Annotated in this window: 59 protein-coding genes, 1 tRNA gene and 1 pseudogene (1 of these 61 cut by a window edge); 11 read left to right on the top strand and 50 right to left on the bottom strand. The window is 41.2% G+C overall.

Annotated elements, in window-relative coordinates; genetic code table 11:
* Positions 1-69: 69 nt before the first annotated feature.
* The 7 genes from NSQ44_RS03635 to NSQ44_RS03605 all read right to left on the bottom strand — a co-directional run bounded on the left by NSQ44_RS03635 (position 70) and on the right by NSQ44_RS03605 (position 7,806).
* Complete coding sequence (locus tag NSQ44_RS03635) at positions 70-1,125, bottom strand: hypothetical protein (protein WP_340854989.1); 1,056 nt, start codon at positions 1,123-1,125, stop codon at positions 70-72.
* A 237-nt stretch (positions 1,126-1,362) separates the two neighbouring features.
* Complete coding sequence (locus NSQ44_RS03630) at positions 1,363-1,743, bottom strand: hypothetical protein (protein ID WP_340854987.1); 381 nt, start codon at positions 1,741-1,743, stop codon at positions 1,363-1,365.
* Positions 1,743-3,965: a DNA polymerase gene (locus NSQ44_RS03625; protein WP_340854984.1), complete on the bottom strand. Its 2,223-nt coding sequence runs from the start codon at positions 3,963-3,965 to the stop codon at positions 1,743-1,745. The genes NSQ44_RS03630 and NSQ44_RS03625 overlap by 1 nt, the downstream gene beginning before the upstream one ends.
* A 150-nt stretch (positions 3,966-4,115) precedes the next feature.
* Positions 4,116-5,111, bottom strand: coding sequence for a hypothetical protein (locus NSQ44_RS03620; RefSeq protein ID WP_340854981.1), 996 nt, complete (start codon positions 5,109-5,111; stop codon positions 4,116-4,118).
* 35 nt (positions 5,112-5,146) lie between these two features.
* Complete coding sequence (locus NSQ44_RS03615) at positions 5,147-5,569, bottom strand: hypothetical protein (RefSeq protein WP_340854979.1); 423 nt, start codon at positions 5,567-5,569, stop codon at positions 5,147-5,149.
* Positions 5,570-5,583: 14 nt separating this feature from the next.
* Positions 5,584-6,285, bottom strand: coding sequence for a hypothetical protein (locus NSQ44_RS03610; protein ID WP_340854976.1), 702 nt, complete (start codon positions 6,283-6,285; stop codon positions 5,584-5,586).
* A 918-nt stretch (positions 6,286-7,203) separates the two neighbouring features.
* Entirely contained in the window at positions 7,204-7,806 is a 603-nt protein-coding gene (locus NSQ44_RS03605) for a hypothetical protein (RefSeq protein ID WP_340854973.1), read from the bottom strand.
* 160 nt (positions 7,807-7,966) lie between these two features.
* Here NSQ44_RS03605 and NSQ44_RS18955 point away from each other — a divergent pair, with 160 nt between their 5' ends.
* A complete protein-coding gene (locus NSQ44_RS18955; protein WP_445659489.1) occupies positions 7,967-8,167 on the top strand; it encodes a helix-turn-helix domain-containing protein in 201 nt (66 codons plus the stop codon).
* Here the strand turns inward: NSQ44_RS18955 and NSQ44_RS03600 are convergent.
* The 12 genes from NSQ44_RS03600 to NSQ44_RS03545 all read right to left on the bottom strand — a co-directional run bounded on the left by NSQ44_RS03600 (position 8,093) and on the right by NSQ44_RS03545 (position 16,166).
* Positions 8,093-9,085, bottom strand: coding sequence for a toprim domain-containing protein (locus tag NSQ44_RS03600; RefSeq protein WP_340854971.1), 993 nt, complete (start codon positions 9,083-9,085; stop codon positions 8,093-8,095). The genes NSQ44_RS18955 and NSQ44_RS03600 overlap by 75 nt on opposite strands.
* A gap of 17 nt (positions 9,086-9,102) precedes the next feature.
* The gene (locus NSQ44_RS03595) at positions 9,103-10,446 is read right to left on the bottom strand and encodes a DnaB-like helicase C-terminal domain-containing protein (protein WP_340854968.1); all 1,344 of its coding nucleotides are present in this window, start codon (positions 10,444-10,446) and stop codon (positions 9,103-9,105) included.
* A complete protein-coding gene (locus NSQ44_RS03590; RefSeq protein ID WP_340854965.1) occupies positions 10,443-10,676 on the bottom strand; it encodes a hypothetical protein in 234 nt (77 codons plus the stop codon). Before NSQ44_RS03590 ends, NSQ44_RS03595 begins: the two co-directional genes overlap by 4 nt.
* Position 10,677: 1 nt before the next feature.
* On the bottom strand, positions 10,678-11,316 hold the full coding sequence (locus NSQ44_RS03585) for a DNA replication protein (RefSeq protein WP_340854962.1): 639 nt from the start codon (positions 11,314-11,316) through the stop codon (positions 10,678-10,680).
* 141 nt (positions 11,317-11,457) lie between these two features.
* Positions 11,458-11,634 (bottom strand): hypothetical protein, encoded by a 177-nt coding sequence (locus tag NSQ44_RS03580; RefSeq protein WP_340854959.1) that lies wholly within the window; start codon positions 11,632-11,634, stop codon positions 11,458-11,460.
* Positions 11,631-12,581, bottom strand: coding sequence for a hypothetical protein (locus NSQ44_RS03575; RefSeq protein ID WP_340854956.1), 951 nt, complete (start codon positions 12,579-12,581; stop codon positions 11,631-11,633). The genes NSQ44_RS03580 and NSQ44_RS03575 overlap by 4 nt, the downstream gene beginning before the upstream one ends.
* The gene (locus NSQ44_RS03570; RefSeq protein ID WP_340854954.1) at positions 12,581-12,985 is read right to left on the bottom strand and encodes a hypothetical protein; all 405 of its coding nucleotides are present in this window, start codon (positions 12,983-12,985) and stop codon (positions 12,581-12,583) included. The genes NSQ44_RS03575 and NSQ44_RS03570 overlap by 1 nt, the downstream gene beginning before the upstream one ends.
* Positions 12,982-13,323 (bottom strand): hypothetical protein, encoded by a 342-nt coding sequence (locus NSQ44_RS03565; RefSeq protein ID WP_340854952.1) that lies wholly within the window; start codon positions 13,321-13,323, stop codon positions 12,982-12,984. Before NSQ44_RS03565 ends, NSQ44_RS03570 begins: the two co-directional genes overlap by 4 nt.
* A gap of 371 nt (positions 13,324-13,694) precedes the next feature.
* Positions 13,695-14,132, bottom strand: coding sequence for a hypothetical protein (locus tag NSQ44_RS03560; protein ID WP_340854949.1), 438 nt, complete (start codon positions 14,130-14,132; stop codon positions 13,695-13,697).
* A gap of 154 nt (positions 14,133-14,286) precedes the next feature.
* Positions 14,287-14,889 (bottom strand): hypothetical protein, encoded by a 603-nt coding sequence (locus NSQ44_RS03555; RefSeq protein ID WP_340854945.1) that lies wholly within the window; start codon positions 14,887-14,889, stop codon positions 14,287-14,289.
* 36 nt (positions 14,890-14,925) lie between these two features.
* Positions 14,926-15,927 carry a tyrosine-type recombinase/integrase gene (locus tag NSQ44_RS03550; protein ID WP_340854942.1) on the bottom strand — a complete coding sequence of 334 codons (1,002 nt, stop codon included), beginning with the start codon at positions 15,925-15,927 and terminating at the stop codon, positions 14,926-14,928.
* Positions 15,928-16,090: 163 nt separating this feature from the next.
* Positions 16,091-16,166, bottom strand: a tRNA-Arg gene (locus NSQ44_RS03545).
* Between the two features lie 263 nt (positions 16,167-16,429).
* Here NSQ44_RS03545 and clpP point away from each other — a divergent pair.
* A complete protein-coding gene (clpP, locus tag NSQ44_RS03540) occupies positions 16,430-17,008 on the top strand; it encodes an ATP-dependent Clp endopeptidase proteolytic subunit ClpP (protein ID WP_063389160.1) in 579 nt (192 codons plus the stop codon).
* Between the two features lie 724 nt (positions 17,009-17,732).
* Here clpP and NSQ44_RS03535 read toward each other — a convergent pair.
* The 22 genes from NSQ44_RS03535 to NSQ44_RS03430 form a co-directional block, all read right to left on the bottom strand.
* Entirely contained in the window at positions 17,733-17,990 is a 258-nt protein-coding gene (locus tag NSQ44_RS03535; protein ID WP_063389161.1) for an HPr family phosphocarrier protein, read from the bottom strand.
* 24 nt (positions 17,991-18,014) lie between these two features.
* Positions 18,015-18,965, bottom strand: coding sequence for a DNA-binding protein WhiA (whiA, locus tag NSQ44_RS03530; protein ID WP_063389162.1), 951 nt, complete (start codon positions 18,963-18,965; stop codon positions 18,015-18,017).
* 23 nt (positions 18,966-18,988) lie between these two features.
* Complete coding sequence (locus NSQ44_RS03525; protein WP_063389163.1) at positions 18,989-19,945, bottom strand: gluconeogenesis factor YvcK family protein; 957 nt, start codon at positions 19,943-19,945, stop codon at positions 18,989-18,991.
* 2 nt (positions 19,946-19,947) lie between these two features.
* Positions 19,948-20,829, bottom strand: coding sequence for an RNase adapter RapZ (rapZ, locus tag NSQ44_RS03520; protein WP_063389288.1), 882 nt, complete (start codon positions 20,827-20,829; stop codon positions 19,948-19,950).
* A 210-nt stretch (positions 20,830-21,039) separates the two neighbouring features.
* A complete protein-coding gene (locus NSQ44_RS03515) occupies positions 21,040-21,498 on the bottom strand; it encodes an 8-oxo-dGTP diphosphatase (RefSeq protein WP_063389164.1) in 459 nt (152 codons plus the stop codon).
* A 289-nt stretch (positions 21,499-21,787) separates the two neighbouring features.
* The gene (gene trxB, locus NSQ44_RS03510) at positions 21,788-22,735 is read right to left on the bottom strand and encodes a thioredoxin-disulfide reductase (RefSeq protein ID WP_340854940.1); all 948 of its coding nucleotides are present in this window, start codon (positions 22,733-22,735) and stop codon (positions 21,788-21,790) included.
* Between the two features lie 99 nt (positions 22,736-22,834).
* The gene (locus NSQ44_RS03505) at positions 22,835-24,265 is read right to left on the bottom strand and encodes a tetratricopeptide repeat protein (RefSeq protein ID WP_340854935.1); all 1,431 of its coding nucleotides are present in this window, start codon (positions 24,263-24,265) and stop codon (positions 22,835-22,837) included.
* An 81-nt stretch (positions 24,266-24,346) separates the two neighbouring features.
* A complete protein-coding gene (gene hisIE / locus NSQ44_RS03500) occupies positions 24,347-24,964 on the bottom strand; it encodes a bifunctional phosphoribosyl-AMP cyclohydrolase/phosphoribosyl-ATP diphosphatase HisIE (RefSeq protein ID WP_094245213.1) in 618 nt (205 codons plus the stop codon).
* A complete protein-coding gene (gene hisF / locus NSQ44_RS03495) occupies positions 24,961-25,719 on the bottom strand; it encodes an imidazole glycerol phosphate synthase subunit HisF (protein WP_340854931.1) in 759 nt (252 codons plus the stop codon). The genes hisIE and hisF overlap by 4 nt, the downstream gene beginning before the upstream one ends.
* Positions 25,716-26,453: a 1-(5-phosphoribosyl)-5-[(5-phosphoribosylamino)methylideneamino]imidazole-4-carboxamide isomerase gene (hisA, locus tag NSQ44_RS03490; RefSeq protein ID WP_066249069.1), complete on the bottom strand. Its 738-nt coding sequence runs from the start codon at positions 26,451-26,453 to the stop codon at positions 25,716-25,718. Before hisA ends, hisF begins: the two co-directional genes overlap by 4 nt.
* Positions 26,454-26,457: 4 nt before the next feature.
* Positions 26,458-27,069 (bottom strand): imidazole glycerol phosphate synthase subunit HisH, encoded by a 612-nt coding sequence (gene hisH, locus NSQ44_RS03485; RefSeq protein WP_094245211.1) that lies wholly within the window; start codon positions 27,067-27,069, stop codon positions 26,458-26,460.
* Positions 27,070-27,071: 2 nt separating this feature from the next.
* Positions 27,072-27,659 (bottom strand): imidazoleglycerol-phosphate dehydratase HisB, encoded by a 588-nt coding sequence (gene hisB / locus NSQ44_RS03480; protein WP_063389171.1) that lies wholly within the window; start codon positions 27,657-27,659, stop codon positions 27,072-27,074.
* Positions 27,652-28,947 (bottom strand): histidinol dehydrogenase, encoded by a 1,296-nt coding sequence (gene hisD, locus NSQ44_RS03475; protein WP_340854924.1) that lies wholly within the window; start codon positions 28,945-28,947, stop codon positions 27,652-27,654. The genes hisB and hisD overlap by 8 nt, the downstream gene beginning before the upstream one ends.
* Positions 28,944-29,582: an ATP phosphoribosyltransferase gene (hisG, locus tag NSQ44_RS03470; RefSeq protein WP_063389289.1), complete on the bottom strand. Its 639-nt coding sequence runs from the start codon at positions 29,580-29,582 to the stop codon at positions 28,944-28,946. Before hisG ends, hisD begins: the two co-directional genes overlap by 4 nt.
* 5 nt (positions 29,583-29,587) lie before the next feature.
* The gene (locus tag NSQ44_RS03465; protein ID WP_340854921.1) at positions 29,588-30,760 is read right to left on the bottom strand and encodes an ATP phosphoribosyltransferase regulatory subunit; all 1,173 of its coding nucleotides are present in this window, start codon (positions 30,758-30,760) and stop codon (positions 29,588-29,590) included.
* A 177-nt stretch (positions 30,761-30,937) separates the two neighbouring features.
* A complete protein-coding gene (locus NSQ44_RS03460) occupies positions 30,938-31,444 on the bottom strand; it encodes an acyltransferase (RefSeq protein ID WP_063389173.1) in 507 nt (168 codons plus the stop codon).
* A gap of 5 nt (positions 31,445-31,449) precedes the next feature.
* Complete coding sequence (gene ppaX, locus NSQ44_RS03455; protein ID WP_063389174.1) at positions 31,450-32,088, bottom strand: pyrophosphatase PpaX; 639 nt, start codon at positions 32,086-32,088, stop codon at positions 31,450-31,452.
* Positions 32,078-33,022 (bottom strand): nucleoside recognition domain-containing protein, encoded by a 945-nt coding sequence (locus tag NSQ44_RS03450; RefSeq protein ID WP_094246438.1) that lies wholly within the window; start codon positions 33,020-33,022, stop codon positions 32,078-32,080. Before NSQ44_RS03450 ends, ppaX begins: the two co-directional genes overlap by 11 nt.
* Before the next feature lie 26 nt (positions 33,023-33,048).
* The gene (lgt, locus tag NSQ44_RS03445; protein ID WP_063389175.1) at positions 33,049-33,858 is read right to left on the bottom strand and encodes a prolipoprotein diacylglyceryl transferase; all 810 of its coding nucleotides are present in this window, start codon (positions 33,856-33,858) and stop codon (positions 33,049-33,051) included.
* Positions 33,859-33,883: 25 nt separating this feature from the next.
* Positions 33,884-34,819 (bottom strand): HPr(Ser) kinase/phosphatase, encoded by a 936-nt coding sequence (hprK, locus tag NSQ44_RS03440; protein WP_063389176.1) that lies wholly within the window; start codon positions 34,817-34,819, stop codon positions 33,884-33,886.
* A gap of 139 nt (positions 34,820-34,958) precedes the next feature.
* A complete protein-coding gene (locus NSQ44_RS03435; RefSeq protein WP_327862692.1) occupies positions 34,959-35,876 on the bottom strand; it encodes a metallophosphoesterase in 918 nt (305 codons plus the stop codon).
* A 63-nt stretch (positions 35,877-35,939) separates the two neighbouring features.
* Positions 35,940-36,299, bottom strand: coding sequence for a phage holin family protein (locus NSQ44_RS03430; protein ID WP_063389178.1), 360 nt, complete (start codon positions 36,297-36,299; stop codon positions 35,940-35,942).
* Positions 36,300-36,534: 235 nt separating this feature from the next.
* Between NSQ44_RS03430 and sda the strand changes: the two genes are divergently transcribed.
* Together sda and NSQ44_RS03420 are read left to right on the top strand one after the other, a co-directional pair.
* Positions 36,535-36,690 (top strand): sporulation histidine kinase inhibitor Sda, encoded by a 156-nt coding sequence (gene sda, locus NSQ44_RS03425; protein ID WP_327862693.1) that lies wholly within the window; start codon positions 36,535-36,537, stop codon positions 36,688-36,690.
* Between the two features lie 284 nt (positions 36,691-36,974).
* Positions 36,975-38,138, top strand: a complete 1,164-nt coding sequence (locus tag NSQ44_RS03420; RefSeq protein ID WP_340854916.1) for an acyl-CoA dehydrogenase family protein — start codon at positions 36,975-36,977, stop codon at positions 38,136-38,138.
* 441 nt (positions 38,139-38,579) lie between these two features.
* Here NSQ44_RS03420 and uvrA read toward each other — a convergent pair whose 3' ends face one another.
* From uvrA to NSQ44_RS03390, 6 genes are all read right to left on the bottom strand, one after another.
* Positions 38,580-41,456 (bottom strand): excinuclease ABC subunit UvrA, encoded by a 2,877-nt coding sequence (uvrA, locus tag NSQ44_RS03415; protein ID WP_340854910.1) that lies wholly within the window; start codon positions 41,454-41,456, stop codon positions 38,580-38,582.
* Positions 41,457-41,462: 6 nt separating this feature from the next.
* A complete protein-coding gene (gene uvrB / locus NSQ44_RS03410; protein ID WP_340854906.1) occupies positions 41,463-43,445 on the bottom strand; it encodes an excinuclease ABC subunit UvrB in 1,983 nt (660 codons plus the stop codon).
* 125 nt (positions 43,446-43,570) lie between these two features.
* A complete protein-coding gene (locus NSQ44_RS03405) occupies positions 43,571-43,801 on the bottom strand; it encodes a CsbA family protein (RefSeq protein ID WP_063389185.1) in 231 nt (76 codons plus the stop codon).
* Between the two features lie 363 nt (positions 43,802-44,164).
* Positions 44,165-44,458, bottom strand: coding sequence for a hypothetical protein (locus tag NSQ44_RS03400; RefSeq protein ID WP_340854902.1), 294 nt, complete (start codon positions 44,456-44,458; stop codon positions 44,165-44,167).
* Between the two features lie 485 nt (positions 44,459-44,943).
* A complete protein-coding gene (locus NSQ44_RS03395) occupies positions 44,944-45,831 on the bottom strand; it encodes an ROK family protein (protein ID WP_066249814.1) in 888 nt (295 codons plus the stop codon).
* Between the two features lie 146 nt (positions 45,832-45,977).
* A complete protein-coding gene (locus tag NSQ44_RS03390) occupies positions 45,978-47,906 on the bottom strand; it encodes a heavy metal translocating P-type ATPase (protein WP_445659488.1) in 1,929 nt (642 codons plus the stop codon).
* Between the two features lie 252 nt (positions 47,907-48,158).
* Between NSQ44_RS03390 and NSQ44_RS03385 the strand changes: the two genes are divergently transcribed.
* On the top strand, positions 48,159-49,403 hold the full coding sequence (locus NSQ44_RS03385) for an IS110 family transposase (protein ID WP_445659519.1): 1,245 nt from the start codon (positions 48,159-48,161) through the stop codon (positions 49,401-49,403).
* Positions 49,404-49,468: 65 nt separating this feature from the next.
* Here the strand turns inward: NSQ44_RS03385 and NSQ44_RS03380 are convergent, their stop codons facing one another.
* A complete protein-coding gene (locus NSQ44_RS03380) occupies positions 49,469-49,699 on the bottom strand; it encodes a heavy-metal-associated domain-containing protein (protein ID WP_340854897.1) in 231 nt (76 codons plus the stop codon).
* Between the two features lie 212 nt (positions 49,700-49,911).
* Between NSQ44_RS03380 and NSQ44_RS03375 the strand changes: the two genes are divergently transcribed.
* The 5 genes and pseudogenes from NSQ44_RS03375 to NSQ44_RS03355 all read left to right on the top strand — a co-directional run bounded on the left by NSQ44_RS03375 (position 49,912) and on the right by NSQ44_RS03355 (position 54,408).
* Positions 49,912-50,232 carry a PadR family transcriptional regulator gene (locus NSQ44_RS03375; RefSeq protein ID WP_063389188.1) on the top strand — a complete coding sequence of 107 codons (321 nt, stop codon included), beginning with the start codon at positions 49,912-49,914 and terminating at the stop codon, positions 50,230-50,232.
* A 1-nt stretch (position 50,233) separates the two neighbouring features.
* Complete coding sequence (chrA, locus tag NSQ44_RS03370; RefSeq protein WP_340854894.1) at positions 50,234-51,406, top strand: chromate efflux transporter; 1,173 nt, start codon at positions 50,234-50,236, stop codon at positions 51,404-51,406.
* A 662-nt stretch (positions 51,407-52,068) separates the two neighbouring features.
* Positions 52,069-52,377: an ArsR/SmtB family transcription factor gene (locus NSQ44_RS03365; RefSeq protein ID WP_340854893.1), complete on the top strand. Its 309-nt coding sequence runs from the start codon at positions 52,069-52,071 to the stop codon at positions 52,375-52,377.
* Positions 52,378-52,391: 14 nt separating this feature from the next.
* Positions 52,392-53,339 (top strand): cation diffusion facilitator family transporter, encoded by a 948-nt coding sequence (locus NSQ44_RS03360; protein WP_340854891.1) that lies wholly within the window; start codon positions 52,392-52,394, stop codon positions 53,337-53,339.
* Positions 53,340-53,360: 21 nt separating this feature from the next.
* Positions 53,361-54,408, top strand: a pseudogene (locus NSQ44_RS03355) (flavin-containing monooxygenase).
* A 313-nt stretch (positions 54,409-54,721) separates the two neighbouring features.
* Here NSQ44_RS03355 and NSQ44_RS03350 read toward each other — a convergent pair.
* The gene (locus tag NSQ44_RS03350; protein WP_066249828.1) at positions 54,722-55,912 is read right to left on the bottom strand and encodes a PDZ domain-containing protein; all 1,191 of its coding nucleotides are present in this window, start codon (positions 55,910-55,912) and stop codon (positions 54,722-54,724) included.
* Between the two features lie 148 nt (positions 55,913-56,060).
* Here NSQ44_RS03350 and NSQ44_RS03345 point away from each other — a divergent pair.
* Positions 56,061-57,106 (top strand): IS630-like element ISBs2 family transposase gene (locus NSQ44_RS03345; protein ID WP_015374552.1). Its coding sequence is split into 2 segments (ribosomal slippage): positions 56,061-56,564 and positions 56,567-57,106, totalling 1,044 coding nucleotides; the frame shifts between segments, so codons are not numbered across the junction.
* A 516-nt stretch (positions 57,107-57,622) separates the two neighbouring features.
* Here NSQ44_RS03345 and NSQ44_RS03340 read toward each other — a convergent pair.
* Positions 57,623-57,671 carry the 3' portion of a S41 family peptidase gene (locus NSQ44_RS03340; RefSeq protein WP_340854888.1) on the bottom strand. Its footprint extends 1,397 nt past the window's final position, so the window shows 49 of its 1,446 coding nt (coding positions 1,398-1,446); its start codon lies beyond the right edge, outside the window — the gene reads right to left on this strand; it ends in the stop codon at positions 57,623-57,625.

The following is a 57,671-nucleotide window of genomic DNA, read 5'->3' as shown; positions in this document are numbered from 1 at the left end:
CGTATGCTATGCCGTATATAACCAAATTCAAGATTAGCGTCGTTATTATCGAGATAATTAAACGTTTTATCATTCGCTCACCCCTTCGAGATAATTTAATAAGTTGCGGTGCGCCGACTTCCCCTCTTGTCGCGACTTGGCATAACGTTGTTCACGCACCTCACGAATAAACTCAAATGCGTCATAATACGCCTGCTTGCGCCATTCCGGCAATCTCGATCTTAACGCTCGCTTAACATACGCCTTGATTTCGTCAAACTCTTCGTCAGTCAGCGACAATGCACACGCAGTCTTGTAATTGTTGAATGTCCATTTGTCGAGGTCTAGTTTTGGCGGCTTACGTTCGCGAACGGCACGGTTAATGCCCGCCAGTCTATCGAACAATTCCGTTCGATCATCGTCAGTAATGCGTAAGCAAAATGCTCGCATGTCCGGTGTTTTTTCGTATTGTTCATCGGTTACTTCCCACGCCTGCTTTGCGGCATTAACGTAGAGTATGACGTAATAATCACAATCAAACATGGAGCTGTAAGCAACGACTTGTTTAGCGTGTTTATAGTCAGGCGCAATCATCGAGTGTAAACTCGTTTTAGCTGGCGTTGTTTGCTTCGACTTGATTTCAAGTCCGACACGTATAACCTCACCATCGTCCGTTGTATAGCGCATAATTCCGTCCGGCGCGCCGTAAAGGTAAAACCGTTCGTCGCCCCACTCGACAAGATGATTCTTTTTCGCAAAGTCCTCGAACATCGGCCGTCCGTCAGGCGTGCGCTCGAACACGAAAGGCGGTTTATTTCCGGTTATCCGCTCGAAATGTTTTTCGATAAACAAAATGTCGCGCTGAATGACGCCGCCGATTGCTGTTCCTATTCGTTGCCAACGTCCTTGATGCGGTTGCTGTTTCGTCTTGTCGCGTTCAGCCCCGATCGCTTTCATATAAAGTTCGCGTTGGCAAGCGTCGGCAGCTGATGGACTGAAATACGGCCGCTTCGGATATACCGGTTCGACTTTCGCGTACCATTCGTGAATTTGCGAATCTAATTCGTTGTCCCAAACCTCTGGCAACGAGTGCCATTCGTCTAACATTGCGATTAAGTCGCCTTCAATTTGCGCTTGTAAGTTCATTATTTCACCTCATTTTTCGGCGTTTAGTAAGTTCTTATTCTCATCGTCAAGCGAAATTATCTCTAACGATGTAATTTCGGAACATCTAATCGCTAGGTCATCGCTATATAAAAACAGGTCTGTTTTGACCCTAGCTAAATAACACTCGATCGGCTCCGTGGCAAAAAATTTAAAAACTCTTCCGTCTCTTAATGTAGCAACTAACACTCTCATTCTTCGTCCTCCCTTTCAAACTAGTCAATTGTCATCACCCGGTTTCGTAGTTTTATAGACTGTTGTTTCGATTTTATGCGGATATACTTGCTCGATTTCAGGCTCCATGAAGTCGCCACCTTCTTGTATTTCCGTAGCTGGTACTTCTTCCGTTACTCTAACGTAGATAAAATCTCCCTGATGGTAAAAGCGAAATACTCTAATGCGATAATTTGACCATCTGCCGCCTTCTTCGAATGATTCATCGACCAATTTTCCGTGTGAACTAATTAACTCCGCTTTTGCGTAATCCGATAAACCGTCAACTTCACGTTTAAAATCTTCCTTCGTCTTTCCGAAAACATCGTCTAATGAATACTCCGCTAGTTCCATCACGTAAAGTTTCAGTAAAAGATCATCCAACATCACGCAATCAATCCTTTCTCTTTTCTCGCAAACCATTCGTCAACCGTCATGCCTTCGCCCCAACGCTTCATAATTTCAATGTCAGTACCGTTCGGAACTTCGCCAAATCGATAAGATTCTGTCATAACACGCTCAATGTCGTAAATGTCCTCGCGAGTGAAGTCCTCCGGTGCTTCAAACAAAAGTTCGTCATGAACCGTTCCCCAAAGACGCCAACCGTTCCCTTTCTGTTCACACATTTTCGCAGCTTCAATCATCGTCACCTTCGTTTGAATTGACGATGACCCTTGTACGCGAGCATTAGGCCCTTGTCGCTTTGCACGGCTTATCTTTTTCCACGTTTCTTTATCTCCCCAACGTGCTTTTAACTTAGCGTCAGGCAAACGTCGTTTACGCTGCTTACCGTCCATCCACACAAAACCATGTTTAGCCGCAAATTCTTGCGTTTCTTTTACCCATTCGGATAATCGCGGAAGTTCTGCCGATAAATCTTTCATCAGTTTTTCCGCTTCGTCTGGCGTTGTACCTAGTTGGTCAGCCAAGCCCCATTTTGATGTTCCGTAAATATACGCAAGCACAACCGTTTTAAATAACTTACGTTCAGGCGTGTCTGACCCGTCAGGGTTTTTATAAACCTCATGGTATGGACGCTTGTAATACATCGACGCAACCCAAGCGTACGGGTCTTTACCTTTATTAAATGCGTCAATCAGGACTTGCTCACCTGATAGGTACGCAACACATCGTATTTCTTGCGCCTTAAAGTCAGCGCCAATAATTACTTTTCCTGGTGGCGCAACGAACATTCTTCGTGCCTCTTTCGGTTGGTTCTGAACGTTAAATTGATTGTCATTACCTACTTCCTCGTCTTTACCGGAACTAAAACGTCCTGTTACGGTTCCCATTGGATTGAACCGCGAGTGCCAACGTTTAGTTGTCGGATTTTGTTTCTGTGGCAAACTATCGATATAGGTGCTGGAAAGTTTTATGATACGTTTATATTCGAGTAACTTTTCGATGATCGGAAATTCTTTCCGCAAAGGCTTTAACGTTTTCTTTGCGTCAAGATTCGGTAATTCACGCCCAATCGCTTTTGATAACGTCGGTCGTAACTGTTGCGGTGAATTAATATTCAATTCACCGTCACCATCGTAATAAGGAGAAAGTTCAGCGATCAATTCTTTGTGTAATTGTTCAGCTTCTTTTCGCAGCTTTTCCCCATACTCTTTCGCGAAATCCAAGTCGAGTATATATCCGTTTGCTTCCAATTCAACTATGACTGGTAACAACGGTACCTCAACCGTCTCATAATATCGCATCATTTCCGGCATCTTTGACATATGATAACGTTGAAATTTATATAAGCGATATGTTAAGTGAGTGTCTTTTGCTGCGTAAACAAGCGCAATATCCAGTGGAATTTCAGAGAATTTTGCATCATCTCCGAACAGTTCGTCAAATGTGTCAGATTCAACTTTCAAGTACTTCGGAGCAAGTTTTTTGAGTTTATAACCTCCTTTCGGCTCGTTCTCATTCAACAAATGCATCGCAGTCATCGTGTCCCACGCAAGGCCGTTTAACTTGATACCATGGCGCTTAAACATCGCAATGTCAAATATAGCGTTGTGAAAAATCTTTTTAACCTCGTCAGATTCGATCAACGGCCGTAATATTTCCAAAGATTCGCTGGGCAACGCCCTTTCATCAATTGTCGGTTTAAACGGAATATAATAATGACGATCTTGCTCCGGCAAAGTCAAAGATACGCCTACAATCACGTCGGTGTATACATCAATGCCAGTTGTTTCCGTATCCACTGCGATAATAGGCTCTGTTAAGGCGGCTTTTACCACCTCTAGTAACCGTTCGCTGCTAGTAACTAGTTCATAGTTACTCGGCGTTTCTTCGACCATGCGCCGTAACGTTTCTTCACGCTTTCGTTCCTGCAAATCTTGCCATAAGCGAAGTGCCTCCGCTTTGCTAAACGCTTTAGGACGACCGGACTTCGTTACGCAATCTTGCGGGTTACGACCGATCAAACCGGCATCCATCGCTTCTTTAACTTCCGTTAGCTTCTGTCGATCTGATTCAGTCAATTTCATTGCGAAAATCCGCCGCCAAGCGTCGGCGAGCGATTCGCTCGCCATTTTTCGTCGCTCATTCGCTTGACGTGCTCGTTCAGTTGCGTTAGAATCAGTAGTAAGCGAAAGTTTCAAATTCAACGCAACCAACTCCTTTTGTATTCGTCAACAAACGTTTCGTGAAACCATTCTTCGAAGCATGATTCATCGCAAAAACACTGCTCGGAGAATCGGTCGTAAATGGCGAGTGTGTCGTCTAGTATTGCGCCGCACACGACACACTCCACGCCGTCAGTCAAGGTCAACACGGCTTTCGACTGGCGCGACTAGTTCGAATTTTGCAAACCAATCCATATCGTCCAATGTAACATATTCTATACTTCCGTCATGACCGCTTATTTCGTATAGACCGCCTTCCTTCAAAGGACTACCGCAACTATCGATTACACGAACAATGTCGCCTTTTTTAAATTCGCCCGGCTTGCGTCCTAGTTCAGCAAATTTTAATTCTTCGAAGTCCACTTTATCTAATTGGTCCGGTCTAGCATAACCGGAGTCTCCATTTTTGTCGACTATTCTTATTAATTTACCGAAAGGCCCATTTCTGTGTTCGCAGTTATTATCACCTACTTCGTAAACTTCTCCGTCATAAAAACCGTACAACGGATATTTGTCGCCACCACTAACTAAACGTACCTTATCGCCCTTCTTGAATTTTGACCGTTCAACCTCGTCAATATGCTCCGTATATTTTTCTAACGATGAAGGTCGTGCGTAATCATAATCAGAACCGTCAAGTAACTCGATTTTATAAATCCCGTCTTCGTCTAAATAACTTGCGATCTCAACAATTTGGTTTTCCGTAATACCGCCATAAATCGTATCTCCGACAACTCGCGCGTAATCTCTGACTTTTAAACGCTCTGACTGGCGTTCGATCGCATATAATCGACGTTCCAACTCGGCAACTCGTTTTTCAATGTCTTTATCAGCCGTTTCTATAGCGCGGAAAAGTACGAGTTCGTCGGACCAACTGCTGTAAAAACGCACATCATCGTCGTCATCGGCGAAAACCAAGTCGCCATACTCATCTTCTTCGTATAATTCGTAAAAAGCGCCCGCTTCAACGCCCTCAATAGCCTCGGCAACTCCTTCGTTCGTAACTAGAACCAAATCGCCAGTATTCGCTTTCGCGCTAACTCTATCATAAACCTTACCGTTATATTGAATGCGAGCGACTTTACCGTCAATCATATCTATAACTTTCACGTTTTCTAATTTCGCCATATTATCGGCCACCTTCCGTTTTATTTTCGATCAAGCTAAACCACCTTGCTGTCGCTTTCGTAAATACCTCGATTCAACCATAACGGCAACTCAATCCAACGCTTACTTGCGCCTGCCTCACTCGCCCAATACTCGCCGCAACCAACGTTTTCAAAATACCATACGCGAGGGATTTCGCCCTCTTCGCCCAACACGCCAATAATGTAATCAGCGTCGGGCTTGGCGTATGGTATGCCGCGCCCGTTCTTAGCGTACACAACCAATTCATTATTGCGATCAGATCGCTTCCGAATCGTTTTGCATTGAAACGTGTACCACTCACGATTAATCGGGTCGCGAGCAACGAAGTCGTAAGTTTCGTCTGTTTCCGTTTCTGCGACTTCCCAGCCGTTTGCCATGAGCGCGGCTTTGGCGATCACTTGCGAGTATTTACCAACTACTTCGGTAATATGCGCCAATTAGTCCGCCTCCTTTAAAACGGTAAATTATCGTCGCTTTCGCTTTCCACGCCGTCAACACCTAATAGGCTAACGTCAAACCCGAACGTTTTCAGGTCTTCGATTTGCTCTGCTTCGGTCTTCATATACAATACTTTTTCGAATAATTCCGCCGGAAACTCTTTACCGTCTGCTTTCGCGAAGTTTTCACGCTCCGTATCTGTCAGATCTTCGTCCATATCGAGAATTGGCGATAAACTAACAACTGTAGAAGTACCAGTTCCGCTTTTCGATAATTCAAAAGCGACTTTTCCGATTTTCTTTTCGTACTTGTCGAGCGCCTGGTAGACAACCTGTGCCTGCGCCTTCGATAAATCAACAACGATTGGCTCGCCATTTTCAAGATTGATAAACCCGAACAGATAGCGTGGTTTCGGTTTTAGCTGGCGCGCTTGCGTTTTTAGTTCTTCGGCTTCGGCATCCGATTTAGTCTTTTTCGCCTGCTCAAATAAGATGTTCGCCGCTTTTTGATAAAGATTGTCAGGCGCGACTGGCGTTGTGTTGAATACTTTAAACACGCTAGCTGCGAAATACTCTGCGCTATCGTCTTTCGATAATACGCGTACTTTCAGTGTCGTACCGCTTTTTAACGTTACCAACGCTTTGCTAGCGTCTTGTTGTTGCTCGGCTGTTGCCGACTTGGCAGCGTCAACGCCACGTTTAGAGATGTAACTCATTCGACCAACCTCCGTTAATTTATTTGAAATGTTCTACGCGGGCGACAACAGTACTTTCCGCTCGACCGCCTTGCCTGCTTACGCTTCGAGAACGGAACATTTTACGAACGGCGCCCAGGCTAACTCCCCGAGCCTTCCTGTCATCATTCCCGCGCCTGATACACCGCCCAACCCTGCGCAGTAACCTCATATCAAACACTCGCTAATCGGTGCGTGTGCAAGATATTCGGTGATTGGACGATGTAGCCGACGCAGGTTGCCACACGCGACACCGCTAGCAGTTCGCCGTGGACTTACTCCCTGCGCTAGATCGAAAGTCAGGTTCTCCAAACCCTTCGCTTGAACCGACTGGGTGCGGTACGTTGTGGCGTACCGACAGCGTTTTTAGTATCCCGAGCTCAACCACAACTCGCGCGGGCGGGTTTTTGGGGCGCAGCGTCCCACGCCCGTCGCAAAGCGCGAACTAGCAGCCGAAACCCGATCGGTGACTATGACGCAACCGAGCGACAAATTTACTTAACGACTGCCTTCGCGCCCTCCGGCGGGCTGGCGACTATTTCGCCGCCTCAACTCCAAATCTTTTCGCCCACGTTGTGCCATAAAACGCTATATATTGCGCAATGATTTTCTTGCGCCGAATTTCGCGAAAATCGATAACCTTCGCCATTTTAACGCCCCTCCCTCGTCTGTTTGTCGTCATTTCCAAAAACATAGCCTATGAAAAACGATATGAAACACGCGACTAGCGATAATAATATTTCCGTCATACAAACTTCACCGCCTTAAAGTGTTGACAAGCCATACTAAAATATGTTAAATTTATAACCGTGTTAAGTTTAATTTTAGTAAATTATGCGCTATAATATAGATGAGGGCATACTACGCCAATTTTATTAACGCCCTCTGTTTTGAGAGAGGTCAGATAACGTTCGCCAAACGTTTCTGACATTCGATTCGAAAGCGTTGGATGAATTTGCGATGTCCATTTTCTGACGTTTCTGGGAAAGAACACGCCAATTCTTTCGCCAGTTGAAGATCGTTTGTCTCGCCTTCACTCCACGCTTTCAGAATCGCCAAACGCCGTGGGTCGCCTTTCGCCAAAAGGGCGACCTTTTCCATTAAACCTTGGTTACTTAGAGTAATCGTTTCGACGTCCGCCAAAACGTCGACAACTTCTAAGTATGCCTGATTTCCTTCGTGGTCAGTTAAATGTTCGTCAAGCGAAACAACACCTGATAATTTCCGCTTTCTTCTCGCGAGGAAATCGTATTTTTCTCGCATGATTATGTTCGTTACTAAACTTCTGAAACTTCCTTTACGTCGATCAAAGTTCGCCAAAGCTTTTTTTATCTTAAGAAGGCATCTGCACTCAAATTCCGTTTGATTTTCTATTTTGTGCCAAATTTGTTCCGAGTGCCATTGTATTACTGGAAGAAACATTTTGCATAAAGTATTTAAGGCTTCTTCACTTCCATTGCGAAACTCTTCGACCAAAATATTTAGTTTTTCTTCATTTACCAATATCATCACTCCTTTTTAACCCTTACACTTTATTAACCAAAAAATTTTTGGTTTTTGCGACATGTTTTTGAAACTTTTTTGTAAAATAAATCGTATATGCATATAATACAATAAAACTTTACTTTTGTAAATGTAAAAAAGTAAATTTAGGAGGTTTTTTATGATTTCTTATGAACCGTTCTTTAAAACGCTTGAGGAAAAGGGTTTAAAATTAATAGACGTTGAGCGTGGCTGTAAATTTAGTAGTCGTACAATTAATAATATTTCTAACGGCAAGTACGTAAACTTACGAACCATTGATCGTATTTGCGAATTTCTTGACGTGACAATCGAAAAGGTTGTCGAATACAGGCGTGAATAATTCTGCCTTATCACGCAGTACATCAACGCCACACTCATTCGCGTCTTTTTTATCGCCATAATCCGCCTTCATTAGCTGGACATGACCACGCATTTTCCGCTTCACTGCTTCATTCAGTTTCGCGCCTGCTTTGTCGTTATCCGCGCCAAGCACCAACGTTTCAATTGGCGACATTTTGATGATGTCCGCTTGTTTGTCCGAAAAATTAACGCCACCAACCGCAATCGCCGGCACACCAGCACTCCACCACGTCAATGCATCGATCGGCGCCTCGCACAATACCGCTAATTTCGCCCGCTCTCGATAAATCAAATCGATTCCCCACACTAATTCGCGAATTGGCCAACCGCCTTTTTCGTAGAAAAATAGTTTGCCACGTACTGCACGATACATAACGTTTGCCAGTTCGCCACGAGCCGTCCGCCACGGTATCGCTACAAATCCTTTGTGTCGACTGCGACCAACGCCTGCCAACAGCTGTGCCTGTTCACTAATGCCACGACTAGTCAAATACGGACTAATCGCCGGTTCAATCAACGATTCAGGCAACGGTTCAAAACGACGTGGCAACCGCAAATTCAGATTTAATTTTAAATCGTCGCCGCTTGATCGGCCGTACGTCATAAGCAAATACTCTTCGGTTTCTTCGTACGTTTTCGACCGCAGGAACGACAGCAACTTAACGAAATTGCCGCTCCGCCACTCTTCGTCATACGCACCACTATCGGACCAAACGCCGGCAGGATATTGACCGTATGGTTGCAAGCGAACGAAAAATGACGGTTTGCGATCATACCGAAAAGGACTTGCAGCGATCAACTTTTCTTCCGTCCACGTCGCACGTTCCCACTCAAACTGCTCTAATTCAGAACGAACGTCAATATCGATCGGTTGGCCACGTACTTCAATCGTTGGCATATGCTCGCCCTCCCCGCCTAAAATTCGAATTGACCGACAACTGCGTCGCCTGTTTCCGGTTCTCTCACGATACCATATTGCGGAATATACAAAATTTCCTGCGTTTCGCCTTCACCGCCATCACGTCCCTTGTTTAAACCGATCAGTCCGCGCCCTTGCTTGTAATCGGTATCGACGCCGATTAACAAGTACGCATCCTCAAGTAACTGCTTCGTTTTCTTCACGTCCTCACGATCGGGTAGTTTCAACTCGCGATTTCCGTCGTCATCCTTACTTTCTTTCGTCTCTTCCGCTTGGGTTATCGCGAAAATAACAGAATGAGTTCGACCTGCTAATCGGCGCAATTTCTTCGATGTCTCCGCTGCGTCGCCACCTGCCGTTTTCGACGTATTCTTTTCGTAATCCAAGTAATAAAAGGGGTCTAGCACGACAACATCGGCATTTGTTGCGATAATGTCCGCTTCAAGTGACCGCAAATTTCTAAATTGGAAATCTTCGTCATCTACCGCACGAACAATTATGTTGCCGGAAATTTGTTCGTTCACACCGTCAAGAAAAAATTTAAACGCAGTTTCAAATTCATAAGGAAGTTTGCCGTTTCGCAATGCGCTAGAATCAAAGCCTGCGTTCATGTCCACGCCGTCAATATTGGCGGTTGTAATGCCTTGCCGACCGCTCAAACTGACGAATATACGAACCCAAACTTCAAACCAACCCATTTCCATCGCCCAAATCAACACATTCGCGCCTTGCAATGCCGCTTCAATCGCTTCTTCAAGCGCAATGACTGACTTGCCGCGGCCTGATTTGCCATAGATCGTATAAACGTTTGACGATACATAGCCGCCAACCGCCCGATTAATAAAGTCGAATTTCGACTTCCAAACACGGAATGATTCGCCTGATTTCCGACGCTCGTATTCCGCAAGAAACTGACTTTTGACGTTGTTCAAGTCCGTTCCGAACGATTTACGAACATCTGTTCTTATTTTAATCAATTCGACATTTTTCTGCAAGTCCTCTAGTAAAATTTTCCCGCGTTCGCCTGAATTAAATTTTTCGGCAAATTTCGACAAAAAGCGATCGAGCGCAACTTTTGCCGCCAAGTCTTTTACTTCTCGTACTAAGTATTCATAGCTATCTTCTATACCCGGCATAGGAACGAAATCTTCGCATTCTTCTGCGACTACTTCATGTGAAGGTGCGCGGCCGCCATTTTGTTCCGCGTAATTGACGATAAAACGATAAATTTCCCGTTCGCCTTCCGTTGCGAAGTCATCTTCGGTGATGTTGTAGCGTTTAAGGACAGCAACGTTGTTATCGTCAATTATTTTCGAAAAAAGCATGTGTGAGTAACTCAATCGGTATCAACCTCCTCCGCCTCCGCTAATTTCCGTAACTTCTCTTTTACACGGCCGACCCTTTCCGCATATTCATCGTCACCAAACGTTTCATAAAGCCGCGTGTAATCGTTCATTTCGTCTAGCAATCTATTGATTTCCTCGTTCCGTTCCCGCCTTTTCCGCGCTCGTTCGATTTCCGGTCGCGGTTTCGGTTTGTCATCGGAATGTTCCCAAAAAAGGTAATACACGCTACCCCCTCCGTTTCCCCCTTTTACTTTCGCCTGTAAACTCTACAACAGCGCACATATCACGCATACGATCGTAAAGCCTTTCGTCAAATATTCGCGCCATATCCTCGATCGGAAAGTTTGACGTATAAACCGTCGGCAGTCCGTTTGTAACACGGTAATTAATAATAGCGTGTAAATCGCCGCGAAAGCCTTCCGTTGCTTGCCTAACGCCAATATCGTCTAGCACGGCAAATGGTGCTTGCTTCGCTGCTTGCAATTGACGATAATATTCACGGCTTGCACGCTCGGCAATGTCTTCCGGCACATGTGATCGGTTAAACTCGTTGTATAACGTTTGCCATTCGTTCACGTCAAGTAAATAAGCCGGTCGTTGCAACACTTGTCTATTTCGTTTCAAACTGCCGAGATAATGTGCGACAAGCCAATCGTTCAGTAAAGCCGCAGCCGTCGTTGTTTTACCGGTTCCGGGCGACTTCGACCACATATAGACCGACTTGATTCGATCACCAATTTCGTCAAACTGTCGATCAAATGTCGCTGCGTATTTGTCGAGTATTTCGTAAATTTTCGGCTGGCTTGCGCGTACTGGCGAGTTTGTGAGCGTAACTAGTCTGTAGTCGCTCGGCACGCCTGTCAAGCCAGCACGACCGCCACGTCCGTCCATGCCGTGCAAAGCGATAAAGTGCGGGCATTGGTTGTTGCATTGCGCGGTGCCGGCAAGTTTGCAACGACTGGCGAGCAGGCAATGGCTTGCGTGTTTGTTTTCACTCAAATACGATCACTCCTTATGTGTAATTTCAAATTCGACTTCGCAGTCTCCTGCACCAAAGCACGTTATATGCCCGTGAAAGTCGCCCGTATACACTTCAAGAATCTCGTCGCCGCATATCGGACAAAAAGACCATGCGTTGACGGAATCGGCTTCAAATACGTAGTAGTACTTTCGATTACTCATTCCGCCACCTCTTCGCGACTATCGTCAATGATCGCACCTATTTGACCCGGCTCAATCCAATCATCTTCATCTTCCGCATAGCGATAAGCGCCTATCTCTTTGTCAAAATCTATTAGCGTAAATGTTTTTGATTCAATATAAAAACCGTCAAATTGACAACCTCTAACAACATCCCCGACCCGTACTTCCGTCGGCTGCGGCGCGTTCAAATATTCGTCCGGCACTTCGATATTTAATGCTCGGCGCAACGCGATAGCTTTGCCGATATGAACGTTGAAGCAGTCGTTAGGGTGACAATTGGCGATGCCGCGAGCAAGAACTTTTCCTGATTGATAGCCGCGAAGTAAAGCAACTACCGTTCGTTTTTCGCGGTTTACAATAAAGTCTGCAAAACAAGCGTAATTAAACGTTCCTTTGAATGGAACCTTGTATAAACCGTCGTCTTTTAATTCGTCAATATCACGCTTTGCCCGTTCAACAATTTCGTCGCGGCGTTGTTGTTGATATTGCTCACTGCCGCTTCCTTTAATTTTTTCGTCTAAACGCCCTTGTTTGTAACCTTCCCTATAGGCGCGTAAACGTAACGCATGTATCAATCTTTCGATGTTCTTGATTAGATCATCGTATTCTATATCGGGGAAATTTGTTATTTTTAATCCCCGCTCACCGATCAGAAACTTTTCGCCTGTCTTCGCCTTAATGACGTAAATCAACTCTCCAGTATGCTCGTGGTTTCCTTTCGCAAGAACATCGACTATTTCTCCGAACGTTTCGCGTACACGACGGCGTTTCTCTTCTACGGAATCTCCGAAGATAGAATTAACAGCCGCGTCGGGATGGCCTGCCGCAACAGCAAAGTCTTTATAAGTCAAATAAGCCTTATCATCATTAATTACCATCGCTTTAATACCCAATCCTTCTAAATTAACGATTTCAAATTTATTCATTATAACCAATCCTCCAATTCTTCGTAATTAATTTCGTTTGCTTTTCGTCGGCTTTCCGCTGCAACTTCCGCTTGCGCTTGCGGAAAATACCTGTCCATGTACGAATACATAAACATCCACGTTGGGTACGGAAATTGCTCGGGCTTTGTCGTCCGATACTCGCGCCAGCAAATGTCGATGAACCGTTTCAGCACCGCGTTACCATACCGTTCTTGCGCCTGTTTCAACATGCCGCGTTCACGCGCCCATCGTTGCTGCTTCGAACCACTACCGCCGGGCGAATATTCAACGCCGTATCTTTCGAGCGTATTGTCGCCAATATACGCAAGAAACGTATTTGCGTTCCAATCTTCGAGTGACCGTGCTTTCCAGTCGTATTGAGACGGCTTACGTTGTTTAGTCATTCGTTATCGCCTCCGTAAATACCTTCGCATTCTTCACATACTACTAATCCTGAAACTAAACGCCAATCGTCACCTAATTCATCAGAACAAAACGCGCATTCACAACGCGATATAACATCACGTAGCCGTTCAACCTCCGCCACTAATCGCGGAATATCTTCGCGGGCATGTGCCACAAAATATGCGTCTTCTTTTCGTTCAAAAGTCGCCGCAACCACCCACTCATCGCAGTCAATAATATACTCACCGTCCGTAGTAGATGCGACTTGCCACGGACAGGACGTCGCTTTCTCCGCACGTTCTTTGATTTCGTTTAACTCCGCTTGTGTTAACGGCATTATTCGTCCACCTCCGCCACAACTTTTTCGCTCATTTTTCGTGCCCCTTTCGCTTAAAATTAGCGTGTTTTATTTTTCCGAATAGAAAACCATTAGGTACGAAAAAAATCGTCTGTATCGCGCCGATAGACGCCTTAAAACGTGTGTTAATCGTTAATCCCTTCGATCTAAATCGTCGGCGGCGCGCGACAGTTTCACATTTTCCATCTTTGTAATACCACTTATAAATCTTTTATTTATTAATCTTATCTGCGACCATGTAGTTATACATGGGCGCAAAGTATTTATTCTTTTTAAGTAATTCTTTTTAATATATTCTTTTTCATTAACGCTTCTGTAGATAATAAACTACAGAAGTAAAGATTGTATCTTCACGCAAGTAGTTTAATTCCTTTTTCCTTGCCTAGAAGCTTTCCGATATTTTCGTATTTTCGGGCAACTTCGGCCAGCTTCCGGTGTATATCCGCTTCCCTCTCTCGAAACTTTTCGCGCTCTAACGGGTCATGAACGACATATATAATCTTGTCTTTACCGCGACCAATAGGTTTATACTCGATTGAAACTAATTCGGCTGCTTCGAGTATTGCGTCGAGTATCGGTAATGTTGAGTACGATAGTTGGAATTTCTCGGTAACGGATGCTCGACCTTTCCACGCTCGACCTTCATCGTTGTTACGGTAACGCAAAAGGTAGAGGTAATATAACGTCGCTTTGTCGCCGATGTACGGATGGTACAGATCGAATAATTCGTGGTATAGTAGCGAGAATCCTGACCGAGTGTGTCCGGTGCGAATGTATGCGGTATGCAAATTATTATCACCTCCGTATCAGTAGCTTTTATTTTCACGCTTGTAGATTATTAGGCAGTTGAGAGCCGCCTTTCACTTTATTAACCAAAACCGGATGCAAAATTGCGACATTTTTGCGAAAAAAAAATAAAAAGCCCACGCATTTTTGCGTGAGCTACTGTTGAACCGCCGGATGCGACCAATATTCATCAGCAACCTCCGGAATTTTATTAAAGTCAAATTTGTCAAAGTTAATTTTGTCCACTGTTTCACGGTTGAACCCAGCCTTAATTACGATATCCTCCGACTCATTTCCGTAATTATCAACTAGCGAATATGTGACGTTAAATGTGAAAGTTTGAATACTAGAATCGCTTTTAAGGTTTTTAAGTAAGTCGCGAATGTCTACCAAAAACCCCTTGACAGTTGATTCGTTTGTAAGGTTTTCGCTACCTTTAAATCTTACTAATAGGTGACCGTTTTGGTCGTTTTTATTAATTTCTACTATGCGATCTTTCTCGATTACCTTTTTAACAATATCTTCCGGTGTCTTTACTTCTTTATTCTCATCCTTCGGTTTACTTTCGTCTTTCGGTTTCTCTACATTCTTTTTAACTTCAGGTTCCTTCTTTTCCTTAGGTTCGATTTTATTAGCGACAACAACTGTTTCTTTAGATGGCTGCTCTTCCGAGTCATCGGTAAAATAAACAATAATTGACAAAACTACGATAATCGCCCAAAACCACCACCGCTTGAATATCGACTTTTTCTTTTCCATTTTTAACCTCCGTTTCCTCTTTTTCCGACAAATTAATTATAACCAATTTTTAATATTTTCTAAATTTTCATCTTCCATTACTTTTCGATACTGCTCAGACACGTCGTCGTTCGTATAGTCAAGATATATCTGCGTTGTTGTAATGTCGCTATGACCGAGTATCATTTGCAGCGATCTAATGTCTCCACCACGTTTTAAGTAGTTAACTGCGAATGTGTGTCGCAAACTATGTGGGCTTGCTCGACACTCGTCCTTTAGTCCTGCAATACGAGCGTACTTATCCATACGCTTACGTATATGGTCAGCGCGCATTGGCTCTCCGTATTGATTCGTAAAAACATGTTTCACGTCTGTTCCGAAATATTCTTGTGTTTCCGCAACTAAATCGTAAAGACAATCACGTACCTCTTTTGTAATTGGTACAACTCGTGTTTTACGGTTTTTGTTCTTTGCGCCCGGCAGCAAAATTACACAATTCTCAAAGTCAATGTCGTTAATTTCCAATGCGTTAATTTCATTAGATCGTAAGCCACATTTCAACATAGTCAGCATTGCGCAGTAATCACGAAACCCTGCGAAAGTATCTCGATCAATAACGCTGAAAAGTCGTTTAATTTGCTTGTCAGTCAATGTAAATATTCGTTGTTCATCCGTTTTTAGTTTCGGAACTTTTTGCGCTGGGTTTTCATTAATAATATCGTTTGCGGCGAGTTTACTAAAAATAGATTTAACACCACCTAACCGAATGTTTATCGTAACTGGCGAAAGTTTCCTTACATTAAGTAGTGTATCAATATACAGTCTGAAATGATCTACTGTTATGTCGCCAATATTATCGGTTTCACGCACGCCGATTGTTTCGATAAATTCCGACCAATAATTACGATAGTCGTTGATCGTTCTTTCACGATATCCTTCCGTTTGAAAAATCGTCATAACACGGTTAAGTGCATCAACTATTGTTATGTACGCCGTTGGCGTTCTTGTGACCGAAAATTCTCTTCGTTTATAAACACCTCTTCGCATTTTTCGTGGCATAAAATAACCTCCCGTCAAACAATAACGAAAGGACCCGTTTACCTGCGTTAAAACGGACGCGAACCTTGCGAAAAACTTATCGGTCGTTTTTACGGTGTTCGCGTCCTTACTCGACAAAATAAAACGGAGTTTCCGCTAAGAAACCCCGTTAAATCAACGCTTACGCGCTCGGAGGGACTCGAACCCCCGACGGACGTGGTACCGGAAACCACCGCTCTATCCAACTGAGCTACGAGCGCATTTTTCAAATGTCACGAATTATATTATAATCGAACCGAACAGTATATGCAAGAATAAATTTTGCTTATTATCCATCGTGTCAAAATTGTTTTGAAAAATTCATTTTTCATCGTTGTTTGAAAAATGAAAAATGAGGGTATGATGGTACATGTATTGATCTTATAAATAATTATATATAAAAGTTTTTTGTTTGACCTTTATTGACCTTTTATGTATGATGGAATAGAAATGACTTTAACTTTGATGCGAGGGAGGAAACATAATGAATTTAATACCGACTGTTATTGAACAGACAAACCGTGGTGAACGTGCTTACGATATTTATTCAAGATTGTTAAAAGACCGCATTATTATCCTTGGTACGCCAATTGATGATCATGTTGCAAACTCCATCGTTGCTCAGCTTCTTTTCTTGGCAGCGGAGGATCCTGAAAAAGATATTTCCCTTTACATTAACAGCCCGGGCGGATCAATTACTGCTGGCATGGCGATTTATGATACGATGCAATTTATTAAACCTGATGTATCCACGATGTGTATAGGAATGGCTGCTTCCATGGGAGCATTCTTATTGGCGGCAGGTGCAAAAGGAAAACGTTTTGCCCTTCCGAATAGTGAAGTAATGATCCATCAACCGTTAGGAGGCGCGCAAGGTCAGGCAACTGACATTGATATTGCAGCTAGACGAATTCTCTCTTTAAGAGATAAATTGAACAGAATTTTATCTGAAAACACTGGCCAGCCTCTTGAAGTAATTGAACGTGATACGGACCGCGACAATTTCATGTCAGCTGAACGTGCAAAAGAATATGGGTTGATTGACAAAGTTTTAACAAAATAAAAGCTGCCTCAAATAGGAAGACAAAAAAAATTTAAACATATCAAGCAGACAGTATAAAAATAAACCGCTGCTTCATACCTTCACGCATTTGAATGAGGAGCAAATGTCAAGAATGATCTTGACAGCAGCTCCTCATTTAACTTTTTGGCAGGAATCGTCAGCTTTACGTTTTCGAAAGGCCGTTAACTGCCGATATTGCTTTAATCTAAGCCCAAAATGCGGATCGAGCCGGATGAAGGATTAAATATGCTTTCGGAGAGCCTGTGTAAACCGTATTTTGCTGAAGTTTTTTCTGGACACCTGCTGGCAAAAACAAGTGTTATAATCGATTTTTTCATGTTATAAAGGGCTAGAATCTCTCTTTATCCATTCAGCTGTAAGTCATTCGAACCATATCAAAGCACGTTTGTTTTTTCTTGAATGTTGATCGCAGATTTATGAAAAAATAGTATTTACACCAAATATATTGCTCGGATTCGCCCCGCTCTTTCGCAATGCTTTGAATCCAAAAGTTCCAGTTAAGAACCTTCACAAAGCTCTCTCCCAACATAAGATTTATCACAACTTTTCTATTAACGCACTCGAAGCCATTTCGTCTTCATATCAGTTTTAGCAAAAATAAAGCCCTCTTGTGGCTGACAGCGGTTGTTTCCTGCTTTCTCCCACAAGAGAGGCAATATCCATCCATTGATGAATTTTGTGGCAATTTTTTTGTTTGTTCACATTAATTTTCGTTTTGAATGTAGTTGATAAGCGCTTCTAATGCTTCTTCCTCATCGTTTCCTTCTGCGATCAATGTGATCTCAGAGCCGCTGTTAATAGCTAAGCTCATCAACCCCATGATGCTTTTGGCGTTTACTTTCTTTCCGTCTTTTTCGATAAAAATGTCAGATGAAAACCTGTTGGCTTCCTGAACAAACAATGCAGCCGGTCGTGCCTGCAAACCGGTTTTTAACCGAACTTCCACTTTTTTCTCAACCATATTAATCCCTCTCTTCTTAAAAATTTATTTAAATGAAATCGTTTTGCCAGCCCGCAATTTTTCAGCGATTTCATCGATTTTTCTTAATCGGTGGTTGATTCCCGATTTGCTGATTTTCCCGCTGGACACCATTTCACCTAGTTCCTTCAATGTCACATCTTGATACATAACCCGTAATTCTGCAATTTCCCTCAGCTTTTCAGGTAAGGCGCTTAATCCGATCTTTTCATCAATGAATTTTATATTTTCTACCTGCCGTAAAGCAGCTCCAATGGTTTTATTTAAATTTGCTGTTTCGCAATTGACAAGGCGGTTCACTGAATTTCTCATATCACGAACGATTCGGACATCTTCAAAACGCAGTAGAGCTTGATGGGCACCGATCAATGTCAAAAATTCCCCAATTTTTTCAGCTTCCTTTAAGTAAGTAATATATCCTTTTTTCCGTTCCAGTGTTTTTGCATTTAAATAAAACGTATTCATCAAGCTGCATAGCGAATCGTTATGTTCCTTATATAACGACGAGATTTCCAAATGGTATGAAGAAGTTTCCGGGTTGTTGACAGATCCGCCCGCTAAAAACGCACCGCGCATATACGACCGCTTGCAGCACTTTTTTTTCACAAGGTCTAAAGAGATTTGATGGTTATACATAAAATCCTTGCCTAAAATTCGCAAATCCTCCAAAATCTCTTTTACTTGTTCATTCATTCTAACAATATAGACGTTATTCTTTTTTAATCGCATCTTTTTTCGTACAAGCAGCTTGATCGGAACGTCATATTTTTTTTTGATCAGCATGTAAATGCGTCTTGCAATCGCTGCGTTTTCAGTCTGCACATCCAAAAGCAATTCCCGGTTGGAAAATGACACAGTTCCGTTCATTCGGATGAGCGCGGACAACTCTGCTTTTAAACAACATTGTTTTACTTCCAGTGTTGTCAATTCTTTTTTCGTCTCTGAAGCAAACGACATGTTTCCATTACCGCCCTTTCCGATTACGTTTCTTCCAGAAGCAAATTTTTTAAGATGTTTGCCACTTTATTCGTATCATGTCGAATAACATGTTGATCGAAGGAGACCATGTTGTCCTGCACTACTCGAAGTCCCATATCTTTTAGCGCCTCTGCATCGACTTGGACAGGAAAAGCTGATTCTTTCGCGTAGCGTTTTTGTATGTATTCGGGAATAGATCCGTTGTTCACGAGGATCACATCAATAAACGGACAGTTTAAATGATCGTAAAGAGCCTTCACATGATCGCTCGCTGTATAGTTTAGCGTCTCCCCTGGCTGAGTCATGACATTGCATATATATATTTTTTTGGCCGAGGACTTGCAAACCTCCTCGCCAATTTTCGGAACGAGCAAATTCGGTAAAATGCTTGTATAAAGACTTCCAGGCCCTAAAATGATCATATGTGCCTGTCTGATGACATCGATCGTTTCTTGAAGAGGTTTTACATTTTTCGGGGTTAAAAACACCTTTTTAATTTTTTTTCCTGAAAAAGGGATTTTCGATTCCCCTTTCACAACAGATCCATCTTCCATCTCCGCATTTAATACAACGCTCTGGTTCGCTGCAGGCAAAACAGTACCGCGAACATTTAATACTTTACTCATTTCCCGAATGGCGTGCATAAAGTCGCCGGTGATATTGGTCATCGCTGCAAGTATTAAATTGCCGAGAGAATGGCCAGTCAAATCGTTCCCTTTTTTAAAACGATGCTGGAAAAGTTCCTCGATTAGCGGTTCCACATCGGAAAGAGCAGCTAACACGTTGCGAATGTCGCCCGGCGGGGGAATGTTCAGTTCATCACGAAGTCTACCGGAGCTGCCGCCATCATCTGCAACTGTTACAATGGCCGTGATATCAAAAGGGAGCAGCTTTAAGCCTCGAAGCAGAACAGATAATCCGGTTCCTCCTCCAATAATGACGATTTTCTTTTTATCCATAGTTATCGATAGTTTCTCCTTTCAATATCACGATGGGATACATGCACTTTGTAGTTTTTGCGGAAAAAATCCCCTAAATATTCAGCCAGAGTCACCGAGCGATGCTGTCCGCCAGTGCAACCGATTGCAATGACCACTTGACTTTTTCCTTCTCTTTGAAAATGAGGGATCATAAATGAGAGTAAATCTGTCAGCTTCTCTAAAAATTTAGATGTCTCTGTCCATTTTAAAACATATGATGAAACTTCTTCGTCAAGCCCCGTCTTAGGGCGCATATGATCAATATAATACGGGTTGGGCAAAAATCTCACGTCAAACACTAAGTCCGCGTCGATCGGCAAACCATATTTAAATCCAAATGATAAAACGTTCAACGTAAAGGTTTGATCGCCATTTTCTGCGAACTGTTTTAAAATTTTTTCTCTTAATTCTCTTGGCTTTAAGTTGGATGTATCATATACAATTTGCGCACGTCCCTTTAATTCCTCCAGCATTTCCCGTTCAAGGCGGATCCCCTCAAGCGGAAGACCTTTTGGAGCTAATGGATGGGTTCTTCTCGTCTCTTTATACCGGTTAACTAATACTTGATCATGTGCATCAAGAAACAAAATTTGCGGTGCGATCCACGGGATATCATTGATTTCTTCAATTGCCTGATGGAAAGATTCAAAAAATTCCCTTCCCCTCAAATCCATAACTACAGCTACTTTGTTCATTTTCGTTCTCGATTCTTTCATAAGCTCTAGAAACTTGGACAAAAGAGTAGGTGGAAGATTATCGACGCAAAAATATCCAAGATCTTCAAAGCTTTGAATCGCAACCGTCTTACCTGCCCCGGACATCCCCGTAATAATAACCATCTTAATATTTGAAGTTTCACTCATCATTCAAAGCCCCCCGTTTTTTCAAAAGAAAAATATTCAGTAACAGATGTTGAATAGGAAATATCGGGATTTATTTTTTTAATCTGATAGCTTTTTGATCAAGGATGAGAAGAGTCAAATCATAAATTTATTTAGCGGAAATTTTGAAACTGGCATGTATATCCTCTTCTCTGAACCTTGGCTTCGATTTTCTTGCAGCTGAGGTTTTCTTTATTGTGGATCGAGCCGATAAGACAAAAGCTCATAATCAGGTGTATAGATGAATGTTCCATACATGATTCCTGACCCTTTAATCATATATTCAATAATGTGGTAGTCGCCCGCAGCCATCGGCAACTGTTTAATTTCATCAATCGAGTGCCATTTCAGCTTTCCTTCCTCAGTTTCCAAAACATTTTCCCCGTTAAATTGTGTTGCGAAAAATGTAAACATCATCCATTCTTGAACAACCTTATCTCCATCTTTGACAATGATCGTGAAAATCCCTTTAATTTTTGGATTTATTAAATAAATTCCAGTTTCTTCTCTAAATTCTCTTACAACAGATTCTTTTATCGATTCCCCTTGCTCCATTTTCCCTCCAGGGGCTACCCACCAATTCCGGCGCGGTTTTTGAAGCAAGAGCAGCTGACCTTCATGAACAAGAACACAATTTGTAACCCTTTGCAAAGCAAGTTCACCCCTAGGTTGCGGTACATAAAAAATATTTATTCCTTTTATTATACAATTAAATGCTATAGTGTCTCAATGCGCATGCTTTCCTACTTTATCATACGTTTTTTCTCTTTTAAAGGTTTCAAAAGAAAAGGTGGAACAAAAAAAGGAGCATGGGAAGGGTTGCCCATGCTCAAAAGTATATATTATAAAAGGGGGTCAATTACTACTTTTATAGTAACTGAATTTTATTTCATTGATGTTACAGCACAATTAAATCATAGTTACGATTTTGTTAACAATTTTAGGCATTTTTTAATTTCTCTTTTAATTCTTCAATATAATGTTGAGCACTTTGGGCAGCAATGCTTCCGTCACCAGTTGCAGTTACAATTTGCCGCAAAGATTTTTCCCGAATATCTCCTGCCGCAAAGATGCCGGGAATTTTCGTTTCCATGTTTTCATTTGTTTCAATATATCCTGCTTCATTCGTAATTCCGAGATTTTCAAAAGGTTTGGACAGCGGCACCATGCCAATGTATACAAATACACCGTCTATCTCTTTTTCTGTTTCTTCATTTGTTATCGTATTTACGAGCGTGACTTTGCCAACCTTCCCGTCGACTTCATGAATTTCTTTTACTGTATGATTCCAAATAAAATCAATCTTTTCATTATCAAAGGCGCGCTGCTGCAATATTTTTTGGGCGCGCAATTGATCGCGGCGATGAACGATTGTCACACTGTTCGCAAAGCGGGTTAAATAAACTCCTTCCTCGACAGCAGAGTCTCCGCCGCCGACAACAATCAAATCTTTTCCTTTAAAGAATGCTCCGTCGCATACAGCACAATAAGAGACGCCTCGTCCGCCCAGTTCTTTCTCTCCAGGCACGCCGAGCTTTTTATATTCGGCCCCTGTAGCGATAATCACTGCTCTTGCTTTATATTCTTTGTTGCCTGTTTTGACGATTTTATATTCGCCTTCATCGACAATTTCCTTCACATCTCCATATTCGTATTCAGCACCAAATTTTTTAGCATGTTCAAACATTTTATTTGATAGCTCTGGACCTAAAATATGATCAAATCCAGGATAGTTTTCAACATCTTCCGTATTGACCATTTGTCCTCCAGGCACGCCTCTTTCTATCATTAAAGTAGAAAGGTTGGCGCGGGATGTGTAAACAGCAGCTGTCAATCCTGCAGGTCCTGCTCCGGCAATGATACAATCATAAATTTTTTCTTCAGACACGAGACTCACTCCTCATCATATGATCCAATAAATAATACAAAATTATTATTCCCTACAACTTATCCTATATAAAATAAATGTCTCGTGCTATTTATTTGCTCACATTTTCAATTTTTTTGCGACGCGCACGTATTTAGACAGCGTAGCTTTGCTGATGTTAAAATGATTTGCCGCACCATCTTGTGTGATGTTTTTTCCTATCTGTTTCATCCATAAATAATAGACAGCTGCTGACCATGCGTTGACATTGCGAAATTTTATGTCGAACTTAAAGGCATTTTTGAAAAGCCGAAACCAAAATAAAACCAATTCTTTTCCTTCTGACGTTTTGTCCATTAAACTATCGGCCACATGGAAAGCGAAATGAACAGCATGAAAACCTGTCGGCCTTTTGCCATTTAAAACGTTTAAAGCATATTGAACAGCTTCTCTTTCAAGACGAGTTTCAAACTCCTGTTCATTTACTAAATACGCTCGTTCATCCATTTTCATTGCGAAATAGATAGAGAGCAGCCGCTCCGGGACTTGATTTTCCATTTCGTTTAGCCCTTTCATATTCCACGGTTCAGAGCCTTCCTTCCGCGGATTTAAATACAGAACCTTCTTCCATATTTTTTTAGCAAAGTCATAGTGTCCTATAAAATAAGAAGAGTATGCGAGCCAATAATAAAACGTGTCATCCCCCTCAAATCCTTTTCGATACAAGGCATGGAGCCTCTTGAATGCATGAGGATAAAAGCCGATGAGTGCAAACGTCGCCCCCAGTTTATATTGGTGCTCCGAAACAAGCGGATAAACTCTTTTTAGTTTTTCAACTAGCATGCTTATGCTCGCTTCATCACCTTCATAATAAAAAAATACAAGCAAATTGCATAAAGCATGCAAATTCCCTGGATTTTTCCGGAGCACGAGGGAAATCATGTCCTTCGCTTTTTCCACTTCCCCAAGGTAAAAATAGGCAAGCGCCAAATTATTATAAGCGGACCAAAACTCTGGGTAATCAGTTATAATCTCTTTTAAAATGGAAATAGATTCTTGAAACTGTCCATTCTCAAGCAAAGAGCGCGCTTTTTCTTGCTTCACGATTAGATCATCCGAATGCTCAGCCTCTTCTTCTATTTCAATCATTTCAAGAAGATCGCTGTTTTCTACGGAAAATATGCCTTGCGGCGCCTTTTCCTTATATATCATTGCATGTTTATAAGCTTCGTGAAACAAGCCGAGATGAGCATAATTATTTGCAAGAAAATAATAGCATTCTACCGAATGAGGGTGAATATGTTCAATAATGTATGTTAATAGTTCGTTTGATTTTTGAAACTTTCCTAATTCGGTATAAATGCTGGCCAGCCTGCAAATCATTTCTTCGTTATACGGATCCAGATCTACTGCCCGCTTGACGAATTTTGAAGCCGACTGCAAATCGCCTTTTTGATAAGCCTTTAATCCCCAGCGATAAAACGTTGCACTGTCTTGAAAAAACGAAACAATTTTTGAATCTTCGTCTTTTTTTACTTTACGGTTTCCCACTCAAACCCTCCATTTCACTTTATTTGCCGAGGGATAGTATACCATATCTTATAAATAGGAAAAACCTATTTTTACTCGCGATTATTTTTCATGTCTTTCTTTTAAAACTGTCAATACTTCATCGAGCGGAAGCTTTTGCTCGCGCAGCAGAACAAGCAAATGAAATAATAAATCCGCGGCTTCCCATTTCAGCTCATCATGGCTGCGGTTTTTTGCTGCAATAATGACCTCTGAAGCTTCTTCTCCAACCTTTTTTAAAATTTTGTCCAAGCCTTTTTCAAACAAATAGGTAGTATAAGAATCTTCCGGACGCTCAGCTTCACGCTCCGCAATGACGGCCTCCAGCTTGTTAATAATATCAAAACGGCTACCGTCCACCTGGCCGCCACTTTCTTTTGAAAAACAGCTGTATTGCCCTGTATGGCAGGCCGGACCATTCGGGATTACCAGCACGACAAGCGCGTCCTTGTCACAGTCATAGCGTATCTCTTGAACAGTTTGTGTATTGCCGGACGTTTCTCCTTTATGCCAAAGTTTTTGGCGAGAACGGCTGTAAAACCATGTTTCCTTCGTTTCCAATGTTTTTTTTAGCGACTCTTCGTTCATATAAGCTACTGTTAACACTTCTTTGCTAACAGCATCTTGAACAACCGCAGGAATAAGTCCATTTTCATCGAATTTGAGTTCTGCTATGTTCACCGTATATTCACCCCTTCTTTTTGCAAAAATCTTTTTACTTCTTTGACTGATGTTTCTTTGTAATGGAAAATGGAAGCTGCCAGCGCTGCATCCGCTCGGGCATCGCGAAAAACTTCAAGAAAATGCTCAGCATTACCGGCGCCGCCGGATGCAATGACTGGGACGGGAACTGCCTCGCTTACTTTTTTGGTTAAGTCAATATCAAAGCCGGATTTTTCTCCATCCTGATCCATGCTAGTCAGCAAAATCTCGCCAGCACCTCTTTTTACAGCTTCCTTTGCCCACGCCACGACTTCCCATTCGGTCGCTTTTCGTCCCCCGTGCGTATAGACGCGGTGGCTTCCGAGCTCTGGATCGTATTTTGCGTCAATCGCTACCACAATGCACTGGCTGCCAAAGTAATCAGCTCCCTCCATAATCAGCGAAGGGTTTAATACAGCAGAAGTGTTAATGGAAACTTTATCCGCACCAGCACGCAAAATTTTTTTCATATCTTCCAAAGAGTTGATTCCGCCTCCGACCGTAAAGGGAATGGCTAATGTTGCCGCTACTCGTTCGACAACATCAATCATCGTTTTTCTGCCTTCATGAGATGCGGAAATATCTAAGAAGACAAGCTCATCTGCTCCTTCTTCATCATAAAATTTCGCTAGCTCCACTGGATCGCCCGCATCTTTCAACTGGACAAATTGCACGCCTTTGACGACACGTCCGTCCTTAACATCTAGACAAGGAATGATGCGTTTCGTAATCATAGCCCATTCACCTCATGGATAGCATCGCGGAGGCTGAACTTTTTCGTATAAAGCGCTTTTCCGACAATAGCGCCTTTCACTCCATCCTGTTCATATTGCTTTAACTTTTTCAAATCATCAATGGAGCTTACCCCTCCGGAAGCGATGACTGTTTTTCCAGTTGCTTTTGCCATTTCCACAATCGCCTTGACATTTGGTCCCGAGAGCATTCCATCTGTTGCAATATCAGTAAAAATAAATGTTTCTGCACCGCTTTTCGCCAGTTCTTTACCAAGATCAACCGCTTTAACTTCGGACGTATTCAGCCAGCCTTCTGTTGATACATAGCCATTTTTCGCATCGATACCGATTGCGATTCGGCCGCCGTATTCAGCCAGCATTTTTTCAACAAATGACCTGTTTGAAACGGCAGAACTGCCTAAAATAACCCTGGAAATGCCGTTTTCCAAATATTCGTATACATCTTTTTCTGTGCGAATGCCGCCGCCAACTTGTACCTTTACTTTTAGCTCTTTTGCCACTTTCAAAACATGTTGATGGTTCACGCGGACTCCTTCTTTTGCCCCATCCAAATCTACCATATGAATCCAGTCAGCACCTTCCTTTACAAACGACTCGGCGACAGCAAACGGTGAATCTCCGTAAACCGTTTCTTTATTGTAATCGCCTTGAAGCAGCCGGACACATTTCCCTCCGCGCAAATCAATGGCGGGAAAAATAGTAAAACTCATCATTAGCTCACATCCTTGATACAAAAGTTAAATAGTTTTTCAAGATGGCTAGTCCCAGCTTGCCGCTTTTTTCCGGATGAAACTGGCAGCCGAATACATTTCCACTTCCTACAATAGCCGGAACCGTCACGCCGTATGAAGCGCTGGCGACCACAACGTCCGGATCGTTTACGACCGCATAATAAGAATGAACAAAGTATACGTAATCTTCTTGAAGACCAGTTATGAGAGGATGATCTCGTTGAAAAGTCAGCTTATTCCATCCCATATGCGGGACTTTTACATTTTTTCCTGGAATTCTTTTTACTTGGCCGTTTAAAAAGCCGAGTCCTTCAGTCCAGCCGTGTTCTTCGCTTTCGTTGAACAAAAGCTGCATGCCAAGACAAATACCTAATAAAGCCTTTCCCTTTTGCACTTCGTCCTTCAAAAATTTATCTGTTTTTGTTTCCGTTAAAATAGCCATCGCGTCTTTGAATGCGCCTACTCCTGGCAGTATATAAGCTGTTGCCTTTTCAAGCTCGTTTAAATCACTTGATACAAAATATTCCGCATTCATGCGTTCCAAGGCTTTCGAGACGCTGTATAAATTCCCCATGCCATAGTCGATCACGCCAATCATTTTTACAACATCCCCTTCGTTGATGGAACCCCTTTGACTCTGGGGTCGATCATAGTCGCTTCATCAAGAGCTCTCCCCAACGCTTTAAATACAGCTTCAATCATATGATGGGTATTCATTCCATAGTGAATGATTACATGCAGGTTCATCCGTGCTTCAAGCGCCAGCTTCCATAAAAATTCATGAACAAGCTCTGTATCAAATGTTCCTACTTTCCCCTTCGGCAATTCTCCACGCATTTCAAAATGCGGTCGGTTGCTTAAATCAATAACAACCTGCGCTAAAGAGTCATCCATTGGGACAAAGGCATGACCGTACCGTTTAATTCCTTTTTTATCGCCTAGAGCTTGTTGAATCGCCTGTCCCAAACAAATGCCAATATCCTCTGTCGTATGGTGATCATCAATATCAATGTCGCCTTCTGCCTCAATCTTTAAATCAAAATGGCCATGCCTTGTGAACAGATCAAGCATATGAGTTAAAAAAGGAACTCCAGTTTTTAGATCTGCACGGCCTTCACCATCTATTGAAAATGACAGCTGAATATTCGTTTCGTTCGTTTTTCGAGATATTGTGGCGGTTCTATTCATTTCGATCACTTCCTCTTTTTTCTAGTCGAGCTTCAATTGCTCTTGCATGCGCCTCTAATCCTTCATATCTTGCAAACTTTGCAATTTTTGAAGCATGTGCACGGAATGCTTCTTCACTGTATGAAATGATGCTGGACTTTTTCATAAAGTCATCCACGTTAAGCGGGCTGGAAAAACGCGCTGTTCCGTTTGTCGGCAAAACGTGATTGGGACCTGCGAAATAATCGCCTACAGGTTCACTGCTATATCTCCCTAAAAAGATGGCTCCTGCATGTTTAATTTTTGGCAGAACACCCGTCGGGTTTTCCGTTAATACCTCCAAATGCTCAGGTGCCAATTGGTTGACTATCCCAACCGCTTCCTCGATTGAATCCGTTACATAAATAGCACCGAACTGTTCGATCGAAGCAGCGGCGATATCTTTTCGCGGCAAATCGGCCAATTGTGCCGCAACTTCCTTTTGAACTTCCTTTGCTAATTTTATAGAAGGTGTAACAAGAATGCTGGTTGCCAGCCTGTCATGCTCTGCTTGCGACAATAAATCGGCCGCAACTTCATGCGGAACAGCCGTATCATCAGCTAAGACGACAATTTCACTTGGCCCGGCGATCATATCGATATCAACTGTTCCAAACACCTCCCGCTTTGCAAGAGCGACGAATATATTGCCAGGACCGACAATTTTGTCGACCGGTTCAATTGTTTCTGTACCGTAAGCTAGAGCGGCAATTGCTTGGGCGCCGCCAGCTTTATATATTTCCGATACGCCAGCTTCATTGGCTGCCACCAGCACTTCCACCGGCAGGCTCCCATTTTGATCTGGAGGAGAAACGAGCACGATTCTGCCTACACCAGCCACTTTAGCCGGCATGATATTCATTAAAACAGAAGAAGGATAGGCAGCTGTGCCCCCGGGAACATAAACGCCGACAGCATCTAGCGGCGTTAATTTCTGACCGAGCATTGTTCCTTTTTCATCGAAATAAAACCATGATTCTTTCTTTTGTTTTTCATGAAAATGAAAGATATTTTCTGCTGCTTCTTGAACAATGTCAATGAATTCTTTATCTACCGCTTCGTACGCTCGACTAATTTCTTCTTTTGATACGTGCAAAGATTGAAGATCTGCCCCATCAAAACGTTTCGTATATTCGTATAGCGCCTGATCGCCTTCCTTTTTGACTCGTTCAATAATTTCCTTCACAATTTTGCGCTGCTCCTCTGTTCCAGCGTCAATCGATCTTTTCAAGGAAAGCTTTTGATCCTTAGTGATGTGAATAATTTTCAATCCGAATCCTCCTTTCCTTCTTCCACTGTTTTGGCAAGTCGCTCCACAAGCATGTCGATCGGCTTGTCCTTCATCCGATAGCTGACGGGATTGACAATGAGTCTTGAAGTGATATCAGCAATATGTTCAAATTCTACTAATCCGTTTTCTTTTAACGTTCTTCCCGTCGAAACAATATCGACAATTCTGTCAGCCAGTCCAATCAATGGCGCCAGCTCGATCGATCCATTCAAATGAATGATTTCGACCTGCTCCCCTTGCTCTCGAAAATATTTAGAAGCCACATTTGGATATTTTGTCGCCACCTTTGGAGCGATGTCATTCATTTTCGTATCAGGCAGTCCGGCTACAGCCAGATGACATTTGCTAATTTTCAAATCAAGCACTTCAAAAACATCCCGCTCTTCTTCCATCATGACATCCTTTCCGGCGATCCCAACATCTGCAACACCATGCTCTACATATGTTCCGACATCCATCGGCTTCGCTAAAATAAAGCGAATATTTTCTTCCGGCACGGTCAAAATTAGTTTTCTTGATTCATCAAATTCGTCTGGCAGCTTGTAGCCTGATTTTCTTAATAGTTCGACAGCTTCTGAAAAAATTCGCCCTTTCGGCATCGCAATCGTTAACATGCTCATCACTCTCTCACCTTTCCTGGTTTTCCGAGGAAATAATAAATATCTGTAAATTGACCTGTAAACCTGTCGATTTGATCGATACCGGAAATATCTTGCATGACAACCTGTTTTCCTTCTTTTCGCAGCTTATTGGCATACCGAAAAGCTTCTTGTCGATTCTCTCTGCTGAATATGATGCAATTGCGATCTTTATTCAAATTTAAATTCCCCAGAGCTTCCAGCAAATTATCTAACCGTATGCCAAAGCCTGTCGCCGGGGCAGGACGTTCAAATTTTTCTAAAAGATGGTCATAGCGCCCGCCGTTTCCGATCGGAAGTCCAACACCGTTCGCATATAATTCAAAAATCACGCTTGTGTAATAACTCATGTGGCTGACGATATTCAGTTCCAATTTGATATATTGATCCACTTCATAAGCTCTTAATTGGGTAAGGAGCTGTTTTAAATCTTCCAGCGCTTTCTTCCCGCTGTCACAAGCAACAAGGCTTGAAGCTTCATCAGCCTTCTCAATTCCTCCTTTTAAATCAATGACTCTTAAAAGGCGTTCTTTGTCAATGGTAGAGAGAGATAATCTTTTCACATGCTCGCGGTATCCGACAAAGTTCTTTTCATATAAATAGCGGCGCAGCTTCTCCGCCCGTTCTTCCTTCCCTAAAATTTCTCCGAACAAAGCATTGATAAATCCGATATGCCCAATGGAAATTTTAAAATCTTTAAGGCCAGTATTTTTTAAGGCATATATCATTAGAGCGATCGCTTCCGCATCAGCGCTAATCGTTCCATCGCCAATCAGCTCAATGCCAATTTGTTCAAATTCTGCCGGTCTGCCGCCTTCATGCTGCTGTGCACGAAACACATTTGCAGAATAAGCGAGCCTTAACGGCAAGCTTTCTTTCATCAGCTTGGAAGCCGCAATTCGTGCAATGGGAGCTGTCATATCTGGTCTTAAAACGAGCGTATGCCCCTGCCTGTCAAGAAGTTTAAATAATTGCTGCTCTTGTATCGCCGACTGAACTCCTACTGTTTCATAAAATTCCAACGTTGGAGTCTCCAAAAATTGATAACCCCAGCTTTCAATCACATTCATCATTTTTTTACGAACGCTTTCTTTTATGACATATAAGCCCGGCAATGTATCCCGCATTCCCAAGGGCTTTTCAAACATAAACACTCACTGACACCTCCATGGCGCATTCACTTTAATCCGCTAATATGTTACCATACTACCAAAATAAAGATTTATAATCAATAAGTTTTTGATGTAAACTTCTTTCACAGAGCGCCTTTATTTCACTTTCGCTCAATCCTGCTTAATCAAAAAGCGGTAAGCGACAAAAATTGATGACGCTTACCGCTTTCTTTTTTCCATTTCTTCTTTTGTATAGATGATTTGCATTGGGTTTCCTCCTGCAAAAGAGCCTTCCGGAACATCTTTATGAACTACAGTGCCGGCAGAAACGATAGCTCGATTTCCAATTTTCACACCAGGCAAAATAGTCGTGTTTGCTCCGATCATGACTTCATCTCCAATTTCCACTTCGCCGATGCGATATTCATCGATTAAATATTCATGTGCTAAAATCGTCGTGTTGTATCCGATAATAGAATTGCGCCCAACTTTAATTTTTTCCGGGAACAAAATATCCACCATAACCATAAATGCAAACGATGTTTGCTGTCCGATTTTCATGCCAAGAAATGTGCGGTAAAGCCAGTTTTTGATAGGCATAAATGGAGTGTAGCGCGCGATCAGAATCACGATGACATTTTTGACAACTTTCCAAAAAGAAACCGTCTTGTACACCTGCCAAAGGGAGTTTGCTCCTTCAACAGGAAATTTATCCGTTCTTCTCACAATCTTCACTCCATCACAATGTTCAATAAATCACTCATTTTGTCCAGCACAAAATCTGGCTTTAACGATTCTATATACTCTCTCCCTTTTATGCTCCAAGCAACTCCTGCCGTTAATGTTCCTGCATTTTTTCCCGCCTCTATATCATGAAGGTTATCTCCCACCATTAATGCATTAGACGGCTCGGAACCGAGCAATTTAAGAGCGGACAAGACCGGCTCAGGATGAGGCTTCGCATGCTGTACATCATCCAGTGTGATAATTGCGTCAAAAAATGAATCCATTTCCGTTAATTTCAGCCCCATCATAACAGTGTCGCGAATTTTCGTTGTCACAATGCCCAGTTTCAATCCCTTTTCTTTTAAAGCTCGAACCGTTTCGTGCACATGATCATATTCCTTCACAAGCAGATCATGCTGGGCATGATTAAACTCCCGATATCTTCGGACCATTTCCTCCGCTTTTTCAGGGTTAATACGTTGAAATGTGTCAATAAGCGGAGGCCCGATGAAAGGAAGTATATCTTCCCGTTGATATTTGCCCGGATAATAATAGTTCAGCGTATGTAAAAACGATTCAATAATTAATTCATTTGTGTTTATTAACGTGCCGTCCAAGTCAAACAATACGGTGTCAATGTTCATAAACCGTTCCCCTTTTCCCGATATGTGCTTGTTTTTTCCAGACAAAACCGATAATCATCGTTAAAAGAATGGCTGCGAACAGCCGGATGAGTAAAAGCGGCCAAACTGAACCGACGATCGGAACAAAAATTAATGTGTCTTCTATCACAGCATGGCAGGCAACGAGGAATATAAACGCCAACGTTAAATCGCGATGCTCCACTCCATCTTCTTTTACTGCTTGCAGCATCACGCCAGCCCCGTAGGCAAGCCCGAAAATTAATCCTGCCGCAAGCGTTGTTGAAGTGTTCCTCTTCATTCCCAGCATTTCGGTTACCGGCTCCATCTTTTTTGAGAAAGCGTCGACCCAGCCTAAATCTTTCATAAATTGAATGGCAATCATTAGCGGGATGACGATGGCCGCAAGCTGAATGACTCCCATTGCCGCTTTTTCAAGCCCTTCAAGTAAGATCATTCCCCAGTCTGAAGGCACGGCATCTTGTTGAGATATAAATCCGTATTGAGCTTTTTCTCCACCGCCGTCCCAAAAAAGATTGATGATAAAAGCCGAAAAAAATGCCAGTCCGAGCCGGACGGACAAGATGATCCATAGTTTCACACCGACTTTGCTTGCTACAGTCGTTTCGATTAATAAGTTGTGGGAAAATGACAGCATGACTGCCAAAATAAAGACTTCTTTTACCGTAAAATCAATGGACAAAATGGCTCCAATCGCCGCATACAAGTTAAGAAAATTCCCAATCACAAGGGGGATTGCAGCATCTCCATTTAACCCGATTACCTTCATGACCGGCGTTATAAAATGAACCATCCAATCAATCAAAGGAGTATGTTGTAAAAATGAAACAATCAACGTTACAGGGAAAATGACTTTACCGAGAGTCCACGTTGTTTCCAATCCTGTTTGTAATCCTTTTTTCAATGTTTGTTTCAAAGTTTCACCTTCATTCCAGCAATTTATCAATATTCATCTAAATATCTTTCTACTTTTTTTAGTCTCCGGTAAATTATAAGAGCAATTGCACTAAGAATAAGTAAAATCGAAATGACCTGTGCCATTTTTACCGTTTCCGTCAGCATCAAACTATCAGTTCTCATGCCCTCGATAAAAAATCGCCCGATCGAATACCAAATAACATATGATAAAAACAGCTCTCCACGCCGCAAATTAAACCTTCTTAGCAAAATTAAGATGACGAACCCAGCGAGATTCCAAATGGATTCATATAAAAAAGTCGGGTGATAATATTGTCCATTTATATACATTTGATTAATGATAAATTCAGGCAAGTGGAGATTTTCCAAAAATTCTCTTGAAACAGGTCCTCCATGAGCTTCCTGGTTAATAAAATTCCCCCATCTGCCGATCGCCTGCCCTAAAATAATACTCGGCGCAGCTATATCAGCCAGTTGCCAGAAAGATAGTTTTTTTACTTTTGCATACACAATCCCGGTTGCCACAGCACCGATTAACCCGCCGTGAATGGCAAGGCCACCATGCCAAATTTTAGGGATTTCCGAAAGATTTTCAGAATAATATTCCCATTGAAAAATGACATAATAAGTTCTGGCACATATAATCGCAATAGGAATAGCAAACAATGCAAGATCGATAAATATATCTTTATGAAGACCTCTTCTCTCCCCTTCACGCATCGCCAAATATAGGCCGAGCAATGCGCCGATTCCTATAATGATCCCGTACCAATGAACTTGTAATGGTCCTAGCTGAAATGCGATTGGATCAATGGGCTGAATTGCCTCTTTCATTCTCTCATCTCTCCTATTTCATCAATTAAAAATCTTCGTGATCTCCATCTTCGATAACATCCGCCAATTTATTTGTAAATTGTTCCGCCGCATTGAATCCCATTCTTTTTAACCGGAAATTCATTGCCGCAACTTCAATAATAACAGCCAAGTTTCTTCCAGGACGTACAGGAATTGTTAATTTTGTCAGTTCTGCATCCAAAATTTTCATTTTCTCTTCATCGAGTCCTAAACGGTCGTATTGTTTGTTCGGATCCCATAATTCCAAATCGATGACAAGGGAAATTCGCTTATGACTACGGACGGCTCCTGCACCAAACAATGTCATCACATCAATGATTCCAAGACCGCGGATCTCTAAAAGATGGCGGATCAATTCCGGCGCACTGCCGACTAATGTATCCCGATCCTCCTGACGAATTTCAACACAATCATCTGCAATTAAGCGATGCCCTCTTTTCACCAGTTCAAGAGCAGTTTCACTTTTGCCTACCCCGCTTTTTCCTGTAATTAAAACACCCACCCCGTAAATATCAACAAGCACTCCATGTACAGCTGTCGTTGGAGCAAGCTTGCTTTCCAAAAAATTGGTTAAGCGGCTTGACAAGCGGGTCGTTTTCAATGGTGAGCGCAGCACTGGAACATTTGATTTTTCAGATGCCTCAATTAATTCCGGCGGAGCCTCCATCTCTCTTGACACAATGATTGCCGGTGTTACATCTGTACATAGCTGCTCCATCCGGCTTTTCTTTTCTTCAGGCGTCAATTTTGCAAAAAACGTAAGCTCCGTTCTTCCCAGCAGCTGTATACGCTCTTTTGGATAATATGTAAAATAACCAGCCATTTCAAGACCAGGTCTGGAAAGATCACTTGTAATAATGGGCCGGCTGATTCCCTCTTCTCCGCTGATCAATTCAAGTTGGAATTTTTCGATAATATCTTTTGTACGTACTTTCGACACGAAGTCTTTCCTCCTTAGACTTAAAAAACTTTTTTCATCTTTTTATTGTAGCACTTTTCTTTTTGGCAACAAACATCTTTCATCAAAGACATTCATTGCTTAAAAGCAGAGACAAGGGCATCGGAGCGAAAGATAAAGGCTATTCAATCCAAAACTCTTCTTTTTTAGGAGAGAAAAAAAAATGCTTGTTGGAATAAGGTGAATATGCACGGACATAAAATTTGGAGCGACTCGGAAAATAATGGAGCAAGCGTAAAAAGCCTTCTCCTCCTTCAGAAGCCCCCTGATAGTCCGCCAATAATTCATAAACAATCCGATCAGGAGTCCCATCATGATCATCATCAATTTTTGTTTTTAATAACTCACTGTCATCATAATGGCCGCTCAAAACGATTTTTACATTCGGATTCTTTTTGACGATATTGCGAAATATACGATTTCCAACCAGCGTTCGTTTTCCATTTTTATGCAAATATTTATGGACAGCTATGATTGCTGTTCGGTCTGAATGACGTTTTAAGACTTCGTTCATCCAGCTGATGCTGTCTTTGTCAACATGCCAGCCGATATACAAAAAAAGAAAATGTTGATGTCCGAGCGTAATTAAATCGTAATGCCCTCGATTATTCCGATATCCCCCACCATAATAAGGCTTCGTGAAAAAACGATCTTTACCAAAATATTGATGAAACATTTTATATGATTTTCCGTATACTAAATCGTGATTGCCCGCAAGCACTCCGTAAGGAATAGACACCTGTTCCAGTTTTCGGAACATGCGGTCTGCTTGAACCCACTGCTGTTTCTTTTCCGCACGGTTGACAATATCACCGGTATGAACAACATATTTTATATTCCAATTATCGCGATTTTGCACAATCCAATCCATTTGATTACGAAAAATATGAGGGTATTTTTCCGAATAGTATTGAGTGTCTGAAAGCCATACGATCGTGTAGACGTTTGAATCATTTGGCGAAGCTGCAAGCTCAAAGCTAGGAAATGCGGGAGATAAAATCATGAAAACAAAAATAATAAGAGGAAAGATTTTTTTCATTTATATCACCTATTCGTATCATTCCCGAAACGATAGGAGATATGAATGAAAAAATCTTTTTCATTAGTCTTTAAAACGGTTCATAAACACCAATTGAATGAGCAGATTCAAAAACGAAATGAAGATGGAGGCGAGGAGGGCAGTTCCAAAGCCATCAATATTAAAGGCATCTCCCATTATTGCCTGGGCAATCATCAACGTAACTGCATTGATGACAAATAAAAATGTTCCGAGAGTAAAAACCGTAATCGGCAATGTCAATAATATGAGAAACGGCTTCACAAAAACATTTAACACTGACAAAATCATACTGGCTACAATAGCCGCTCCAACTCCGCTTAAATAAAACGAATCAAAGAACCCAGCTACAACAATCAAAATCAGTGCATTTAATAAAATGCTTGTCAACCATCTAATAAACATCGAAATTCGTCCTTTTCACTTTCTATTTACAAATTATTATAACACTTTCTATGTGAAAGTATGAAATAGATTGACATTTTTTCACTATTTTGGTACCATTCTTTACACAAATAGGAAAGGAGTTGATAGACTTTATTTTCTGAATTTTCATATTTTTCTCGCCCTAGACGACTCGTCTTTCTGTCCTGACGTAAACGTTTGTTTATTTTAACAGAAAGGAGGGGCAGCAGTTCAAATGAACTCATTGTATCTTTTATCTAATTACCTGTTAATGAAAGCCTATTATGAAGCCATTCAAATCGAGGCTAGTGAAGAGTTTATCGTTTTATTAGAAGAAGAAATTGTTAGAAGAGGAATTGTCCTTTCCTCTCCTAACATAAATGTACAATAAAATTAAACTCACGGAGAAGATTATACCATTTTTTCGTTATTTTGTAAAATAAATTTTTCTTGAATTAGAATGGATGTTTCATGATCGTTTATATAATTTTTTCTGAAAGGGGTTGTTACATAAGCAGAAAACTGACTTATGGACAGCCCTGCATACGTTATGACACAATGTAAGAAAAAGGCCGTTCTCCTTTCTCGAACGATGTCAGGGCATTTTTTCATGCTAAATTATTGAACCTATTAAAATATTAATCTGAACAGATTTTGCTTAAGGAAGTGTGGAACGTGTCAAAAAAATTATTTGTGAAAACGGATGCGCAAAGATTGTGGATCGAAAAGCTGTTAAAGCATGAAGAGTCGTTTAAAAGTCATTCTAGGGAAAGCGATGAAAAGACAAAGTTTCCAAAAGAAAATTTCCAAGCGCTTGTCAATATAGGGTATACGAAGCTCTCGCTGCCAAAAGAATATGGAGGCGGCGGAATTGGTGTCACAGATCTAGTTCTATTCCAAGAAACCATTGCTAGCTTTGATGGTGCTACAGGCCTAGCCATCGGTTGGCATCTGGGCGTCGTTGGGGAGTTGTATGAGAAAAAACTTTGGAGGGAAGAAAAGCTTGCCTCTTTTGCAAAAGAAATTTTAAACGGCGCTTTGGTGAACAGAGCAGTTAGTGAAGCAAAAACAGGCAGTCCAACCCGCGGCGGGCGCCCTGAAACGGAAGCAGTGAAAAGAGATGGCAAGTGGATTATTTCGGGCAGAAAGACATATACTACTATGTCACCTGTGCTGACACATTTTCTTGTATCTGCATGGGTTGAAGAAAAGGAAGGAATTGGATTTTTCTTAATTGAACGAGAAGCAAAGGGATTATCAATTGAAAAAAATTGGGACGTTATCGCCATGAGAGGAACAGAAAGTCACGATCTTGTGTTAGATAACGTTGAAGTAGCAGAAGAAAATTTTGTAGAGCTAAACCATGGACCGAGAGGAAATACAATAAATGGTTGGATTCTGCATATTCCCGCTTGTTATTTAGGTATTGCACAGGCGGCGCGTGATTATGCAGTGAAATTTGCGACAGAATATTTTCCAAATAGTATAAATGGAACCATTAGCCAATTGCCAAATGTACAAAATTTAATCGGTCAGATTGACTTAGAATTAATGAAAGCTAGACATTTCTTGTATAGCGTAGCGGAAATTTATGATGATGAAGCACGCCGTCCATACATTACAAACGAGCTTAGTGTTGCGAAGCATATTGTGACGAACTCAGCCATCAACATTGTCGATATGGCGATGAGACTAGTTGGAGCAAAAAGCCTTCAACTGTCAAATCCGTTGCAGCGGTATTATCGTGATGTGAGAGCAGGGCTTCACAATCCGCCAATGGATGATATGACGATTTCTAAATTGGCTCAAACAGCCATTCAAGAAATGGAAAATAAATAATTTATATAATGCCTTCTTTTCACAGGGACTGATTTTAAAAAAGCTGATCCAAGGCCGTCAAATATTTTTTTGGGTCAGCTTTTTTATGAATTAGCAATGCATCAAAGATATTCAATACATTCGGTAATTGTAGACATCGTGAGCACAATAACTAAGACGCCGGAGAATCCGATTCATCGAGTCTTCAAAATTTTGAATTTGAATGAATGATAGGAGAAACATCAGTTTATAAAAAAAGAGCCCTTTGTCACACAAAGGCTCAAGCTCTGTTTTATGCGAAATGTTCATATATCAAAGAAAATCAGTATTTCCTCGATTTTTCGCTGAAAGGGCTAGTAAAAATCTACAACTCATCTCCTGAAAACCGATGGAATAAAACCATCCGTTTCAGGAATTTTAGGAACATTCTTCGTCATTTAAAAGAGACTGGCAACAGCCTATTTAACTGTTTGCCGCTGCCTCTTTTTTCAAAATGAAATTTTTCATTCTCTCCCGATCCCGATCCAAAATCGGTTTTAAATATTTTCCTGTATAAGACTGTTTCGCTTCTGCCACTTCTTCAGGGGTACCCGTTGCAATGATTGTTCCTCCGCCGTCCCCGCCTTCTGGTCCAAGGTCGATGATATAGTCAGCTGATTTAATCACATCTAAGTTATGCTCAATTACAAGAACTGTATCTCCGTTTTCAACAAGCCGATGCAAAACCTTCAAGAGTCTAGCAATATCGTCAACATGCAGCCCTGTTGTCGGTTCATCTAAAATATACAGCGATCTTCCAGTAGATCTGCGATGCAACTCTGAAGCAAGCTTTATCCGTTGTGCTTCCCCACCGGACATTGTCGTAGCCGGCTGACCAAGTTTCATATAACCAAGTCCTACATCGTAAATGGTTTGCAGCTTCCGTTTGATTTTTGGAATATTTTCAAAGAACTGAAGTGCGTCTTCCACAGTCATTTCTAAAATATCCGCAATATTTTTTCCTTTATATGTGACTTCAAGAGTTTCCCGGTTATATCTTTTTCCGTGGCATACTTCACACGGAACATATACATCTGGAAGAAAATGCATTTCAATTTTAATGATTCCATCGCCTCGGCATGCTTCACAGCGGCCGCCCTTCACATTAAAACTGAAGCGTCCTTTTTTATAGCCTCTTACTTTCGCTTCATTCGTTGCTGCAAACACATCACGAATATCGTCAAATACGCCGGTATACGTAGCTGGATTTGAACGCGGCGTTCTTCCAATCGGAGATTGGTCAATGCTGATGACCTTATCGAGATGTTCAATCCCTTTCATTTCTTTATAGACACCAGGTTTTGTTTTACTGTTATTCAGCTTTTGCGCCAAGCCTTTTTGCAATATTTCATTGACTAACGTACTTTTCCCCGAACCAGATACACCTGTTACTGCCAAAAATACACCTAAAGGAAATTTGACATTTACATTTTTTAAATTGTTCTCGCTTGCTCCTTTTATTTCAATATACCGACCATCCGGTTTTCTTCTTTCGACCGGCAATGGAATGAACTTTTTCCCTGACAAATATTGTCCTGTAAGCGAACGGTCATCATTCATCACTTCTTTTGGTGTACCCGCAGCTACAACTTGACCGCCGTGCACGCCAGCTCCCGGCCCAATATCGATCAAATAATCAGCCGCAAGCATCGTATCTTCATCATGTTCAACTACAATCAATGTATTGCCGATATCCCGCATATTTTGAAGAGCACGGATCAGCCTGTCATTGTCCCGTTGATGCAAACCGATAGACGGCTCGTCCAATATATAAAGTACTCCTGTCAGTCTTGATCCGATTTGCGTGGCAAGACGGATTCTTTGCGCTTCTCCACCAGAGAGCGTACCAGCTGATCTGCTTAATGTTAAATAATCAAGACCTACCTCAATTAAAAAATTCAGCCGTTCTTTTATTTCTCTTAAAATCAAATTGGCAATTTTCATTTCTTTTTCTGTCAATGCCAATTGGTCAAAAAACTGATAGGCTTCACGAATAGATAATTGAGTGACTTGTCCGATATGGCGTCCGTTAATAAGAACAGCCAGACTTTCCTTTTTCAGTCGATGCCCTTTGCATGTCGGACACGGCTGATTCGTCATATATTTTTCCATTTGTTCACGTATGAAATCAGATGTCGTTTCTTTATAGCGCCGTTCTATATTGTGGACCACACCTTCAAATTCTACATAGCCTTCCCGGATTTGTCCGAAATCGTTCTCATAGCGAAAATAAATTTTTTCCCCGCCGCTTCCAAATAAAATTTTATCGAGCAGATGTTTCGGTATATCTTTAACTGGAATGTCCATATCAATACCGTAATGGTTGCAAACCGCTTGAAGAAGCTGCGGATAATATTGAGAGCTTGTCGGCTCCCACGGTGCAATTGCGTGTTCCTTTAATGTCAAGTTTTTATTTGGAATAACGAGATCCAAATCCACCTCTAGTTTTGAACCTAAGCCGTCACAAGCATGACAAGCTCCGTACGGGCTGTTAAAGGAAAACATCCGCGGTTCAAGCTCTCCAATCGAAAAACCGCAAATCGGGCAGGCATGATGTTCACTGAAAAGCAGCTCTTCGCCATCGATGATGTCAATTATGACTTTTCCATCACCTAATTTTAAAGCTGTTTCAATTGAATCGGTCAACCGGCTTATAATCCCCTCTTTCACGATCAGCCGATCCACAACGACATCGATGGAATGTTTTTTATTTTTTTCAAGAGAAATATCGTCGGTAAGCTCCATCATTTCTCCGTCAATCCGCACGCGGACAAACCCTTGCTTTTTTATTTCCTCCAATGTTTTCACATGCATTCCTTTTTTTCCAGACACAACAGGCGCAAGAACCTGCAGTCTTGTCCGTTCCGGATATTCCATAATCCGGTCAACCATCTGTTCGATTGTTTGCGAAGAAATTTCTATCCCATGCACCGGACATGTCGGCCGCCCGACACGGGCAAAAAGAAGCCGTAGGTAGTCATAAATTTCTGTCACCGTTCCGACCGTTGAACGCGGATTTCTGCTTGTCGTTTTTTGATCAATCGAAATGGCCGGCGATAAGCCTTCGATCGCATCGACATCAGGTTTATCCATTTGTCCTAAAAATTGGCGGGCATAGGCAGATAAAGACTCCACATATCGCCGCTGTCCCTCTGCATAAATTGTATCAAATGCTAAAGAAGATTTACCCGATCCCGATAAACCTGTTACAACGACAAGCTTGTCTCTTGGAATCGTGACATCAATGTTTTTTAAATTATGAGCGCGTGCACCTTTTACAACAATTTTATCCATTGCCATATCCAATCATCCTTCCGCTTTCAGCTCCAAAATTAGATCGCGCAATTCAGCAGCTCTTTCGAAATCTAATGCTTTTGCAGCTTCTTTCATTTCTTTTTCCATACGGGCTATCAGTTGTTCTCGATCTTTTTTCGACATTTTGTTCAGCTTCACAGCCTTTTCCGTTTTATATTCTGCTTCATCTTCCGCTGCATATGTCGCCCTAATTACATCGCGAATATCTTTTTGAATCGTTTTTGGCGTAATGCCATGTTGACGGTTATATTCCTCTTGAATCGCACGACGCCGTTTTGTTTCGTTTATGGCGATTTCCATCGATTTTGTGATTGTATCAGCATACATAATGACATGCCCGTTTGCGTTCCGAGCCGCCCGTCCGATTGTTTGAATAAGAGAACGTTCCGAACGGAGAAATCCTTCTTTATCTGCATCCAAAATTGCAACGAGAGAGACCTCCGGAATATCAAGCCCTTCCCTGAGCAAATTGATCCCGACCAACACTTCATGTTTGCCAAGGCGCAGGTCGCGGATAATTTCAATGCGCTCGAGCGTTTTAATTTCGGAATGGAGATATGTCACCTTAATCCCGATTTCCCGCAAATAATCCGTTAAATCTTCCGCCATTTTTTTCGTTAATGTGGTCACAAGCACCCGCTCATTCCGTTTAACCCGCTTTTGAATTTCGCCGATTAAATCGTCTATTTGCCCTTCAACAGGTCGGACGTCAATGGTTGGATCTAAAAGTCCAGTCGGGCGGATAATCTGTTCAACAACAACCGGCGTATGCTCCAGCTCATACGGCCCAGGGGTGGCAGAAACATAAATGACATGTTTCATATGCTTTTCAAATTCCTCAAATTTTAACGGACGGTTGTCAAGTGCTGAAGGCAAACGGAATCCATGATCGACAAGCACTTGTTTTCTCGCCTGGTCGCCGTTGTACATCCCGCGGATTTGCGGAATCGTCACATGCGACTCGTCAATGACGATCAAAAAATCATCTCCAAAATAATCTAAAAGCGTATAAGGAGTCGAACCGGGCGGTCTTAATGTAAGATGACGGGAGTAGTTTTCAATCCCGGAGCAAAAGCCCATCTCCCGCATCATTTCTAAATCATATCTTGTCCGTTGCTCGAGCCGTTGCGCTTCCAAAAGCTTTCCATTCTCCCGCAGTTCATGCAGCCGTTCCTCAAGCTCCTTTTCAATATTAGCAATGGCAATTTTCATTTTTTCTTCTCTTGTCACAAAGTGTGATGCCGGGAAAATCGCTACATGCTCCCGCTCTCCAATAATTTCGCCTGTCAGCGCATCAACTTCACGGATGCGGTCGATTTCATCTCCGAAAAATTCCACGCGGATACAATGTTCATCGCGCGAAGCAGGGAAAATTTCCACTACATCCCCGCGCACGCGAAAAGTTCCCCTGCGAAAATCTACATCATTTCTTTCATACTGCACATCCACTAAACGGCGCAGCAAGTCATTGCGCTCGATTTCCATTCCTGTACGAAGACTTACAACCAGCTCACGATATTCTTCTGGCGAACCTAAACCATATATGCAAGAAACGCTTGCGATAATAATAACATCTTTCCGTTCAAACAATGCAGAGGTGGCCGAATGTCTTAATTTATCAATTTCATCATTAATGCTCGCATCTTTTTCAATATACGTATCTGTTTGCGGAACATACGCTTCCGGCTGATAATAGTCATAATAGCTGACAAAATATTCAACTGCATTGTTCGGGAAAAATTCTTTAAACTCGCTATACAGCTGTCCGGCAAGCGTTTTATTATGGGCAATGACCAGCGTCGGTTTGTTCACTTCTTTAATCACATTGGATATCGTAAACGTTTTGCCAGTTCCAGTTGCACCTAACAATGTCTGATGTTTTTTTCCTTGCTTGATTCCCTCCACCAGCTCTTTGATAGCTTTCGGCTGATCTCCTTGAGGCTGGTAATTTGAAACTAATTCAAACCGATCCATGGAACATCCTCCAATTCAGAAACTTATATTATATTTTAACATATAATCAGACTGAATCACCAAAAATACGAACTGACGTTTGATTTTCATAGACAATAAAAACCTGTCAATCGTGTTGAACAGGTTTAAGTAGATGTTTTCTTATCCTTTTTCATGCTTCTGGCAGCGATAAAACCAGCTGCTAAGCTGGCTACATCCAAAATGGCGATATAAATAGTATCCATATGACCTGCAAAATAAGAGGCAATTAATAAACCAGCCGTCAACAATGTCCCAACGACATGACTATATGTAACTCTTGTGAAAAATAAGACAAGCAAAAAAGGGGCGAATGCGGCAAACACAAGCTTGATCATAAAAAAACCTCTTTTCGTCAACGGTTATACATTTATTATATTGAAGCCCTCAAAAAGCTTTCAAGCAAAACCACAAAAGAGAAGGGAAAAATAAGCCAATGCAAAGAATAAAAAATAATGCGATGTATAGCGGTCAGAAAACCTAGGATACAGGGGAAATAGTTGAAATCGATGAAGTCAAAATAAACGAATAGAAATAGCTTTATGATTATATTTAAATGCAATAATGAAGCTCATAGGCTAAAAAATTCGCCTTTATGAAAGCAACTTTTATACTATTTCTTACGATCACCCCCTAAGACTACCCTAAGCATATAAAAAAGCATCCAATAGTCGCCTTTTTTCACTATTGGATACTCTTTCTTAATCTTGAGATAGATATAACAAATGATCTAGATTTACATATGAAATATCGTATTCAGAATTTACTGCATGTAATATTTTTTGATAATCTTCCACCTTAAGATTTAGCGGTAGATTTTCAAACAATTCTCCATTTACATGAAAATCCAGTATTAATGCACAAAAATCTTTACCATCAACTAAATCCATTGCAAACTCTCTAAAAATATCTGCATCTTCTTCATTGAACTGTTCATCTGACAATACATAGATTTTTATTACATTTTGAAATTGTTGAATATCCTCTTCATTCATGTATTCATAAAGGTCTTCTTAATCCCCGATCATAAGATATCCCATAGACATACTGTTTTTAAATAATAAATAAATTTCTAAATCCCTAAGTCTAATTTGTCTTTTTTAAGATATATAATTTAATTGATTCTTCCTCTAAATGTAGAGATGTTTAATAATTGTTTAAAGATTAAAAAATATTTTTCAATATTCGTTTTGTTTCAGGATATACATGGCAATACTCCTGAACTCCACTTATCAAAAAATGAATGATTCCAGCCACCTAAACTTAATCATCTCAGCTATAACATAAAGAGCTGTTAGGTCACCGAGCAATATCTTGGATCAATTCTCTTTAGCATTAGTTTTAGCTTTATCTAATTCTTTTTGGTTCTTAACTGCATTCTTGAAAGTTTCCTTTTCTTGTACACATTTTTGTATGCCTGATTTTATTTTATGGCTTGGGTTATCTGTAACGATTATTTGCCGATAAATGTTCTTGAGCTTTATTTTTGATTATGCTCCAAAAACGCCTCATATGCTAAACCGATTGCTCCGCAAAGTCCCGCATTATCCCCTAATCCGGGCGGAACAATATAATCTGCAATGTTTTCTAGCACCACTTCATGGCGAACATATCCGTTTAATAAAGCTTGAACATTTTGATGTATAAGGGGGAACAATTGCTTTTGTTTGGCGACTCCGCCGCCAATTATTATTTTTTTAGGCGATAAAACGAGTATAAGGTTGGCAATTCCTTGTGCAATATAGTACGCTTCCAAATCCCATACTTTCTCATTTTTTTCTAATTCTTGCCCCTTTTTTCCCCAGCGTTTTTCTATAGCAGGACCGGATGCCATTCCTTCCAAACAATCTTTGTGATACGGACAATTGCCGGCAAACGAATCTTCAGGATGGCGCCGAACAAGCATATGCCCCATTTCCGGATGGATTAGCCCGTGTACTAGATGTCCTTCAGAGATGGCACCGACTCCGATCCCGGTACCGATCGTCATATAAATGCAGCTATTCAGACCTTTCGCAGCCCCCCATTTCATTTCCCCCAGCGCTGCTGCATTGACGTCGGTATCAAAGCCAATTGGAATAGGAAATTCTTTTTTTATCGCTCCGACAAGATTTATATTCGCCCACTGTAGCTTCGGAGTAGATGTTATGTATCCGAATGTTTCGCTTGTGCGATCTAAATCAATCGGACCGAATGAGCCAATTCCAAGCGCTTTAATATCTTTATCCCGAAAAAATTTGACCACTTGTTCAAGCACTTCATCAGGCGTTGTCGTCGGAAAAGAAGTCCGCTCGATGATATTTCCGTTTTCATCTCCAATTCCACAGACAAATTTTGTTCCGCCCGCTTCAATTGCACCTAAAAGCATGCACAATTCCTCCCATGATTTTGTCCAAAATGTTATGTCCAATTTTTCATTAGCGGCAGGTTGTCAAATTAATAAGATTATAATAAATGTCATATGTTTATGGAAGAGAAATATTAAAAAATGCAAGAAAAAAAGGCGATCAGCCATTAGCTGAAAGCCTCATTTAGAAGTTTTTTATTTCGTTCCCATAAAATCGTTAAACTAATGAGGGTCACTAAAACAGTCGCCCCCATATCAGACAGAATGGCTATCCAAAGCGTAAGCCAGCCTGGAATCGTCAGCAGCAGTGCAGCGGCTTTTAAACCTAGAGCAATCCCGATGTTTAACTTGATGATTCTGTTCACCTTTTTGGCGGTTGAAATAGCTTCAGGCAGCTTTCCTAAATGATCTTGCATTAAAACGATATCAGCCGTTTCAATTGCGCTGTCTGTTCCTTTTCCCATTGCAATGCCTAAATCAGCAGCTGCGAGCGCAGGCGCATCATTGATACCATCTCCGATCATTGCCGTTTTTCCTGAGAGAGACAGTTCTTTTACCTTTTCCACCTTTTCTTCCGGCAGAAGGTTTGCAAAATATTCGCTTAAACCAACCTTTTTCGCCACTTTTTCAGCAGTTTTTTCGTGGTCTCCTGTCAACATGACAGTCCTCTTCACACCTGTTCGGTGAAGCATGCGGATCACCTGGCTGCTTTCCTGTCGAATTTCATCCGCTATACCGACCATACCGAGAACGTTTTTGTCATCTGAAACCAAAACGATTGTTAGTCCTTCCTGTTTAAAGGTCTTTATGTCTTCCTTTACATTTTCGCTGAGCGAAAGATGTTGAATCGTTTTTTCATTGCCGATACGGTATTCCTTCCCGTCTATCTCCGCTTTTATTCCCTCACCTGATGTTACAACAACGGAGCGAGCCTCCAAAAGGGAAACATTTAACTCATCTATTTTTTTCATAATGGCTTTAGCGATCGGATGAGTAGAGGATTTTTCAATTGATCCGATGATGCTCCAAAAAGAAGGATCATATTCTACAAACTTCTCTACATAAGGCTCCCCTTTTGTCAGTGTACCTGTTTTATCAAAAGCTATTATTCCAATTTTCCCTAATTGCTCTAAATAAACCCCGCCTTTTACAAGAATGCCTTTGCGTGCATTTCTCGTGATTCCTGAAACGATAGCAATGGGAGAGGATAAAACTAATGCACATGGACAGCCGACAATTAACACTGCCAATCCTTGATATAAAGATGTTCTCCAATCAACTCCTAAGAAAAGCGGCGGAATAAAAATAACGACAAGAGAGATAAGCATGATCAAAGGAGTATAATATTTCGCAAACTTATTAATGAATTGCTCAGTCGGCGTTTTTGTTTCCTGCGCTTCTTCAACTAAATGCAAAATTTTCGCTAGAGACGATTCTTCGTAAGGCTTTGTTATCCGAACTTTCAAAATTCCTTCATTATTAATGCTTCCCCCAAACACTTCATCTTTTGCTTCCTTTTCAACAGGGAGAGATTCTCCAGTAATGGCCGCTTCATTAACTGAGCTTTTCCCTTCCACCACTATCCCATCCGATGGAATTTTTTCACCGGCTTTGACAAGAACAATATCCCCTGCCTTGATGTCATGAATGGAAACTTTCTTTTCCTGGCCATCTATAACAATCGTAGCTTCATTCGGCGCAACTTCTAAAAGCGATTCGATAGAACGACGGGCCTTTTCCATTCCCAAGCCCTCTAAATATTCGTTCACTCCAAATAAAATGGCAACAACAGCACCTTCCTTCCACTCTCCAATGCCAAAAGCCCCAATCAAAGCAATTGTCATAAGGGTGTCAATGTTAAATTTCAATCGAACGAGGTTTTTGGCCCCTTTCAAAAATGTTTTATATCCGCTGATCACCGTAGCAATTATATACATTGTAACAGAGGCGGATGGTGATAATGTTTTTTCGAACACAACAGCAGCTATAAAAGCTAAAACCGAGAGCAAAACGAGCCACAATAAATAAGAATGTGTATCTTCATGTTTATACCCATTCCTTTCGCTTCGCTCAAGGCACAAAACGTAATGAAACAATTGTGCCACCGGCGTTATTTTTATTATTCTAAAGTCATAGGGATAACAGTCAACTACAAATCACGCGGAGGTGAGTGGGCCACTCTGGTTGCAGGGTGACCGCATGTTTATATGTGTAGATTGCCTTTCCAAGCACAAATAAGTGTGACTTCGAGCACGCAGACTTATCTTTGTATAAACAACTACTCGTTTATTGCTGGGCAATCAGTCAATGCTGTCTATCCCTTTAATAACGTGAAAGGAGTTATCCCTATGGGATTAAAGATTGTTTATCCAATATGCTGTGGGATTGATGTCCACAAAACCTTTGTTGTTGCCTGTATTGCTTCTACCAACAAAGGTGTCACTACTTACAAACGCCATCGCTTTTCTACCTATACAAAAGGATTGAAAGAGCTGTCACAATGGCTTTGTGAAAATAACTGTAAGGATGTTTGTATGGAATCTACCGGGAAATACTGGATTCCCGTGTTTAATGTTCTAGAGGATTCCTGTAACATTACTCTTGCACATCCAAAATATGTTAAGGCTATCCGTGGTAAAAAAACTGATAAAAAAGATGCCAAATGGATTGCCGATTTATTTAAGCATGATCTAGTAGCTGGAAGCTTTATGCCACCGCTGGCTATCAGACAGCTTCGTGACCTTATGCGTTATCGTTTTAAATTGACTAATTTTATGTCGAGTGAGAAGAATCGTCTTCAGAACTGTTTAACTGTATCTAATATTCAACTTGGAAATGTTGTTTCGGATACCTTCGGTAAAAGCTCCATGAACATTATTGACAAGATTTTAGGGAATCCCTTGGATACCACTTTTGACATAGAACCTTTAATTCACGGTTCCATGAAGAAGAAACTTTCTGATTTGGAACTCGCCATAGACGGATATATTACACCGGAACAGGCTGATAAATTAAAGGTCATTAAACAGCACTATGAAGATCTTCAATCTCGTAAAGCAGATCTTGAAAAAATTATCCTTTCTCTTGCCGAGTCCTACACAGAAGAAATCAACTTAATCTTAACTGTTCCGTCCTTTAAGAACATTTTTTCCGCCATTGCCGTGGTTTCGGAAATAGGTGTTAATATGGACGTGTTTCCGACAGCTAAGCATTTATGTTCCTGGGCAGGACTAACACCCACGAATAACGAGAGTGCCGGCAAGAAAAAGTCAGTAAGAATTTCGAGAGCTGGCTGCTACATCAAGCCTCTTTTGGTACAGTGTGCAACTGCTGTGGTCAAAAGTGAAAAGCATCCCGAAATTCGAAACCGCTACTTAAAACTTAAAAAACGTCGTGGTCACAAACGAGCAATTATTGCCATTGCACGTATGCTTTTAACAGCTATCTACAACATTCTCAAAAAGAAAGAACCATATAATCCGAATTTATATAAAAAAGCTGATGTTCTTCCAGTAAACCGTGAAATCACGGTAGAACAAGCTCTTTTATTAGCTAAATCCCAAGGGTTTCGTATAATTACTGTTGCAACCTAACCTTTATATCCAAATATTTCCATCAAGGTCATCGATCGATGGCTTATTTTACTATGCCCTCTATTTCAGTGGTCGCCCGTAAGAGATATTTCAGACTTATTTTCTTCCTCAATATAGGCCCCATCCGATGCTAAAATTTTTTTGACTTTAGCCATATTAATTTCTTCATTGACATACAGTTTGCTAGATTGAAAATTTAATTTTGCATTTTCCCCATATTCAAGCTTTTGGATTTCCTCTTCCAGATTCTTTGCGCAATTTGCACAAGACAATCCCTTTACCCGATACTGAATCATTCTCTAATCCCCCAATGAAATAGAGTACACATTGCAGTATACAGTATATGTGTTTATATGAATAAGTGTTCATATTTTATATGTCCATTTTATGAAAAGGCAATTCAATTGTCAAATATTTTCGTAAATATAATTTTGACATGTACATATGAATAACCTTACAATATTAATGTTATCGAAATTCGATATCGATTCTCAAAATGGGGGTAAAAATGGAAGATAAAGTGTTGCGCAAGCTTTTTCTCGGTTTTATACATATTCATATTTTACATCATGCAAGCGAACATCCTATATTCGGCTTGTGGATGCTTGAGGAACTGAAAAGTCATGGCTACAACATAAGTGCAGGGACTCTTTATCCGATTCTCCACGCAATGGAAAAGGACGGACTGTTAGAAAAAACAGAACAAAATGTAGAAGGAAAAATACGAAAATATTATACAACTACACAGAAAGGGAAAGCCGTTCTGAAAGAAGCCCGGACGAAAGCGTACGAGCTTTTTAAAGAAATACATAATGAAGGTGGGGGATAGCATGAAGGAATCAAAATGGAAAACGCTGTTCGAAATATTTGCCATTTCCACAAAGCTTGGATTGACCTCATTTGGGGGACCAATCGCCCATTTAGGATATTTTCATGAAGAATATATTCGGAGAAGAAAATGGTTGAATGAAAAGAGCTATGCAGATTTGGTTGCTTTATGCCATTTTTTACCCGGACCTGCCAGCAGTCAAGCCGGGATCGGCATCGGTCTCATGCGGGGAGGAATATTAGGCGGACTTTGCGCCTTTATCGGCTTTACGTTTCCGTCTGCAATCGCACTGATGATCTTTGCTCTTATTCTTAAAGAGTTGCATATTGTTGATGCCGGCTGGATTCACGGCTTAAAGATTGTTGCTGCTGTTGTAGTCGCCCATGCTGTTATTGGAATGGCACAAAAACTTACCCCTGACCGAGGGAGAAAAGCCATCGCATTAGGCGCGCTAGTCGTTACTTTATTATGGCAAAATGCTTTTTCCCAAGTTGTCGTCATGTTGCTAGCGGCTTTTATTGGATTTTTATTATATAAAAAAGTAGAAGAAGATACCCAGACTTCGTTTCAGGTGCCGATTTCAACACGATTTGCCGCAAGCTGTTTATTGTTATTTTTCGGGCTTCTCCTTTTCCTTCCTTTATTAAAAGTGTGGACTTCTTCTTACTGGATCGGCTTGTTCGACAGCTTTTACCGCTCTGGATCTCTCGTATTTGGGGGAGGACATGTGGTGCTCCCGCTGCTTGAACAGGAATTTGTTCCAACAGGAATGTTAACAGAAAAAGAATTTTTGGCTGGTTACGGAGCAGCACAGGCAGTTCCTGGTCCTTTGTTTACATTTGCTTCTTATATTGGAGCGGTCATGAATGGATGGGCTGGGGGATTCGTTGCAACTTGCGCCATCTTTCTTCCGGCAATTCTGCTCATTTTTGGTACATTACCGTTTTGGGGAAAGCTTCGAAGCAATTCAAAGATTAATGGTGCGTTAATGGGCATACAAGCTGCTGTCGTCGGAATTTTAATTGCCGCTTTTTATGATCCGATCTGGATAAGCTCCATTAATCGTCCGATTGATTTCGCTTTTGCTGCAATTTTATTCAGTATGCTCGCTTATTGGAAGATAGCTCCATGGATCATCGTCTTAACGGGCGCCATTGGCGGCTTGTTCTTGTAAAATTAGATCTGCTGACACAAAGATCCTTCAGGTTTCATTTGATATGATCCCTCTTATGTAGACCTGTCTACCATAAGAGGGATTCCTTTACGGCTAAACCGGACAAAGTATGCCCTTTTCCGACATTTTTTGATCTGGCAGAAGCTGCTATTCATGCCCAGCTTCACCTGTTCCTGTATGAAGGCTAGCCGACAGCGTGAATTAACCAAGTTAACGTTTAGGCAAGGCTGTTCAAGAACGAGAGGTTATCTTCTGCTAGTCAATGATTAAAATAAACATATTGAAATGCTCAATTTCCATGCTTGGCAGCTTCTCAAAAAGATAACTGAATCGACTTCTCAATGATTGCTCGCAAGTACCCTGAAATGTCTTTATACGATCAATTTAGAACATTCTCTCCAGTTGCAATCTACTTTGAAGCAATCATCTTTTAAAAACTGCTTCATTTATCTCATTGCTAATGTCACTTTTAAAGAGCTCTTAGATTTCTTAAGCCCGCTGAAAATGCCTCAGAACTAGTTGACCGTATTTCCAATCTGAAAGGTTCCCTCCTCATTATGTACTGTTAAACAGATTTCCTAAACTTGACAAAAGACAGAATGCAAAATATAATAAAATATGAACATATGCTCATATATAATAAAAGAACGAGGGAATTATGAATGAAGACGGAAGATCATTCTTTCTTAAAACCTGAAACCATTGAAAATGTATCGCGAATATTTAAGGTGTTAGCCGATCCTACTCGAATTAAAATTCTTTATTTGTTATCACAAGAAGAGTGCAATGTCAATCACATTGCAGAAGTGTTGGAAATGTCTCAATCAGCCGTTTCCCATCAGCTTAGTATATTGCGAAATCTTAGACTCATTAAGTATCGTCGTGAAGGAAAAACACTGTTTTACTCCTGCGATGACGAACATGTTATTTCATTATTAAAACAAGCCATTGACCATTCTGAACATCATTAAGGAGGTATTTTATCATGCATCATCATCACCACCATCATTCTCACGACCACCATGGTCATCACCATCACCACGGACATCACCATGATCACAGTAGAGAAGAAAATAAAAAAGGGCTTACAATTGCCCTTCTCATTACCGCTGGAATTATGTTGTTAGAGTTTTTCGGAGGTTTAATCACAAACAGCCTAGCCCTTCTTTCTGACTCTGGTCATATGCTTAGTGACGCCAGTTCGCTTGCTCTTAGCCTAATTGCTATATGGTTTGCGGCCAAACCAGCCTCTCCAAATAAAACGTATGGCTTTTATCGTTTTGAAATCTTAGCCGCTTTGTTTAATGGAGTTACCTTATTTGTTATCGCTGGATTTATCATTTGGGAAGCTGTTCAGCGTTTTTTCAATCCGCCGACTGTAGCAAGCGGCTCGATGATGTTGATTGCGTCTATTGGCCTTATTGCTAATCTTTTAAGTGCCTGGGTGTTAATGAGAAAAGGTGATGTGAAACATAATGTCAATGTTCGCAGCGCTTATCTTCACGTTATCGGCGATGCATTAGGCTCTGTCGGAGCCATTGCTGCAGGATTCATCATGTGGCTCTTTGACTGGTATATAGCAGACCCTATTATTTCCATTTTAGTTACTTTATTAATATTAAAAGGCGCTTGGGGAGTTTTGAAGCATAGCATACACATTTTGATGGAAGGAACGCCCGTTACCATTGATCAAAATGAAGTGAAGAAAGCCTTAAAAAATATTGAAGGTGTGAAGGATGTTCACGACCTGCATATTTGGACGATTACATCAGGTTTAGACTCACTAAGCTGCCATATTTTAATTGAAGATCATCAAGACAGTCAAAAGGTGTTACAAGCTGCCATTCACATGATTGAAGAAAAATTTAAGATTTTGCATACAACCATTCAAATTGAAACCTCTCAAATCCATCATGGAAAAATGAAAGTCTAGCTTTTTTCGGAGTTGATTGAAATGGGACAAAATGTTGATGTTCTTGTAATCGGTGCTGGCCAAGCAGGATTAGCGATGGGGTATTATCTAAAGCAACACGATATATTATTTGCCATTGTCGGCAAGGAAAATCGAATCGGAGATGTTTGGAGAAATCGTTACGATTCTTTAGTGCTTTTTACCCCTCGATCGTTTAGCTCCTTGCCAGGAATGGTCTTAAAGGGTGACCCGAACGGATATCCAACTAAGGATGAAATAGCCGATTATTTAGAGGATTATGCTCAAAAATTCGAATTGCCTATTCATCTGAATACAGAAGTCATTTCTCTTCAAAAAGAAAATGAGATTTTTAAAGTGACAACCAACCATAGGAGATATATGGCAAATAAAGTGGTTATAGCAACGGGGCCTTTTCAAAAGCCATATCTTCCACCATTTGCCGAAAGCTTATACGATCAAGTGTATCAAGTGCATACATCCGGCTATTTGAATCCATCTCAATTGCAAGATGGCTCTGTTTTAGTAGTCGGTGCAGGAAATTCTGGAGCGCAAATTGCAGTTAAATTGTCCGAAGACAGAGAAGTTTATTTATCAGTAGGTCATAAAATGAGATTTCTCCCACTTGACATTATGGGGAAAAGTATTATTCTGGTGGTTTCAAAAAATAGGTTTATTAGACGTCCATATCAACAGCCCGTTAGGCAGGTTGATCAGTAAACAAAGCGATCCTATTTTCGGTAAAGAGCTGAAACATTTACTACAAGAAGGCAAAATAAAAATGAAGCCTAAAACAGAGAGTGTTTCAGGAGATGTTATCTCTTTTGCAGATAACAGTCAAATTCAAGTTCAAAATGTCATTTGGGCAACCGGATTTTATTTTGATTACAGCTGGATACAAATTCCTAATGTTTTAGATCATAGAGGAAAGCCCATTCACCAAAGAGGGGTTACTCCTGTGAAAGGATTGTACTTCTTAGGATTGCCTTGGCAATATCGGAGAGGCTCCGCTCTTATCGGAGGGGTGGGCGCCGATGCAGAGTACTTGATAAATGATATTTTAAACCATTGAAGGTGCTTGCAATGTTTAGCTAGAGTTTTTCTAGCCGCGGCTATTTTCATGATTAGTCATATTTACTGAAAGGCTTCAAATATCATTGAACAATGTCAGTTCCTTTGTACAAATTTCTCGAGCCTAATTCTGCTAGCTATAACATTTTTTGACGTAAAAAACCACTTAGCCAATCATTGACTAAGTGGTTTGATGTGATAGAGAAAATATACCTTTATCGTTCTGGAAAATAATGAAACTCATTCCGAAGAATTATGGCCTATTCCTAAAAATTATGTCGCTATTCCGGTTGATTATGAACCATTCACACCGGTTAAGAGGCTTCTGACTTCCACTTCTCATCTTGCACAAAGAGCAAGCCGAGTTCATGATGCTCCCCTTCGTATAAGGCGCGTTGGACAAAACGGATTTCTTTGTTATGTCCTAGTACCTCCAACTTACAATGCGTCCTGCTTATCTGCAGCGCTTCGTAAAATTCGTACGTTGTTTTTACATTTTTTCCATTCACCTTTGTTATAACTTCTCCCGCTTTTATTCCCATTTTCTCTCCCGGGGATTGAGGAAGCGTGCCTAATACGACCAGTCCATAATCTTGTTTCGAGAAATAAAAAGCGGCCGAATTATCATTCATCCTTTGTTTTACAGTTATTAATCCCTTTCCTATCAATGCAAGAGCCGCGGCAACAAACGACAGAAATGGAGCCCACAACGAAGCAGCAGCAACAACAAGAGAAATAATTCCAAGAATCGAAATGCGCCGGCCTGTTACTTGAATGCTTTCCTTTGGCAAAGACCCTTGAATTCTTTGATAAAAACCGACAAAATACGGAATCATCACGAGCATAAATGGTTCACCATTTAAAGAAATAATTGGCCACCAAGAAAAAGGAGATTCCAATGAACCGCCTGGAACTAAAAGCATTAACGGAATCATCCATGTTCTGTTCGCTACATGATTCCCAATCGGCATTCCTCTCTTGCTTTTTATGATAAATGGGGATGTATGGTAATGTGCTGTTCGATAGATGAGAATCCCTTCACAAATAAGCAAAAAGCTCAAAAATAGCGACAAGACGCTGTAGTTTGTTTTATCAAGGCTCACAAAAAATTCATCGATCCAAGGAGATTGATCTGCCACTCCATTTAATAAAGCTGTTAAAAAAATCGTTCCGCCCAATGAGATACTTGATGACAAAAAACGCGGCTGAAAAGTTAAACTAACAGCCAGCAGCCAAATAGTCAATAAAACGAGTGTTCCGAATGGAATCCACAGTCCTAGAAGCATGAAAAGAACAGAAAGGATAAGGCCAGCGATAATTCCCTTCGTATAAGTAAAACGAATATCGTCAAACACATCATATACGCGCACATGAAAAGATTTTCGTTCTCTTCTAACCCGCCAATATCCATTTAAAAAGGAAAAAATGAGAAAGAAATACAAAAGCGGATGCAAGAAAAAACGGCCTATGCTGAAAAGCAATTCTAAAAGCCATTGTCCAACCAAACGGCCCACCCCTTTTACGAATCATATGAGACTTTCCTCTATTTTATCAAATCTTTTAAAAAAGAAGCTATATAAATTGAAATAAAGGTTTTCTCCCGTTCCACGGCGAATAAATACAAAGAGAAAATAGGGGAACGGAGAGAAAACTATGATGCCAAATCACAAAGACGAGATCGAAAAGTTGTCCACTGCCATGAAAGAAGCAAAAAGTAAACGAGCATATGAACGCTACCAAGCGATTTATCTTCATTTGCAGGGATATACCAAAGGAGAAATCGCAACGATTATTGGTCGATCCAAGAAAACTATTTATAACTATATTCATGCCTACGCCCAGCGCGGTCTTGATGGACTGGAGATGAAATACTCACCTGGCGCCCCACGTCGATTGACCCCTGAGCAGGAAAAAGAGCTGGCTTTGATCATTGAACATCAGCTCCCCGTAGATGTGGGATTCGAAGCAAAATATAATTGGACGCTTGCGATAATCGCTGAACTCATTCAACAAAAGTGGGGGCCAACATACACGCTTCGCGGAACAAGTGACATTCTGCATCGGTTAGGGCTAAGCTATACGAAACCGACCTATACACTAGCCAATGCCGATGAAGAGAAACAAAAAGAATTCGTCGAAATCACCTTCCCTGAAGTAAAAAAAAACTGGTAGATGGGAACATCGCCCATGTCCTCTTTCAAGATGAGTCGATGATTCGTGATTACCAAGCGATTCAAAAAACATGGTTTGTCAAAGGAAAACAACGAATCATTCCGACGTTTGGAAAACATCAAGGGCTGAAGCTGATTGGCACGTTGAACTACGAAACAGGGGAAGTGTTTTGCATCGAAGAAGAACGCTATGACGCGGAAACATTTCTTCGATTTCTTCAACTTGTGTTAGAACGCTATCCCACAGGCAAAATAGTGATGATTTTAGATAACGCTCGAATTCACCATGCCAAACTCATTCAGCCATTTTTAAAAGAACACGAAGATCGGTTAGAGCTCGTCTTTTTGCCACCATACAGTCCGCAATTGAACTTGATTGAAGGGCTATGGAAATGGCTGAAATCAGACGTGATTTACAACGTGTTCTATTCGAGTGTGCAAGAAATTAGAAAGAATGTCCAAGCCTTTATTCAGCGAATCAACCAGAAACCAGAACAAACGATCGATCGTTTGTGTGTTCAGTTGTAAATCTTTAATTCAACTTATATAGAACGTCATATAAAAAACTGGAAATAGGTAAAAAGGCCGATTGACCAAATTCATGGAGCAGCGGCTTTTTTGATTGCATGCCGTTTTTGTCTTTTTAAAAGGGGGAATGAATCAAACTTGCAGCAAATCGATCAAAAAATTGAGCAAGGAAACAGCCACTTAACAATGCCGCTCTGTCACTTCCCGATGATTTAAAAGAAAACGCAGCCATATTGTCATAAAGCTGCGATCATCATCTGTATGCATAAATAATTGTAAATTTCACTACGATATGAAAGCAGAAATTTTCTCAACTGAAAAGCCTGCACAAGGAAGCGAAATCTCATTTAGAGGCTGTCCATAAAGTGAAATCCCTATTGAAAACAAAAAATCATAAACATCGATATATCAACGTTTCTAAAACATTAAAGGGGGCGTCAATAAGCCGTAAAAACGACTTATTAGACAGCCCCTTAAACAAAATGCAACAGAAAAGCTGCCGTATTTTTTCAATACTTAAGAAGATCGTGCTAATAGTGAAATGGCAGTTTGCAGCTGCAAGTCA

The sequence above is a fragment of the Aeribacillus sp. FSL M8-0254 genome (genome assembly GCF_038008845.1).
GTDB classification, from domain to species: domain Bacteria; phylum Bacillota; class Bacilli; order Bacillales; family Aeribacillaceae; genus Aeribacillus; species Aeribacillus composti.
Note: the sequence above shows the minus strand (reverse complement) of the source record. Positions and strands in the feature narration are given on the sequence as shown.

What these genes read in the sequence shown, in the direction of transcription:
- NSQ44_RS03550 (WP_340854942.1), bottom strand. Translation starts at nt 15,927, where the DNA reads ATGCCACGAAAAATGCGAAGAGGTGTTTATAAACGAAGAGAATTTTCG.
- NSQ44_RS03405 (WP_063389185.1), bottom strand. Translation starts at nt 43,801, where the DNA reads ATGATCAAGCTTGTGTTTGCCGCATTCGCCCCTTTTTTGCTTGTCTTA.
- hisF (WP_340854931.1), bottom strand. Translation starts at nt 25,719, where the DNA reads ATGATTACGAAACGCATCATTCCTTGTCTAGATGTTAAGGACGGACGT.
- hisA (WP_066249069.1), bottom strand. Translation starts at nt 26,453, where the DNA reads ATGATGAGTTTTACTATTTTTCCCGCCATTGATTTGCGCGGAGGGAAA.
- rapZ (WP_063389288.1), bottom strand. Translation starts at nt 20,829, where the DNA reads ATGAGTGAAACTTCAAATATTAAGATGGTTATTATTACGGGGATGTCC.
- NSQ44_RS03580 (WP_340854959.1), bottom strand. Translation starts at nt 11,634, where the DNA reads ATGAGTAATCGAAAGTACTACTACGTATTTGAAGCCGATTCCGTCAAC.
- hisH (WP_094245211.1), bottom strand. Translation starts at nt 27,069, where the DNA reads ATGATTGGCGTGATCGACTATGGCATGGGGAATTTATACAGCGTCTCG.
- NSQ44_RS03635 (WP_340854989.1), bottom strand. Translation starts at nt 1,125, where the DNA reads ATGAACTTACAAGCGCAAATTGAAGGCGACTTAATCGCAATGTTAGAC.
- NSQ44_RS03610 (WP_340854976.1), bottom strand. Translation starts at nt 6,285, where the DNA reads ATGAGTTACATCTCTAAACGTGGCGTTGACGCTGCCAAGTCGGCAACA.
- ppaX (WP_063389174.1), bottom strand. Translation starts at nt 32,088, where the DNA reads ATGAACATTGACACCGTATTGTTTGACTTGGACGGCACGTTAATAAAC.
- lgt (WP_063389175.1), bottom strand. Translation starts at nt 33,858, where the DNA reads ATGAAAGAGGCAATTCAGCCCATTGATCCAATCGCATTTCAGCTAGGA.
- NSQ44_RS03525 (WP_063389163.1), bottom strand. Translation starts at nt 19,945, where the DNA reads ATGGATAAAAAGAAAATCGTCATTATTGGAGGAGGAACCGGATTATCT.
- NSQ44_RS03380 (WP_340854897.1), bottom strand. Translation starts at nt 49,699, where the DNA reads ATGATTCAGTATCGGGTAAAGGGATTGTCTTGTGCAAATTGCGCAAAG.
- NSQ44_RS03600 (WP_340854971.1), bottom strand. Translation starts at nt 9,085, where the DNA reads ATGCCAACGATTGAAGTACGTGGCCAACCGATCGATATTGACGTTCGT.
- NSQ44_RS03360 (WP_340854891.1), top strand. Translation starts at nt 52,392, where the DNA reads ATGCATCATCATCACCACCATCATTCTCACGACCACCATGGTCATCAC.
- NSQ44_RS03630 (WP_340854987.1), bottom strand. Translation starts at nt 1,743, where the DNA reads ATGTTGGATGATCTTTTACTGAAACTTTACGTGATGGAACTAGCGGAG.
- NSQ44_RS03395 (WP_066249814.1), bottom strand. Translation starts at nt 45,831, where the DNA reads ATGCTTTTAGGTGCAATTGAAGCGGGCGGAACAAAATTTGTCTGTGGA.
- clpP (WP_063389160.1), top strand. Translation starts at nt 16,430, where the DNA reads ATGAATTTAATACCGACTGTTATTGAACAGACAAACCGTGGTGAACGT.
- NSQ44_RS18955 (WP_445659489.1), top strand. Translation starts at nt 7,967, where the DNA reads ATGATTTCTTATGAACCGTTCTTTAAAACGCTTGAGGAAAAGGGTTTA.
- NSQ44_RS03570 (WP_340854954.1), bottom strand. Translation starts at nt 12,985, where the DNA reads ATGACTAAACAACGTAAGCCGTCTCAATACGACTGGAAAGCACGGTCA.
- NSQ44_RS03620 (WP_340854981.1), bottom strand. Translation starts at nt 5,111, where the DNA reads ATGGCGAAATTAGAAAACGTGAAAGTTATAGATATGATTGACGGTAAA.
- hisG (WP_063389289.1), bottom strand. Translation starts at nt 29,582, where the DNA reads ATGTTAACGATTGCGATGCCGAAAGGGCGAATTTTTTCAGAAGCTGTC.
- whiA (WP_063389162.1), bottom strand. Translation starts at nt 18,965, where the DNA reads ATGTCGTTTGCTTCAGAGACGAAAAAAGAATTGACAACACTGGAAGTA.
- uvrB (WP_340854906.1), bottom strand. Translation starts at nt 43,445, where the DNA reads ATGGATCGGTTTGAATTAGTTTCAAATTACCAGCCTCAAGGAGATCAG.
- NSQ44_RS03400 (WP_340854902.1), bottom strand. Translation starts at nt 44,458, where the DNA reads ATGAATGAAGAGGATATTCAACAATTTCAAAATGTAATAAAAATCTAT.
- NSQ44_RS03565 (WP_340854952.1), bottom strand. Translation starts at nt 13,323, where the DNA reads ATGCCGTTAACACAAGCGGAGTTAAACGAAATCAAAGAACGTGCGGAG.
- sda (WP_327862693.1), top strand. Translation starts at nt 36,535, where the DNA reads ATGAACTCATTGTATCTTTTATCTAATTACCTGTTAATGAAAGCCTAT.
- NSQ44_RS03385 (WP_445659519.1), top strand. Translation starts at nt 48,159, where the DNA reads ATGGGATTAAAGATTGTTTATCCAATATGCTGTGGGATTGATGTCCAC.
- hisB (WP_063389171.1), bottom strand. Translation starts at nt 27,659, where the DNA reads ATGAATAGAACCGCCACAATATCTCGAAAAACGAACGAAACGAATATT.
- chrA (WP_340854894.1), top strand. Translation starts at nt 50,234, where the DNA reads ATGAAGGAATCAAAATGGAAAACGCTGTTCGAAATATTTGCCATTTCC.
- NSQ44_RS03365 (WP_340854893.1), top strand. Translation starts at nt 52,069, where the DNA reads ATGAAGACGGAAGATCATTCTTTCTTAAAACCTGAAACCATTGAAAAT.
- NSQ44_RS03555 (WP_340854945.1), bottom strand. Translation starts at nt 14,889, where the DNA reads ATGGAAAAGAAAAAGTCGATATTCAAGCGGTGGTGGTTTTGGGCGATT.
- NSQ44_RS03430 (WP_063389178.1), bottom strand. Translation starts at nt 36,299, where the DNA reads ATGTTTATTAGATGGTTGACAAGCATTTTATTAAATGCACTGATTTTG.
- NSQ44_RS03575 (WP_340854956.1), bottom strand. Translation starts at nt 12,581, where the DNA reads ATGAATAAATTTGAAATCGTTAATTTAGAAGGATTGGGTATTAAAGCG.
- uvrA (WP_340854910.1), bottom strand. Translation starts at nt 41,456, where the DNA reads ATGGCAATGGATAAAATTGTTGTAAAAGGTGCACGCGCTCATAATTTA.
- NSQ44_RS03435 (WP_327862692.1), bottom strand. Translation starts at nt 35,876, where the DNA reads ATGAAAAAAATCTTTCCTCTTATTATTTTTGTTTTCATGATTTTATCT.
- NSQ44_RS03535 (WP_063389161.1), bottom strand. Translation starts at nt 17,990, where the DNA reads ATGGTTGAGAAAAAAGTGGAAGTTCGGTTAAAAACCGGTTTGCAGGCA.
- NSQ44_RS03375 (WP_063389188.1), top strand. Translation starts at nt 49,912, where the DNA reads ATGGAAGATAAAGTGTTGCGCAAGCTTTTTCTCGGTTTTATACATATT.